This window comes from Microcoleus sp. S13_C3 (assembly GCF_036700905.1).
Lineage (GTDB): Bacteria > Cyanobacteriota > Cyanobacteriia > Cyanobacteriales > Microcoleaceae > Microcoleus.
In genome coordinates this window covers 1-45,431 of sequence record NZ_JAUBPT010000010.1, presented here as the reverse complement: position 1 = coordinate 45,431, position 45,431 = coordinate 1, and the positions used below count along the sequence as shown (strand labels likewise).

Below are 45,431 nucleotides of genomic sequence, written 5' to 3'. Positions count from 1 at the left end.
TGCCTGTATGTGGCACAGGCATCTTGCCTGTGTATGGAACAGCCATCTTGCCTGTGTGTGGCACAGGCATCTTGCCTGTGTGTGGAACAGGCATCTTGCCTGTGTGTGGAACAGGCATCTTGCCTGTATGTGGAACAGGCATCTTGCCTGTATGTGGAACAGGCATCTTGCCTGTATGTGGAACAGGCATCTTGCCTGTTAAGCTAAAATGCCGCACTAGGGTTAATTAATACCGACCTAATTAATTGACAAAAATATAGGAAAATTTAGATAAGAGTTAAGTTAATTGGGAGAGTAAATCGTGATTATTTGGGTAAACGAGCAAATCGATCCGTCGGGCATTCTTTATTCTTGCATTGCTTGTTGCGACGAGACTCAAGCGAAGGATTGCCACGAATCTTTTGAGAAGAATTTGACGGCAGAGCAAAAACAGCAGGGCTGGGTTGCTACCTTGCGGACTGTTAGTTCTTGGGATGAGGTGCCTGTTAATGCTTTGAAATTGAATTAATGAGTGCAAGTCATCAGCAGCTTTAGTCTCGCCGTATTTCCGTTTGAGATCCACGGTAGGAAAACGTGGGATATCTGTTCGTCCAAGGTAAGATAGCTCGATCGCACATTGGTCAAAATAACAGAGGTTTTGTGAAACTGAAGGCAAAAAGCTGCAAGCATTTGGGGCTGCCAGTCTGAGGATTGTGCCCTGGAAGGGGCGGGAATTTTGGCGGAAATTTTCGGGCTGGCACTGCTGCGAACACGCTAGGACGAAAAAGCGTGCAAGTGCGATCCTCTTCGAGGGCTCCGCTAACGACAATTCGCATTTCTTAAACTGATTTTAGCATTACTATTAATAGATAGAGGCATTTCCAATTGTCTAGTTAAATTTTTATGATTGAAACCTTATTTCACGCTTATACGCCTCTAGTTATCTGGACGGGCTTAGGACTGCTGCTGTTTCGGTACATCCCAGTAGATTTTCCCAAGCTGCTGAGCCACTTTCTTTTCTGGATTGGGATACCGCTGCAAATTCTAGTTTTAGCCCGTCAGAGCGATTTTTCGGGTGCTGTGGGATTCACGCCGGTCATCGCCATATTCGTGTTATTTCTGAGTACGAGTTGTGCTTGGCTGACTTGGGTATTATTGCGTAGGCTGAGTGCGGCCCACATCAAAAAGCCCTATTTTCAGGGCAAAAATTCTCTGGTAAATTTATTCTTATTAAATTTTAATTCCCTGAAGCGATCGAGCGAAGGGAGTTTTATCCTAGCTTCGATGTTAGGGAATACGGGCTTTGTTGGATTAGCAATCACCCCGTCTATCATCAGCACCGATAACACCAACTGGGCGGTCTTGTACAGCGTCACTAACAATGTTATTGGAACTTATTGTTTCGGTGTATTTATTGCTAGCTATTTCGGGAACTCGGAGCAAAAAAATCACTGGTGGACTCAGATCCGGGACGTGCTGACAGTTCCCGCTCTCTGGGCATTTTTAATTGGTTTTTATACTAGAAACATCCCCCTGCCCGAAACAGTGGAATCGGGATTGCAGACTGCTGTTTGGGTGGTAATTGCCAGTGCTTTGCTGCTGGTTGGCATCCGGCTGAGGTCTATTAAGAAATGGGAAAGTTTTGAACTGGCGTTAATCCCGTCACTGTTAAAAGTGGTAATTGTGCCGGTGCTAATCGGATTGGGTGCTAGTTATTTCGGATTGAGCGGCGATCCGAGGTTCGTGTTGGTGTTGATGTCGGGAACGCCCACAGCTCTTTCCGTGCTGATTTTAGCAGAAGTATACGAGCTCGATCGCGATTTGTTAGCTAGCAGCATCGCCATCACTTCTGTCGGTTTGTTGGTGATGCTTCCGCTATGGTTAGCTGGGTTTAGTTGAAGTTGGGCGATCGTGTGGGGGCTCAGAAACCGGGTTTCTTTCCAAAATTTCGCTGGGGATTCCAAGACGATCGCAGAAACCCGGTTTCTTGGATTTGGATCGCGTTACTAAAACAGGAAATAAACCCAACACTAATGATTGTTGCCAGACTTTTGAGAGTTGGTATAATATAGAAATCACTTCAATGAGGTTATAGGTATGACAACCATATCCGACGAACAAACAGCTATTCTCCGTACCGAAAGAGGACTGTCCCTCGCAGGTACGCGCATCACTATCTACGACATCATGGACTATGTGACGGCTCAATATCCGCCTAAGTTTATCAGGGGATTATTTGACCTTACAGAGGAACAAATTAATGCGGCTTTAGCTTATATTGAGGCCAATCGCGCTGAGGTTGAAGCTGAGTATCAAATGGTTCTTAAGGAAGCTGAGGAATTGCGGCTGTATTATGAAGAAAAAAATCGCGATCTGATTGCGAGAATTGCGGCCCAGCAACCAAAACCTGGTGAAGAAGCTATTCGAGCAAAACTTCAAGCAGCCAAAGCCAAACTTGATGCTAAAGCATAATTTTTTTGATCGATCGTAATCTCAACGGACACGCCCTAATTTTGTTTGGCTCTATTGCTAATCAAGGTTGGCTTGATATCATCCCAATTCGTTTTGTCACCTAAAAGGAGATTGCTTTAATATGTTAACTAAATACATCCAAGCTGCCATGAAGCAAGCTAAATATGAAATTTTCCCTGATGATGGGACTTTCTACGGAGAAATTCCTATCTGTGAGGGAGTCTATGCAAATGCTGTAAGTCTCGAAGCTTGTCGAGAAGAATTGCAAGAGGTATTGGAAGACTGGATTTTACTTAGTCTCACCCTGAAACTTCCTTTACCTGTCCTTGATAATATCGACCTTACAGTTACCAAGGAAGTTGCCTGATGCCTCCTTTAAAACCCGTCAAACGTCGAGACTTAATTTATTATCTGAAACAACTGGGATTTGACGGCCCCTATTCGGGAAAAAGGCATCAGTTCATGTTGAAAGATAACCTTCGCATTACCATCCCCAATCCTCATCAAGGTGATATCAGTGCCAACTTTTTAGCTAAGATTTTGCGACAGGCTAAAGTTGATATTAGTGATTGGGAGAACCTCTAATTTGTGGAATGGTGTAGAAAAAGATGTTGCAGTGCTAGGAATGGGTCATCGTCCGCTCATAGGGACTGCACTACTTGAAGATTGTCATCTCAGTAGAGACTTCTGTGATGGTGGTACGGTTATTGTAGATGATATTTTGCGATCGTGAGTGAGGAGGAATTTGATTATAATTTTGGGTGCGATCGCACTTCCGTGACTTGCGAGTAATCAGCTAGTAATATAGTTTTTAATCTCAAAGTATGAGAGAATTAATGTAGCAGAAAATTCTTAAATACTATGACGCTTAAAAATCTTGAATCTAAAGTTATGACGCTTCCAAAGGACTCTCAAGTAGCACTATCGCGATTCCTAGAATACTCTCAAATCCCATCGCCTAGTCCACGAGGAGAACCACATACAGTACATTGCATGGGGACTATGTTCTTACGAGAGTCAGTCTCCTTAAGTCCGATGAAACGCTTGGCCCAAGGATAACGATCTAAAAGAACAGCTATACTGTTTTCCAAAACTCCTGTTTCATTATCAAGTTTTGCTAAGTCTGTATAACTCATTTCTTCATGCAAGGTTCGACATTGGCAAGAAGAACACAATAAATTCATTTTAAGAGTCATCGTAGTAACCTCTTGATTATTTAGCTAGGTATAAATTTTATTTTGTGCGTTTTAACTTTGACAACTCCAAACCGTAGCATTCAGTACCCAATTTTCCCAACCATTCCAAACCAATTTAGTAAAAATCGGTACAATTCAGTTGACAACGTAGGATTTGGCAGAATATAGTACACTAAACCTCGCTCAACGCTGACGTATGAATGTTGAAGATGTTGTACAATGGATGAATAATTCGATTTTTGATAAAACAGGAGAACATCTCACACCCGTACAGGAAGCAATAGTGACGGGTGTTTGGCAAAGGCAAAAATATCCTCAAATAGCTAAAGAGTTTAATTGCAGTGAATCTCACGTTAAAAAAGAAGCGGCTAAGTTATGGGAAAAGTTGCGTGAGGAATTAGGAGAAGACCTTAATAAATTTAATTTTCGTTCCAAGTTAGAGAAAAAATATCGTGTTTCTCAAGTTGCCCATTCTGGAGACTGTTTACAAATTGATAATGTTAATATTTGTGGTGAATTTCTACAAACTATAAAAGATTCCCAAACGCCATCGCCCTTTCCCCCTGAATCTCCCCAAAATCAAGCCCGATCGCCCATAATCAATTTAACAGACGCACCCGAATTAACCAGCTTTTACGATCGCACCTCAGAACTCTCCACCCTCAAACAATGGATATTACAAGCCCATACCCGCTTGATTACCATCTACGGCTTAAGTGGAATTGGCAAAAGTGCGATCGCCCTCAAACTCATCGAACAAACTCAAACCGAATTTGATTATATTATTTGGTTAAGCCTCGCTGACACACCCACACTTTCAACCGTCCAAACCGAACTCAAGCAATTTTTTGGGCGATCGCCACAACCCCCATTACCCACAATCATCGATTATTTTCGATCCTTTCGCTGTTTAGTAATCCTTGATGACGTAGAAAATATTTTTAAAAGCAGTCAACTAGCAGGTCAATATTTAGTAGGCTATGAAGACTATGGCAAATTTTTTAAACAAATTGCCACATCCTCTCATCAGAGTTGTTTAATTATCCTCAGTTGGGAAAAACCCAGAGAAATTACTGCTTTAGAAGCACTAAACCTACCTGCACGAACTTTACACCTCAAAGGTTTAGGGGAAGAATCGGCAGAAATACTCAGAGAAAAAGGATTAGCAGATGAGCAAAAATGGTCAGACTTGATCGCCCTTTATCAAGGTCATCCTTCCTGGTTAAATATCATAGCTTCAACAATTTTAGAATTCTTTGACGGTAGCGCTTCCCGGTTTTTAACCGATAATAATGATATTTATTTAGGTGACTTAGAAACCATTTTAGAATCTCACTTAGAGCGTTTATCGGACTCATAAAAAAAGGTGAGCCATTGGTTAGCAAGTCAAGATGAAGCGGTAGATATTTCCCAAGCACCTGCCGATATTGAGTTATCTAAATCAGAATTTTGGCAAGCCATACAATCTTTAGCGCGGCGCGGCTTACTGGAAAAAGTACAAGTAGGATCGGGAGCGCTATTTTTACTCAATCCTGTATTTCAACAATACATTCAATCCAAGTCAAATCCTAGCAGTATCAAACTGTAACATCGATTGCACTTCTCAACTTCTACATCGATCGCATAAAAGCATTCACCGCATCATATTGATCGGCCATCCGCGAATAAAACTCGATCGATCGCAAATCCAACTCCGGCAAAAGTTCACTCTTGCTAACCAACTCATATCCCATTGGACGCAAGCAATAAACCGAAATTACCCCATCCTCCCAAAACCAAACCTCCTGCACTCCCACCCGACGATAGATTTCCAGCGTATCAATTCCACCACTTGTAACTGTTATTTCGAGCGCCAAATCTGGAACCGACTTGCGCGTACCCAAACAGTAAGACTCATCTGGTTCCTTCCGTGCACCCAACTCCTTCATCCCGATAGTTGTACTACCACGGGCGTAGAAACGAATGTCTTTCGTCCGCATATAAATTTCTAAAAGCTGGCCTAAAGTGTTTCTAGATTCTTCATGTTCCTCAGAAAAAGGAGCCATAATTTCTAAACACCCATCCAAATAAGTTAAATGCGCCCCAGTTGCCGCCAAATCAGCATCCAATTTTTCCAGAGTCTCCCATGTCACGTTAGACAGGAGAGCCGCACCTGTACCCAATCCTGCTTTAGAAATTGCGACAACCATCTGACTTACCTTTTACGATCGCTTTTTTATATTAGCGAATATTAGCTAAAGTTTCAAATCAGATTGCTCTAAAATTTCGCACTACAATGAACAATAACTGCACGGAAAAGACGATGAACGAGACAATAACTGCTACATATCTGCCTCCTGCATTCCCCGATCATACCCAATTACCAGACGAAGACGGTACATTTGTAAAAAATTTTCAGGAGCATCCCCAGAGCATCATTCTGACAGATTCGATCGGGCCGGTTGTAGAGCGGCTGCATCCAGACGGACAATATGCGATCGGGCAAGATTGCGGCATTTACTGGCGAGAAACTGACCCGCCAGAGCGAGGTGCAGAAGCACCGGATTGGTTTTACGTGCCGAATGTACCCGCAACACTCGATGGTTTTCGCCGTTCTTATGTACTTTGGCGGGAACACATGGCTCCGTTCATTGCTTTAGAATTTGCTAGCGGTAATGGAGAGGAAGAGCGCGATCATACTCCCTTGACTGTGGCCCCTGACGGTACAACAACTAAACCCGGTAAGTTTTGGGTGTACGAGAGAATTATCCGCATTCCTTACTACGGTATTTATGAAATGAGAACTGGCAATTTAGAAGTCTATCACCTGATAGATTTTGTGTATCGAAGGATGGAGCCAAACGAACGCGGTCACTATCCCATTCCTGTACTAGATGTAGAATTGGGACTGTGGCAGGGAAGCTATCAAAATCAAGAACTGCTTTGGCTGCGGTGGTGGGATTCCCAGGGGAATTTGCTGTTAACTGGCTCCGAACAAGTTGAAATTGAGCGGGCTAGAACCGAACAAGAACGGGAAAGAGCCGAACAAGAACGGGAAAGAGCCGAACAAGCAGAGCGAAAAGTGGCCCAGTTAGCGGATAGACTGCGAGCAATGGGAATCGATCCCGATGCTGAGGATTGATATCAAAGTCCCAAAACTATCTCTGTAGCGCGAGCATCCCGCACCTGATCTTTTTTAATCACAAAAAACAAAGCTGATGGAAACTAAACCACCTCTACCGCCCTTTACGTTGGAAACGGCTAAAGCCAAAGTTCAAGCTGCTGAAGATGCCTGGAATACCCGCGATCCAGAACGAGTAGCCTTAGCTTATACGGAAGATTCTCAGTGGCGAAACCGTGCCGAATTCTTCAGCGGCCGGGAAGAAATCAAGGCTTTTTTAAGACGAAAATGGGCAAAGGAATTAGATTACCGTTTAAAGAAAGAACTCTGGAGTTTTACCGACAATCGGATTTCTGTTCGCTTCGAGTATGAGTGGCACGATGATTCTGGCTACTGGTATCGCGCCTATGGTAATGAACAGTGGGAATTTGCAGAAAATGGGTTAATGCGAAGACGTGAAGCTAGCATTAATGATGTTCCGATTCAAGAATCTGAACGGAAGTTTCGATAAAATTTATCGGTGAGTTGTTAGACGCATAAACCTGGTTTATTAGAAAAATATGCAGGTTTATAGTGAGAAATTTAGTCATGATTGACTAGACCTCTTGCAAAAATAGCTGGGACGGGCCGGAGAGCCCGTCCCACAAAAAGTTTTTTCTCTTGTGGGATGGGGATCTTCCCCGTCCGAAAATTTGATCGAAAGGACTTTTGCAAGAAGTCTACTCAATGCCAGAAAGACGAATAAAGCCCTCACTACTAACGAAAGGTTTGTAGTAATGACTTGAGTCATGATTAGAACTATTGCAAAAATACAAAGCACCCCACCCCAACCCTCCCATTGAATCAGGGGAGGAGGCAAGATTATTCTTGTTTCCCCGCTTAATAAGGGGGACTTGCGGGGGGTGAATTTGACTTTTGCAAGAACTCTAGAGAAGTTTATACAGCATCTGCGATCGTGTACAATCTGAAAAAATAATTTTAATGGAGTTTGGTTGCAAATGAAAATTTTGGCGATCGAAACACTAATTGTTAGTTCTATCCTTCTGTCAAACTCATCATTGTCCTCTGCTCAAAGTAATCCACAAGGCTCTACAATTCTACCCACAGGAGCTTACTACGCTCAAGGAACAATGTTCAATAACTCCCGTAGAGAGATTGCACATCAAAACAATAGAATCTGCATTAAGATCGTCGATGGCCCTGCAAATCCCTACAAAGGCGTCGAATCAATCACAATTAGCAGCGTGTCTGTTGAAAATGGGAAATACTATATTGATGCCACTGGCACAGAGCTAGTATTAAAAAACAATGGAAAAGCATTCTCTGGCGACATCCGCGGTACATGGGAGTATAGAGGTACCTCGCCCGATCGAAGGAGTCAACCCATACAAGCTCAAAAAATGGCCGAGTGTGTAGCGGCTCAAGGACGATATGTGGAGAAGATGGAAGGAATATCCATTTCAGGAATCGATTTTCCTAAGCATTAACCACGATCGAGATGGGTGGGGGCGCAACCAAAAGGTAATCTGTGGGATGCAGTAATGGGTAATCGGAGTAAGGTGCGCGGTACGCACCTTACATCATTAGGTTATTCGTCCCAGACTGTATCCTCAATCGGTAAGCAAACTCGGAGAAGTCAGCACAAAGACATCCCTGGTTCCCACCCCTTCAGATTCCGGTTTAATCGGCGTAGTAAAGTGGAAAAACTCATGGTCGTTAACTAACAGCAATTCTCCCGGATGCAGAATTTTATTAAAAACAGGCTTCTCTCTTTTAGCCAAGTACAAATGCGTTTCCCCGCCTACAATATTAGTTCTGTCAACCGAGAAAATCCCGATAAAGTCAGTACCGTCTTGGTGAATGCCTTCCGGTGCGGGGTTGCCGAAATTGTTTGGCGAACAAGTTGTCCTGATTTGATGGATGCCGATTTCAGCTTCAGGGTGAATTTTGCAGGAATCGAAAAAAGCAAAAATCATCTGTTTGAAATTATCGAGGGCGATTAGTCGATCGTCCAATTCGGCAAATTCCCGTCTGATATCACCCACTAGCGGATTGTATGTTTTGCTTTGATACAAATAGCCGTGAGGTAACTTAACTAACTCATTTCCGTTGACTGCAAATCGCGATAATCTTCTCGAACGATACTTACCTTTCACATACGGATCGATAGGCATATCGTCAAAAAATTCCTTGAAACCTTCTAGCTTAATCGAGTTTACTTTTTTGAAAGTAAACATGAAGGCATAATCCAAATGAATGGATTCTAATACGGTTTTCATAGATTTTACTCCCTGAAGCCTTGCTCCCCTCCCTAATTTTGCCTGGAGGAGGTGTATGCTTCTACTCTAGCGCAGGATTTTTGGATGTGTCGTAAAAGACACTACAAAAATTGCAAAGATATCGTAAAGCTTGCAAGATGAATCCGGGGCTGGTTCTTCTTTTAATCTAAAATCCCCAATCTAAAATCTAAAATCCAAAATCTAAAATCGATTGACTGCTTTCACCAGCGACTGACAGGCCCGCAGGAAAACGGCAACATCGACCCCAAGTGCGACGTACTGAACGCCAGCATCAATCCACTGCTGGGCGATTTCGGGGTTTTCGGCAAAAGTACCCGCGGCTTTGCCTGCTTTGCGGATGGTTTGGACTGCCTCCTGCATCATGTCGATGACGCGGGGATCGCGGACTTGGCCGGGAATGCCGATCGACTGTGACAAATCGTAAGGCCCCAGAAAAATCACGTCAACCTGCGGCACAGTAACAATTTCCGCAAGGTTGTCGATGCCGCCTTTGCCTTCGACATGAATCACAACTAAGGATTCTTCGTTGAGTTTGTCGGTGATATTTGTACCTGCGGCGGTATAAAGTCCCGCCCGCGTAGCGAAGGAAAGGCCTCGCGTGCCCAGAGGACTGTATTTAGCGCTTTTGACAGCGGTTTCGGCATCGATTTTGCTTTCAATTTGAGGTACTTGAACCCCTGCACTGCCGATGTCGAGAGATCGTTGAATTTGCGGCCCGTCGTTTTTGCGGACACGAACAATCGGTGCAATTCCGCTACAGTCGGCGGCGCGACACAAATCTTCAGCAGCAAGCGGGTTCAGGGGCCCGTGTTCCATGTCGATAACGGCAAAATCAAATCCAGCGTGACCGCATATTTCCATGAATGCGGGATAAGCGCAGTTCATAAATAAACCGAGGACTGTTTCGCCTTGTTTAATTTTTTGTTTCAGTTGGTTTTGACGCATAATTTTGGAGTTTTTTTTACTGCAGAGGAATGCCGATGAACCCAGATTATTTTTAATAATACAACTAAAACATTGCGGCTACCAATTATTTTAGGTTAAGAGAATAGCTAAAAATTTGGTAGCTGCTTTTGCTTCTATCTTAAAGGGAATCAAGCACAAAATCCAGCCAAAAATAAACATTCCTAAGATGGGTAAAAATATTGCTCCCACGGATGGTTCTACTAACCAAGCAAATAAAGCAAACATTCCTATACTGCCAGTTGTCCACAGCCAAAGAATCAGAAATCCTAGAACTGTTTTATGTAAAGTCATCCTAATTTTGATGGAACAACCGAACTGTTGAGTATGTATATCTCCTTGTATAATTGGGAACAATAAATGTCTACCGATGATGATGCGATTAATTTTGAAGGTTTTGCCAGAAATCGTTCCTTCATAGGGTTTCGTAGGTGGCGGGCCAAAGGGTATAATTATTCTAAAAACTTTGGGAGGAGTAACAACTTCGTCCAATCTGCGTAAAACTTCCGAATAAGTCAAACTGGTGGTAATTGTTAAACTCTCAAAAGGAATAAATAACCTAAAAAAATTGACTATTTTGAGCATAATGTTCATCCGGCTGTTCAATAGTTGTTGCTGGTATTAATGCCTCTTCTCTAAAAAAGTTTTCCCTGACAACACCGCGAAATACCAGTATACTGCAAAATAAACATTTAGATGGGATGAGTGTTTTTCGCGCTATGTCCAAATTAATTCCACAATCTCCGATGAAACTTCGACAGTATCTATTTTTGCTCAAAGGTCGATCGATCCTTAGCCTCACCCTGGGCATAATTTCCGCGATTGGGAACATTTCGCCAGTATTTGCCGCACCGGGTCGCAATCCCGACAATGCAGAAACTTGCGACATTCTAGTAGCAGGTGGCGGGCTCGCAGGCGCTGCTACCGCTTACGAAGGTTTGCTGGCGGGGCGCACAGTTTGCCTGACTGAAATTACTGACTGGGTAGGCGGTCAAATTTCCTCCCAGGGAACGTCCGCACTCGATGAAAGAGAGACTCAGCGATCGCTCTTATTTTACCCCCGTGGCTACCTAGAATTGCGGGCGCGGATTAAGGAACATTACGGCCGGCTAAATCCCGGAGGCTGTTGGGTTAGCTATTCGTGTTTCATGCCCTACGACGGTCACAAAATTCTATTTAACATCTTGCAGGATGCCGCTAGAAAAGGCAAAGGCACGCTGAAATGGTTTCCCAATACGGTTATTAAAGAACTAGCAATTACTCCTGCTGTGGCGGGGAATACGGTTGGCGGTCAACAAATTAAAAGTGCGATCGCCATTCAACACAAACCCGCCGCCAACACCGGGCCAATCAACACCGAAACTCTTTCTCAGACTATCGAAGATGCCTATCGCTACGAAAATTCTCCGCGATTTAACAAAACTATTATTCGGTTTATTCCTAAAGCATCTGGAACCCCCCCTAACCCCCCCTTGCCAAGGGGGGGGAATTCCACCAGTTCCCCTTTACAAGGGGGGAATTCCACCAGTTCCTCCCCTTCTGGCAGTAGGGGGGGTGCTGATTGGTACGTTGTAGATGCCACCGAAACCGGTGAATTGATCGGACTTGCCGATGTTCCCTACCGCCTCGGAATTGACCCGCGTTCCCCTCTTGAACCTTCCTCCGCCAGCCCCACCGGCGACGCTTACTGCACTCAAGGTTTTACCTACACCTTTGCGATGCAGGCAACGAAGGAACCGCAGCAGCATCAAGTGCCGTCTTTTTATCAACAATACGCTCCTTACTACAGTTACGAATTGCAGAGATTGGCGAGCTTTCCCTTGGTTTTCAGCTACCGCCAAATCAGGAGCATGAGACCGGATCAAAAGCGACCTTCAGACCCGAAGCAATTCCCGATTTATCCGGGGGATATTTCGATGCAAAACTGGACTTGGGGCAATGACTATCGTCCCGGCAATTCTCAAGATAATTTAATTTACACTCGCGAGCAGTTGGAAGAAGCAGGTCAACTGCAACCGGGGGGATGGATGGGCGGTTTGCGAACGGAAACTTTGCGAAGAGGAGAGGAAAATGCCAAAGGATTTTTCTACTGGCTGGTAACAGGAACTACTGACTCGCAGCTAGGAGAGGGAGTGAAAAAGCCTTATCCAAACAATCGTTTTTTGAGCGGGTTGGATTCGCCGATGGGGACGGTGCACGGACTTTCTAAATATCCTTATATGCGAGAGGGCCGGCGTATTATTGGGCGGCCGAGTTTCAATCAGCCTCAAGGTTTTACGGTGTGGGAAGTTGATATGTCTCGCACTGATTTTGCGGCGGATTTTTATCGCCAGAATTTGTCGGAGGAAGAGTATCGGAATTTGTGGTTAGCTGTGGGTGGTTTGAATGCGCCGGCTTTGGCTGTGGGAAGTCAATCTGTTGAGGATACAAAATCGCGATCGCGCGCTACGATTTATCCTGATTCTGTGGGTATCGGTCATTATGCGATCGACTTTCACCCCTGCATGACCAACAGCCCGCCGGAAGCACCGGGAAATACCGAACGGGAAGGCACTCGCAAAGGTCAAGGGCAAGCTTATCCGTTCCAAATTCCGCTGCGGGCAATGATTCCTCAGAAAATTGACAATATGTTAGTGGCGGGTAAAAGTATTGCTGTTAGCCACACAGCGGCCGCTGCTTATCGAGTGCATTCTTTTGAATGGTCTGCCGGTGCGGCGGCCGGAGTTACGGCTGCTTTTTCCCTAGAAAAGGGGATTCTCCCTTATGAATTAGTGGACGAATTGCCGTCCCGCGAGCCAAACTTGGAAGTGTTGCAGTTGCGGTTGCAACAAAATGCTAATCCGATCGCCTTTCCGGGTACTTCTATCTTCAATAGTTCGTGGCAAAATTGGAAATAATCGCCATCCCGTAAGTGGCGCACTGGACACACCTACCATCGCGTTGACTTTACCAAGACTTACACAGGCGGGGTCAAAAACCCCGTTTCTGTGTCAATATCCCTCAGAGAGAGCGACGATTTTTCGGAGAAACTGGGTTTTTTGCACGGTGTATAATGGAGAGTCAAGAAAATAGTATCTAGAATTATGACAATTTCTGAAGTACAATTGTTAGGTTCCGAGTATTTTCCTGTATTTTTTTTCCCTAAAAATTCGCTCTCGATCTTATAAAAACTATGCCCGATCTTAAATCTTTGCAACTCGACCTTACAGACTGGACTCTTGACCAAGAGGAAGCAGAAGCCGCAATCTGGATCGATAAAGAAACGGATATTCTTGCACTCAACTTATTCAATGCTCAACCCGATATTCCTGCTCCCTGTAATGGAGTTGAAGGCTTGCGAAATCATTTTCGTCAACTAGCCCATGCTCATGGAAGTGGAATCGTTGAGGTTGATGTTGTTCATATCCATAACCTCGCCTGCGGGAGACTGATTATTAAAACTCCTCAAACACCTAGCGGTTGTAGTTATCGAGGTACTATTTTGATCCCCAGAGAAAATTTTAGCTTTGTAATTCGAGTGCAATGCTTAGAGCATGGAGTTACAGGAGGTAAAGAAGTGCTAGTGATGATGGTGGAAGATTCAAACTTGACAATCGAGTCTGTTGGCGAAGAATATTGTGAACATCCAATCTTTGGTCGAGTGCTTAAAACAGGTGAAATGAGGGGATGGGTCAAAGATCCATACGATCCTCAATTTGACAACATAGCACTGTTTAACCTGGCAGATCACCCTAAATACGATGCCCAGTTTCCCGATCACCCCCTCAGTCGAGTGCGTCGAAAATTAACTCACATCATCAATACAGTTCACTTGGGAAGAGATATTCTTGATGCAGCAGAGTTTAGCAATTAACTGAGTTAATCCCCCAGATATCGAAATGGGTCGTTGGATAATTCTGTTGGCACAAGCTGTGAACTAAAACAGAACTAAAAAACCACTAACAACGAACCAATAACCACTAACAACTAACCAATAACCAATTAACAGCAATTTGTCATCCATCTTTCGATAGAAGCAATCAGACACTGCTTTAGTTGGATAATATCAATAATCTCAAAAATTTTCCCCCCTTCCCCTTCAAACTCGTCAAAGGTAACGGTCATGTCAACTGCACAGATAACAAGCCCCACTTCCAATAATGGTTATGCCAAACAGTTACTCAGAACCTTAGTGGCCGTCAAAAAAGGGGACTTTTCAGTTCGGATGCCCATAGACCAGACCGGTCTAGCGGGGAAAATTGCTGACGAACTTAACGACATTATCGAGCTCAATGAGAGAATGGCGGCCGAACTCGATCGCATCGGCACAGTTGTCGGTAAAGAAGGCAAAATCGCCCAGCGGGCCACCATCGGCAGCGCCGAGGGGTCATGGGCAGCTAGCGTCAACTCTGTCAATACCCTAATTACAGATTTAGTGCAACCAACCTCTGAAACTGCCAGAGTAATTCGCGCCGTAGCAAAAGGAGATTTATCGCAAACCATCGCCCTAGAAATAGAAGACAGACCCCTCAAAGGAGAATTCCTCCAAACAGCGCAAATTGTTAACACAATGGTAGACCAGTTGAGCTCCTTTGCGTCGGAAGTAACGCGGGTAGCTAGGGAAGTAGGAACCGAAGGGAAATTAGGTGTGCAAGCGGAAGTTAAAGGAGTTGCCGGAACCTGGAAAGATTTAACGGATTCAGTTAACTCAATGGCGGGGAATTTAACAGCCCAAGTACGGAACATTGCTGAGGTGACTACGGCTGTGGCTAATGGCGATTTATCCAAAAAAATTACAGTAGATGTTAAAGGGGAAATTCTCGAACTGAAAAACACGATTAACATCATGGTGGATCAGTTGAGTTCCTTCGCATCTGAAGTAACACGGGTAGCCAGAGAAGTAGGAACGGAAGGCAAATTAGGGGTGCAAGCTGAAGTGCGGGGAGTTGCAGGAACCTGGAAAGATTTAACGGATTCAGTTAACTCAATGGCAGGCAATCTTACCGCACAAGTACGGAACATTGCCGACGTGACGACTGCTGTGGCAAATGGTGACTTATCTAAAAAAATTACCGTAGATGTTAAAGGTGAAATTCTGGAGTTAAAAAACACGATTAACATCATGGTGGATCAGTTAAATTCCTTCGCATCTGAAGTAACACGGGTGGCGAGAGAAGTAGGTTCCGAAGGCAAACTCGGCGGCCAAGCAGAAGTTAAAGGAGTTGCCGGAACTTGGAAGGATTTAACGGATAGCGTTAACTTCATGGCAGGCAGTTTGACAGCACAAGTGCGGAACATTGCTGAAGTGACAACCGCTGTGGCCAAGGGCGATTTATCTAAGAAAATTACCGTAGATGTAAAAGGGGAAATTCTCGAACTCAAAAACACCGTCAACACGATGGTTGACCAGTTAAATTCCTTCGCATCTGAAGTAACCAGGGTTGCTAGGGAAGTGGGAACGGAAGGGAAATTAGGCGTACAAGCTGAAGTGCAAGAAGTAGCAGGAACCTGGAAAGATTTAACGGATTCAGTTAACTCAATGGCCGGGAATTTAACAGCCCAAGTCCGCAACATTGCTGAGGTGACTACGGCTGTTGCTAACGGCGACTTGTCGAAAAAAATTACGGTACAGGTTAAAGGCGAAATTTTAGAACTGAAAAACACCATTAACGTGATGGTGGATCAGCTTAATTCCTTTGCTTCGGAAGTAACGCGGGTGGCTAGAGAAGTGGGTTCCGAAGGTAAACTCGGCGGTCAAGCGGATGTCCGAGGGGTAGCAGGAACTTGGAAGGATTTAACGGATTCAGTTAATTTTATGGCGGGTAGTTTGACAGAGCAAGTACGGAATATTGCTGCTGTTACGACTGCTGTGGCAAATGGCGATTTATCTAAGAAAATTACCGTTGATGTTAAAGGTGAAATTCTGGAACTCAAAAACACTGTCAACACGATGGTGGATCAATTAAATTCCTTCGCTTCAGAAGTAACCAGGGTTGCTAGGGAAGTTGGAAACGAAGGGAAATTAGGCGTGCAAGCTGAAGTTAAAGGGGTGGCGGGAACCTGGAAAGATTTAACGGATTCCGTTAACTCGATGGCGGGTAATCTTACCGCCCAAGTGCGGAACATTGCGGAAGTGACAACGGCTGTGGCAAATGGCGATTTATCCAAGAAAATTACTGTCGATGTGAAAGGGGAAATTCTCGAACTGAAAAACACGATTAACATCATGGTGGATCAGTTGAGTTCCTTCGCATCTGAAGTAACGCGGGTGGCGAGGGAAGTAGGAACGGAAGGTAAATTAGGTGTGCAAGCTTATGTGCGGGGTGTAGGGGGGACTTGGAAAGATTTAACTGATAATGTTAACTTGATGGCCGGGAATTTGACGGCGCAGGTGCGGAATATTGCGGAAGTGACGAAAGCGGTAGCAAATGGCGATTTATCTAAGAAAATTACAGTAGATGTCAAAGGCGAAATTCTTGAACTGAAAGACACTATTAACGTGATGGTGGATCAGCTTAATTCCTTCGCTTCTGAGGTAACGCGGGTGGCGCGGGAGGTGGGAACAGAGGGTAAATTGGGCGGTCAAGCGGAGGTGAAAGGAGTTGCGGGAACTTGGAAAGATTTAACCGACAACGTAAACTCGATGGCGGGAAATTTGACAGCGCAAGTGCGGGGTATCGCTAAGGTTGTGACGGCGGTGGCGAATGGTGATTTGAAGCGAAAATTAATGCTGGAAGCTAAGGGAGAAATTGCGACTCTGGCAGATACGATTAATGAGATGATCGACACGCTGGCGACGTTTGCCGATCAAGTTAGTACGGTGGCCCGGGAGGTGGGAATTGAAGGGAAGTTAGGCGGTCAGGCGAAGGTTCCGGGGGCGGCGGGGACGTGGCGAGATTTGACGGATAATGTGAATGAATTGGCGGCGAATTTGACTACTCAGGTGCGCGCGATCGCGGAAGTGGCAATTGGTGTTACTAAAGGCGATTTAACGAGGTCAATTTCCGTCGCTGCTGAAGGAGAAGTTGCGATCGTCAAGGACAACATCAACCAGATGATTGCCAATCTCCGGGAGACAACGCAGAAGAATACGGAGCAAGATTGGCTCAAGACCAACCTCGCTAAGTTCACTAGAATGCTACAAGGTCAGCGGGATTTAGAAACAGTTTCTAAATTAATCCTCTCGGAATTAACACCGCTGGTTTCTGCTCAGCATGGCGTCTTCTTTATGATGGAAACTGTAGAACACGACCCCTTCCTCAAACTGTTAAGTACCTACGCCTACCGGGAACGTAAAAGCTTAGGAAATAAATTCCATTTAGGCGAAGGTTTGGTCGGACAGTGCGCCCTAGAGAAGGAAAGAATACTGCTGACAGAAGTGCCGGACAACTACGTTAAAATTAGTTCAGGTCTGGGAGAATCTACGCCGCTGAATGTCGTGGTTTTACCTGTACTGTTTGAAGGGCAGGTGACAGCGGTAATTGAGCTAGCTTCGTTCCGCCGCTTCAGCGAAATTCACTTAACATTCCTCGACCAACTCACGGAAAGTATTGCCATTGTTTTAAATACAATTGCGGCGAGTATGCGGACGGAAGAGTTGTTGAAACAGTCGCAATCTTTGGCTGAAGAGTTGCAAGCTCAGCAAAAGGAACTCACGGAAACTAACAAGCGGCTAGAACAGCAAGCGCAGTTGCAGCAGACGAATGAGGAACTGCTGAAGAAGCAGCAGGAAGAGTTGCAACAAACAAATGAAGAACTAGAAGAACAAGCTGAATTGCTAGCGCTGCAAAATAAGGAAGTTGAGCGGAAAAACCGAGATATCGAACAGGCGAGGGGGTTGTTGGAAGAAAGAGCCGAACAGTTGGCTCTAACTTCTAAGTATAAGTCGGAGTTTCTGGCAAATATGTCTCACGAGTTGCGAACTCCGCTGAATTCGTTGTTGATTCTGGCTCGCTTGCTTTCTGACAATACTGAAGGCAATTTGACTCAGAAGCAAGTTGAATACACGCGCACAATTTACTCGGCGGGAACTGATTTGTTAGGGCTGATTAATGACATCTTGGATCTGGCTAAGATTGAATCAGGCACGATGTCGGTGGAAATTGAGCAAGTGTTGTTTCCGGACTTGCGAGATCATTTGGATAGAACTTTCCGCCAAATCGCCCTGGATAAGAAGTTGAGTTTTCAAATCGAGCTTGAGCCTGGGTTGCCAAAAGGTCTCTATACTGATGCTAAACGGCTGCAACAAGTTTTGAAGAATCTCCTCTCTAATGCGTTTAAGTTTACGGAGCGGGGTGAGGTGAAATTGCGTGTCGAAGTAGCGCGGCAAGGGTGGAGTTTAGAGATAGAAAGTTTAAGGAGTTCCGCTAGTGTTTTGGCTTTCTCAGTTAGCGATACGGGGATTGGGATTTCGGCTGAAAAACACAGGGTTATTTTTGAGGCTTTCCAACAAGCTGATGGTAGCACTAGCCGCAAATACGGCGGGACGGGTTTGGGTTTGTCAATTAGTAGAGAAATCGCTAATCTGTTAGGCGGAGAAATTAAATTGACAAGTCGCCCTGGTGAGGGTAGCAGGTTCACGCTTTATCTGCCGCAAACTTACCAAGAATCACGAACAATGATTGATAAAGAATCGGAAATGGGCAAGCAAACGGCTCAATTGCCCGCTGCTATTTCTTCTGCTGTTCCTTCGCCGAATTTCAACTTGCCGATCGCCCCTTATCCATCACCGATTATCGCTGACGATCGGGAAAATGTCGATCTCGACGATCGCGTACTGTTGATTATTGAAGATGACGTGAACTTCGCTCGCATTCTTTTGGATATGGCGCGGGATCAGGGTTTTAAAGGTTTAGTGGCTTTACGGAGCGATATCGGCTTGGCGATGGCGCGAGAGTTCAAGCCAACTGCGATTATGCTGGATCTAAACTTGCCTGTGATGGATGGCTGGACAGTGCTCGATCGCTTGAAGCACGATCCAAGTACGCGCCACATTCCGGTTCACATTGTATCAGTGGAAGAAGGGCGGCAGCGCAGTTTGCAGTTAGGGGCGATCGCCTACCTACAAAAGCCTGTCAGCCGCGAAGCTTTGAGCACAGCTTTAACTGATATTAAGGGGTTTGTGGAGCGGCCAGTGAAGAATTTGCTAGTCGTGGAAGACGACGAAACACAGCGTCTGGGCATTGTGGATTTAATCGGCAATCACGATGTTTCTACAACGGCTGTGGGGAGTGGTGCAGAGGCGCTAGCAACTTTGAAATCGGGGCATTTTGACTGCGTTGTACTCGATTTAGGACTACCAGATATGACTGGTTTTGAACTGATCGAGCAAATCAAGCAACAGGCTACTTTGAAAAGTCTGCCGCTTATTATTTATACGGGCAAAGATTTGACGAGAACCGAAGAAACTCAACTGAAGCGCATGGCGGAAACAATCATTATTAAAGATGTGCGCTCGCCGGAACGTTTGTTAGATGAAACAGCTTTGTTTTTGCACCGAGTCCAAGCAAATTTGCCGGAACCGAAGCGCCAAATGCTAGAGCAATTGTATCAAACAGATTCGACCCTCGCGGGCAAAACAGTCTTGATTGTTGACGACGATATGCGGAATATTTTCGCCCTCACAAGTATGCTGGAGCGCCATAAAATGAAAATTGAGTATGCTGAGAATGGCAGAGAGGGCATTGCTAAATTGCAAAATACGCCTGACATAAATATTGTGTTGATGGACGTGATGATGCCAGAGATGGACGGTTACGAAACAATGCAAGCAATTCGGAAAATGCCTCAATTTGCTTCCCTGCCAATGATTGCTCTGACTGCGAAAGCGATGAAGGGCGATCGGGAAAAATGTATCGAAGCGGGTGCGTCTGACTACATTACCAAACCTGTGGATACGGAACAGTTGCTCTCGCTGCTGCGTGTCTGGCTTTATCGATAGTCATTAGTCATTAGTCATTAGTCATTAGTCATTAGTCATTAGTCATTAGTCATTAGTCATTAGTAAGCAGTGAACAGTCAACAGTCAACCGTGAACAGTCAACAGTCAGCAGTCAACAGTCAACAGTCAGCAGTCAACAGTCAACAGTCAACAGTCAGCAGTCAACAGTCAGCAGTCAACAGTCAACAGTCAACAGCCAGCAGTCAACAGCCAACAATGCCCCATGCCCCATGCCCCATGCCCCATGCCCCATGCCCCATGCCCAATTCCCAATAACTAATTAAAAATGTCCGAAAGCCATGAACTTGAAACAATCGAAATTCAACTCCTACTAGAGGGAATGTTTCGCTATTACGGATTTGATTTTCGCAATTATGCTCTTGCCTCTCTCAAGCGCCGTATTTGGAACACTATTCGCTCGGAACGGCTCACCACTGTCTCTGCACTTCAGGAAAAGGTACTTCACAATCCTGCTTACCTAGACCGTTTGCTGCTGGACATTTCTGTCAATGTAACCGCGATGTTTCGCGATCCCAGCTTTTACATTAGTTTCAGAAATAAAGTGGTGCCGGTGCTGCGTACTTATCCTTTTATTCGGATTTGGCACGCTGGATGTTCAACGGGAGAAGAAGTCTATTCTATGGCAATCTTGCTGCAAGAAGAAGGACTGTATGACCGTTGCCGAATTTACGCTACGGACATGAATGAATTAGTTTTGAAAACAGCGAAAACAGGGATATTTCCGCTGAAACAAATGCAAGGATATACGCAACTATACCACCAAGCGGGGGGCAAGAAAGCGTTTTCTGAGTATTACACTGCCGCCTATGAAAATGCGATTTTTCGCTCTTCACTTAAAGATAATATTGTCTTTGCTCACCACAACCTAGCAACGGATAATTCTTTTAATGAATTTAATGTTATTTTATGCCGTAATGTGATGATTTATTTCAATTCACACCTCCAAGAGCGGGTACACAAGCTTTTTTATGAGAGCCTGGGAATGTTTGGAGTTTTAGGGCTAGGACATCAGGAATCTCTGACTTTTACACCTTATGAAAAATACTATGAACCCATTGAAAGTAGTGATAAACTCTACCGAAGAGTTAAATAAAAAAATTTTTGAAATAGTGGTTGTTGGCACGTCTTTGGGAGGGCTAGAGGCTCTGACTGTGCTGCTGGCAGATTTGCCACAAAGCTTTCCTTTGCCTGTAGTTATTGTCCAACACCGCCATAAGAGTTCTCAGAATAAGCTTACTTATTTTTTACAAAAGCAAAGCTCTCTCCCAATCACAGAGGCCCAAGACAAAGAGGAGATCGCACCTGGACGGGTTTACTTGGCTCCCGCTGACTATCACTTGCTAATAGAATCGCCCTCTGAGGAGGAGTTTAGCCTGTATGAAAACAAGTTTACAGAATGGGGGAGCATGGCAGTGGAGTCAATCCATAATTCAAAATCCCCAATCCCCAATCGCGGCACTCCTAAATTTGCACTATCAACTGAGGCTCCTGTCTCCTACGCGCGGCCATCAATCGATGTGCTGTTTGAGTCTGCTGCGGATGCCTTTGGGGAGAAAGTTATCGGGATAATTTTAACGGGAGCTAATTCGGATGGCACTAAAGGGCTGGCAAAAATTAAAGCTGAGGGAGGATTGACATTTGCGGAGGAACCGGCTTCGGCTCTATGCCCGACCATGCCAGCGTCGGCGATCGCAAATGTTGAAGTAGACTGGATTTTACCCCTCTCTAAAATCGCTCCCTGTTTAGTCAATTTGCTAAGAATTAAAGATTAAAAAAATTATGAATCTGCAGTCCCCCCATCGAGTAAATGTCCTTTTAGTTGACGATCGCCCAGAAAATTTGGTAGCTCTAGAAGCTATTCTCAACAGCCCCTCTTATCATCTAGTACAAGCTAATTCGGGCGCGGAGGCTCTGAGATGTCTGCTTAATGAAGATTTTGCGGTAATTTTGCTTGATGTGCAGATGCCGGGAATGGATGGATTTGAGACAGCAACATTGATTCGCTCTAGAGATCGCTCGCGAGCGACTCCGATTATTTTTATCACAGCATTCAGCAGTAATGACACCCACGTGTTTAAAGGTTATTCTCTGGGTGCGGTGGATTACCTCTTCAAACCCTTGGAACCGGAAATATTGACCTCGAAGGTGCAGGTATTTGTGGAATTGTTCCAAAAAACAGTCGAGGTGAAGCAGCAAGCAACACAGTTAGCTGCGGTTAATAGTGAACTAAGTAAAAGTGAAGAGCGGTTTCGCACTTTGTGTGCTTGTTCACCACTGGGAATTTACTTAGCTGACGTTGAAGGCCGCTGTACTTACATCAACCCACGGTGTCAAGCGATTTGCGGGTTAACTTTGGAGGAAAGTTTGGCAGAGGTTTGGCAGCGGGAAGTTCATCCAGAAGATCGCGATCGCGTAGTAGCAGATTGGTTAGCTTGGATTAAAGAAAGTCAGGAATATTCTAACGAGTTTCGATTAGCTGGTAGCGAAACTGTGCGTTGGATTCACGTGCAGTCGTCGCCAATGTTTTCGGATTTGGGAAATCTGATCGGTCACGTGGGCACGGTTAGAGATGTCACAGACCGCAAGCAAGCAGAGGAAGAACGCAGCAGACTAATCCGCGAACAAGTAGCGCGGCAAGAAGCGGAGAGAGCTAACCAGATGAAGGATGAATTTCTAGCTATTCTCTCTCACGAACTCCGTACTCCTTTAAATGCAATTCTCGGCTGGTCTAGGCTGCTTCGTACCAAAACATTTGACCAAGACACTATAGAGAAAGCCCTAGAAACAATTGAACGTAATGCTAAATCTCAATCTCAACTCATTGAAGATATTTTAGATGTTTCGCGGATTCTACGGGGGAAACTAAATTTAAATAAGCATCCGATTCGGTTGGAATCTGCGATCAAGCTGGCAATAGATTCTTTGCAGCCGCTGACTGAGGAAAAATCAATAGTCCTAGAATTAACCTGCAGTCCCAATGTAGGTGAAGTTATCGGCGATCCCGATCGCTTGCAGCAAATTGTGTGGAATTTGCTGTCAAATGCGATTAAGTTTAGTCCGCAAGAGGGTAAAGTACAGGTGCGGTTAGAGTCTGTTGGCGATGAGGCTCAAATTCAGATAATTGATAGTGGCATTGGTATCGCTCCTGATTTTTTGCCTTATGTTTTCGATCGCTTCCGCCAAGCTGATAGCAGTACAACTAGGTCTTACGGGGGTTTGGGACTGGGATTGGCGATCGTCCGTCACTTGGTGGAACTGCACGGCGGTAAGGTGTATGCAGAGAATAATCCGGGCGCGGGTGCGAAATTTACGGTGGCTTTACCTGTGGCACAGAGGAAGGCCCTCGCTGCTGACGATGATTGGTCACCGCTCAATGACGCGACAGAGGTTCTCCCCACTCTGACTAATTTGCAATTGCTGGTGGTGGATGATGACGATGACACGCGGGAGTTTTTGATTGCTTTACTTGAGGACGAAGGAGCTATAGTGCGATCGGCATCATCGGTGGCCGGGGCTCTAGCTGCACTGGAGAGTTATTGGCCGGATGTGCTGCTGAGCGACATTGGAATGCCGGAAGCAGACGGCTATGAGTTGATGGCGCGGGTGAGAGAAATGGAAGTGCTCAGGGGTGGAAAGATGCCTGCGATCGCCCTGACAGCCTACGCGAGAGAGGAAGAGCGCCAGCAAGCGCTGGAAGCGGGTTTCCAGATGCACTTATCTAAACCAGTTGACATAAATAAGTTAATTGCCACAATTGCTAACCTCGCAGGAATGCTCGGAAATCCCGTTCCAACAGATATCTTGCACCATGCTCAAGAACAGGCAAGATGCCTGTTCCACAAAGAGTAAATTTTCTTGTGGGGAGTAGGGGTTGGGCAGGAGAGGCCGTCCGTGAAGGCTGATTGACAATATCGGTGATTTCCAACGGACTCGGCGGTTAAAACCGCTTTGTTGACAATCAAGCATCCAGGATACAAGCCCCCGGATTCATTCCGAAAGCAGACTCAGGACCGGGGAAATACAAAACCTGTATCCGATAAAGGATCCCCCGAATTTATTCGGGGGGTCAATGCTTCAATCTAAAATCTAAAATCTAAAATCTAAAATCGATTGACCCCCCAATCCCGTGCCGATTAGTGAGAAAAATATTAAGCTAGCTTAAAGGACAAGCGATCGACAGTTCGGAACAAGACACCCGTTTTTCCACAAAAAACTGGATATTTACCGTTTTTTTTGCTTCAACCTGCCGTCAAAGTACAAAATTACCCGCCAATCAATACATGAATATTTTTAGCAGTCTGCTTTCTAGCCCAACTCAAGCACCCCAAGTCAAAAAACAGCGTCGAGGCATTGAAATTAAGTCGGAACGCGAAATCGAAATTATGCGGCAGGCAGCGAAAATCGTTGCAACGGTACTCAAAGAAATTTCCCAAATGGTGAAACCGGGAATGACTACTGCTGATTTGGATGCTTATGCCGAAAAACGCATCCGTGCTATGGGGGCAACTCCGAGTTTTAAAGGCTATCACGGTTTTCCCGGATCGATTTGCTCTAGCATTAATAACGAAGTTGTTCACGGCATCCCCAGCGCCAAAAAGGTAATTCGGGCCGGAGATGTTCTCAAGGTAGATACGGGGGCATATTACCAAGGTTTTCACGGCGATTCTTGCATTACGATCGCAGTTGTGGAAGTGACTCCCGAATCGGCCAAATTAATCCGAGTCGCAGAAGAAGCTCTCTACAAAGGCATCGAACAAGTGAAGGCTGGAGCTTATTTGCTCGATCTGGCTGGTGCGATCGAAGATCATGTCAAAAGCAACGGTTTTAACATCGTTGAGGAGTTTACCGGCCACGGTGTCGGGCGAAATTTGCACGAGGAACCGTCGGTTTTCAATTTCCGCACGCGGGAAATGCCGAACGTGAAATTGCGAGCGGGCATGACATTGGCGATCGAACCGATTCTGAATGCCGGTTCTAAGTACACTCGGACGCTTTCTGACAAGTGGACTGCTGTAACCGTTGACAATGCTATGTCAGCGCAGTTTGAGCATACTGTGTTGGTGACGGAAACTGGCTATGAAATTTTGACCGATCGTTCCAAAGTTTAAGGGGAAAAAAAAGACAATAGTTGTGAGTTTTGAGCTCAAGTTTTTATTCTGTAGGTTGGGTTGAGCGATGGCGAACCCTACGCTTCGCTCCGCCCAACACCTTATTTAAAATGAAGATTTGGGTTTCGTTCCTCAACCCAACCTACAATATTTACACTATTAAGAAGGTAACAGAGATGTCAGCACGATTATTATTGGTAGATGATGAACCGGGCTTGCGGGAAGCAGTACAAGCTTATTTGGAAGATAGCGATTTTGCGGTTGAGGTTGCCAGTAATGCTCGGGATGGGTGGGAACTCTTGCAGCAGTACAATCCCGATTTGGTGATTTCAGACATTATGATGCCCCAGGTGGACGGTTATCAATTTCTCAAGCAAGTGCGGGAAGATCCTCGCTATAAGGCTTTGCCGGTGGTGTTTTTGACGGCTAAGGGGATGACGAGCGATCGTATTCAAGGCTATCAAGCAGGCTGCGATGCTTATCTTTCTAAGCCCTTCGATCCCGACGAATTAGTAGCAATAGTAACGAATTTGCTAGCCCGCCGCGCGGCTGCTAAGGAGACAAGCGAAAATCCTGAAAGTCCAGATATTGCTGCTTTGACAAGCCAAATGGCGAGAATTGAGTCTTTGCTGAGTGGGCGGAGTTCGATCGCCCAAAGTCCTTCGCCGATTAAAATTGATTTGACTCCGCGAGAACAAAGTGTTTTGGATTTGGTTGCTCAAGGTTTGATGAATAAGGAAATTGCCCGCCGCTTGGAAACTAGCGTGCGTAATGTGGAAAAGTACGTCAGCCGTTTGTTTAGCAAGACGGGTACTAACAGCCGTACTGAGTTGGTTCGCTTCGCCCTCGAACACGGCTTGACGAAATAGGAGCCCTCTCGACTTGGCGGGAGGCTGTGCCTCGCCAAGCTGCGTTACCAGGCTCTTCCTGGTAACGAGAAGTATGAAAAAACTTAGAAATGTTAAGATATAAGTATTGACAGGTATCCGGTGGCTGTGGTATGTCACATCAGCTTGCTGGTGGCAGCGCGGGAGTGCGAAAACAGGTGTGCCAAAACAGGTGTGCCAAAACAGGTGTGCGATTCCCTACGGGATAGCTACGCACGCGCGAACTTCTCACCCACTTTGCTTTGAGTCTGAGATGAACACTCGCAAAGGCTGGGGAATTACTTAACGGGAAAACCTGACTGTTTAAGAGTTTTCACGTAGTAAATACAAAGGCAAACAGTTGACCGGATATGCTCCGTTAAGCAAACTTGCCACGAAGAGTCACAGATAAGGTTATATCCTGTGGAAAAACAAGCCACTATTAATTAATGAATCTGCTGAAAAACGGATACTTGCGAACTACATGGGTGGTAAGTATCCCACAATTTTAGACCCTAGTTAAAGCTCTCAGATTCATCTGTGGAGTAAATCTAAAACCTAAAATCTAAAATCGACTGACAGCGCTCTAAAGTAGCCGCAGAAGTTGAATGTATAGCAGCACCAAAGTTAAGTTTATATCAGGAGGATACCATGAGGAAAATCACGGCGCGACAAACAATAAGTGCCATAGTAGCACTGCCGATCGTACTAATAGCCAATACAACTCAAGCTTTGGCCACTGATACCAGTCAGAAAATAGATCCTATTAAGAAAGTTTCGGATTTTGGCGATGAGCTAGATTTTGATATTGGGCCACCAACAACAATCAGCATTGAAGAAAGCGAGGATTGGGATGAACCTGATTTTACAGCTACTTTAGATATGGAGATTAGTAAATTTATGACAAAAAATCTTCAACCTGTAATTGATGAGCCGCCCCCGGTAGTTTATCTCAGTGCCGCCAGGGGCCAGTCAAGCAAGGAATGCCGGATTTCAGCGATATGCGAATAACTGAATCGGATTTGCGCGATTTGGGCGATGGCTGGGATCCCCCCAAACAAAGACTCTTTGGCTGGGTAGAATTTGAGCAATTATCAAGATTTAAGTAAAATCCGGTTGATTTTGCTGGGAATATGCGAATAACAGAGTATGTATTTTTTTGGGTATGCTTTAATGCGATCGGCTAAAATAATAAGTATGCAGGCTGAAATAAACTTAACTAATTGAGAGTTCCCAGTGAGGGGAAATCGCCCTAAAGGGCACAAATAAAATTAATCATGTGATTCTTCACTGTGATTGGCAAACGTAAAAAGGAGTAAAAGTAAACTTAGAGCAACCGCCAAAACGGTTAGGATGTTCTTAATTACACTTTCCCCAGCAGTCGATTCCTTCCATCCGTTACATCCGTTACATCCGTTAAAAAATCCGTTGCCGAACTGACATCCGTTACATCCGTTACATCCGTTAAAAAATCCGTTGCCGAACTTCCTTTTTTCGGCAGTTGACAGCACCTATCCTCAGAAACTTTTTCAAATATTAATTATGATTAATTCCCACTGCCAGCAAGACACCGCAGCACAGCAAAACAAAAGTTCGCTGCAAACTCTCACCCGGACTCTCTCGATGTCTCAGGGGCAATTTTCGCTGATTTTGGTACGGTGCAATTACAGTGCGATGAGAGAGCAAACGGCACGGCAATTGCGGGAGGAGTCGGGTATCGAGATTCCAGAAATTGTCCTCCCGCCATCTGTTAAAACTCTTTACACGACGATAGAAACCAAAGTTTCCTGCAGCCACCCGTCAGCTTTAATGGTGTTTGGCTTGGAATCGGTAAGTGCGATCGATCGACTGCTGACTTCTACCAACTACGTGAGGGAAGAATTTCGGAATAATTTTCCCTTCCCGGTGGTGCTGTGGGTGACAGACAAAATCTTAAAAAAACTGATTCGGTTAGTAACAGATATCGAAACTTGGACGACAAGTGTTGAATTTGTGATTGGCCCCGACGACTTGGTGGATTTCCTTGGCAAAAGTGCCGATCGCATTTTTTCCAACATTTTAGAAAGTGGCAATTGGCGTTTAACTAATTCTGCCATTCTCGGAGCCAATTCTTTGAGTGAATTAGAGTCGGCTAGCCAAGACTTGCAAACTTGCAATATCAGATTAGAACCAGCTATTGAAGCGAGTTTGCAATTTATTCGCGGTAGGCACGAATATGCTTGTCACCGCATCCCTGCTGCTCTTGAGTTGTATCAAAAAAGTCTCACTTTTTGGAAGCATCAACTAGCATTTATTGGGCCAAAAACACAATTTAGCGATTTGTTATTTACCGTTCACGCTGCACCGGTGTTAGAGGGAATTTTGCTATTCCATATCGGTCTTTGCTACCGCTTCCAAGCAGAACAACACCGCAGCGGCAACCGTCCTTACTGGACGGAAGCTAAGAATTATTTTCAGGAATGTATTGATGTTTTAGAACGGGCGGGACGGCCGGATGCCGTTGGTATATTCATCAATCAACTTGGCGAAGTATTGCAGCATTTAGAAGATTGGGATGCACTCTGGAATTTAGCTATCAAAGCTCGGAGGTTACATGAAAATATGGAAAATTCAGCAGTTAATTTGGCTCAAGATTACGGCTTTTTGGCTAGAGTAGCCTTAGAGCAAAAGAACTGGCAAGGGGCGAAAGAATGGGCTTTAATGGCTCTAGACATTCTCAACTCAAATTTAGAAGGGACGGGACAGGGAACGCCTGTAAAGTCGCAGCATCTAGGCTTGTATCTGTTAATTTTAGCAGAGGCGCAGAGTCAGTTGGGGGAAATGGAGGAGGCGATCGCGCATTTAGAGGTTGCTCGCTCGGAAACCGAAGCGTGCTACAACCCGCAACTGTATTTGCGGGTTTTAGAAATGCTGCGATCGCTCTATTTTCAGCGGGGAGAATATCTCGAAGCATTTCAAATTAAGCAAGATTATCGAGCGGTGGAACACACGTATCGGTTCCGAGCTTTTATTGGAGCCGGAAAGTTGCAGCCGCACAGAGAAGCGGTTAATTCCGTCGCCGAAACTGTTGCCGACGCTGCTACTATTGCTGACGAAATTACTGCTTCCGGCAGAGAACAAGACCTCAACCGCTTGATATATAGGATGAACAATACCCCCGACAAACTGACAGTAATTTACGGTCAGTCTGGAGTTGGCAAAAGTTCAATAGTCACGGGAGGATTAGTACCAGCTCTCCAACAAAAAAAAATAGAAATGCGGACTGTTTTGCCCGTAGTGCTGCAAGTTTACAACAACTGGCCGCGGGAATTGACCAGACAGTTATCTGCTGGAAAAGCTGAAATATTCGATCCGGAAATTTCCGAAGCAGTACCAGAAACTGCTCCGGTAGATTTGACCGTAGCAGCAGGCGAAGTCAAGGGAAATCTTATTTCGGGATTTCACGGTGGAGCGACTGGGAATAATGAGGATCAAAAGGAGCAGTCACAGCCAGTCGCATTAATCATAGAACAACAGGCGATCGAATACGAAAACATTATCAAGGAGCTGCAAAGAAATTCCGAACATTTAGTGACTGTTCTGATATTTGACCAATTTGAAGAGTTTTTTTTCGTGTGGAAAGAGCCAGCGGAACGACAAATATTTTTTGATTTTTTGCGGGAATGCTTGAAAATCAAATACTTAAAAGTTGTCCTGTGCTTGCGGGAAGATTACCTGCACTATTTGCTGGAATTTTCCCGACCCAAAAACCAGACCGGATTCGTTAATAATGATATTTTAGAGGACATTCTCAGCAAAAACATTCTGTTTTATTTGGGAAATTTTTCGCTGCTTGATGCGCGATCGGTAATTCGCACTTTAACTGAGCGAGCGCAGTTTTACTTAGAACCGGAGCTGATCGAAGAATTAGTCAAAGATTTAGCGGGAGAATTGGGAGAAGTCCGCCCGATCGAACTACAACTTGTCGGCGCTCAACTGCAACAAGAGAACATTAGAACTTTAAGTCAATATCAGGAACTCGGCAACAATCCGCAACAAAAATTAGTCGAAAGGTTTCTAGAAGAAGTCATCAAAGATTGCGGTCCAGAGAATGAAGTAGCAGCGCGCAGAGTATTGTATTTGCTCACAGATGAAGATGAGATACGTCCCCTAAAAACCCGCGCCGAATTAGCCTCTAATTTAGCGACATTTGCCGAAGCTGACAAATTAGATCTAGTCTTAGAACTGTTAGTAAAATCTGGTTTAGTTTTTCGCTGGACGGAACTGCCTGCAGAGCTTTATCAGCTCGTTCACGACTATCTAGTTAGCTTCATTCGCCAGCAGCAAGAATTAGATCAAAAAGCAGAATTTGAGGAGCTGCGAAAGCAAAACCAAATTAACCGAGATGAAATTGAACAAATTCGCAAAGACAGAGAGCAAGATGCTTTGCTGTCGGAAGCTAGAGAGAAACAGCACGAAGCGGAAGCTCAACTTTACGAAACTCGGAGATGGCAATTGCGGGCGGCGGTTCTAGGAGTGCTTGTACTCGCAGGTGTTTCGGGGATGGCATTCGAGCAAGCAAAATTAGCAGAAAGCGCGCGGCAAGAAGCAGAAAAAAGTCGGACGGATGCCCTAAATTCGGCGTCGGAAGCTTTGGTGCTTTCTAATGAAAAAAATCAATTAGGAGTGTTGAGAAATAGTATCAAAATTGGTCGCGATTCTCTGAAAAGTACAGCGCTGCCTGTGGAGACTAAAAATCAAATTGCTGAAAGACTCAGACAAGCAGTTTCCGGGGTGCAAGAACGCAACCGTTTCGAGCAGCACAGCAAGTTTGTTTTGGATGTTAGTGTCAGTCCCGACGGCAATTCAGTTGCTTCGGCAAGTGCTGACAAAACTGTTAAATTGTGGAGCAAAGAAGGTAAGTTATTAAAAACTTTCAATCACCCAGATAGCGTGACGAGTGTTAGTTTTAGTCCTGATGGGAAAACGATCGCTACTGGTTGTGCCGATCGCACAATTAGAATTTGGCAAGTAGATAACGACAAAAGTGCCATCGGCATTTTATCGGGCCACCGCGATATCGTCACCAGCGTCAGTTTCAGTCCAGACGGCAAAACCCTAGCTTCCGCCAGTCACGACAACACCGTCAAAATCTGGAACCTTGCGAACAAAAAATTGCTGCAAACCTTAACCGGACACAAAGACTGGGTACTCGGCGTCACTTTCAGTCCCGACGGCAAAACAATTGCCTCAGCAAGTGTTGACAAAACTGTCAAACTTTGGAACAGAGAAAGTAAAACCCAGAAATTTAGAATTAATCCCAAAACATTAACCAAACATTCTGACATTGTTTACAGCATTAAGTTCAGTCCAAACAGTCAAGAACTCGTCTCAGCAAGTGCCGACACCACAGCCAAAGTTTGGAACAGAAACGGTGAGGAAATCAGAACTCTCAAAGGACACAACGATGAAGTTGTCAGCGCGAGTTTCAGTCGCGACGGCAAAAAAATTGTCACCGGCAGTGCAGACGATACGGTAAAAATTTGGAGTCGCAGCGGCACTTTGCTCAACACTTTTCGAGGACATCAAGACGACGTAAGAGCCGTAAGTTTCAGCGGCGACGGCACTATTGCTTCCGCAAGTAAGGACAAAATAGTGAAAATTTGGAAACCGGACAGCACTCCGCTGAATAAGATTTTATCGGGACATGGAGACTGGGTTTACAAAGTTAGTTTTAGTCGTGACAGCAAAACAATTGCCTCTGCTAGCGGGGACAAAACAGTGAGACTTTGGCGGGATGACGGCAGTTTATTCAAAACCTTAGAAGGTCACAAAGATTCTGTTACCTGGGTGAGCATTTCGCCTGATGATAAAACTGTTGCTTCTGCCAGCGATGACAAAACCGTGAAAGTCTGGAATTTAAACGGTCAACTGTTAGATACTCTCAGCCACAGTGGCATTGTTAAAAGCGTGAGTTTTAGTCCAGACGGAAAGATAATTGCCGCCGCAAGTGCCGATCGCAAATTGTACCTCTGGCGCTGGAACGGTTCTAAAGCAACTTTGTTGGCAAAACTAGATCACAGCAATCCCGTAATTAGTGTTAGCTTCAGTCCCGACGGCAAAACTATTGCTACTGCTACCGCTGCTGAGGACAAGGCAAGCGGAAAGAAAAAGGCTTTTGAAATTACCGGAGAAAAGAGAGTTTACCTCTGGCAATTTAACGGTTCGTCGGCGAAGATTCTGAAAACTCTCGACCACGAGGACAGCGTTAAAAATGTGAGTTTTAGTCCCGACGGTAAGACTATTGCTGCTGCTTGCGCTGACAAAAAAGTTTACTTGTGGGAGTTTGATGGAAAGGTTGCCAATTTAACTGAAAAACTCGACCACAGCGATACTGTAGAAAGCGTGAGTTTTAGTCCCGACGGCAAGTTGATTGCGGCGGCGAGTGGGGGAAATACTGTTAAACTGTGGGATTTTGACGGCAAGAAGGCGCTGCTATCTAAGACTTTGGAATCGAGCGATCGGGTGTTGAGCGTTACTTTTAGTTCGGACAGCAAAACTCTGGCTTTTGCTAGCAGGGATAGAAGTGTAATTCTGTGGCCTGTGGAGAATTTGGAACTAAATAATATTATTGCTCGGAGTTGCGAGTGGTTGGGAGATTATTTGCAGAATGACCAGAATGTTGCTGAGGGCGATCGACTACTTTGTCTTGGATTTGGGAAGCAGGCATTAAATAAGGGGAAGCGGTGAAATTGACAGCGGTAAGTTGCGGGCCGCACACCCTACATAATTATATTTTGCTAATTCTCATCAACATAATTTTATGGAAAAATTCTGTATATGTCTCGGCGGTGCGCTACTCGCTGACAAATTAAAGTTTTTGTCGGTGCATCAACTGTGAGTCCAATACGGTAGTCACCAACACGAATTTTATATTTATCTGGATAACCTTTCATTTTTTCCAGATATCCTAATGCAAAGGGATTGTCTGATTCTAAGAATTGAAAAACTATAGGTTCTATCCTACTTCTAATTTCAGCAGGTAAAGCAGCTAGTTCTTTGAGGAACCGATTTGTATATTCAACTTGCCACATTATTTTGTTTGATTGAGTTATAATACTTTAGTGCTTGTTCTTTTGATAATATCTCATCACCTTCAGTTTCTTCTATAAGTTTAGCCAGACCATAGTTTTCCAAAATCTCCTCGATTTTCTCAAATTGTTCAAGGGGGATTTGAACAGCAATCGGCTGCTGATTTTCGTCGATTACATAACTTTTATGTAGTTCTAGCATTTTGTAGTGTTTATATCTGAGTATATAAATTATTATAATAGATACATTTTTTTTGTCAAGAGGCCATCGCGTCTGCCTGTCGAGTTGCTCAACCGATAGGTTAAACAAATCTATCTACTGGCTAATTGTGTTGGCAGTAAAATTGCGCTAAAATTCGAGTGACAAGCTTAACCTTTTTGGCAATTACCCACCGAATTAACCAGCCATCAAAACCCGAGGTAAACCACATGGATGTCAACTCCCAAAATGTCCAACCAATCCCGCCATTCAACGAGACAAACGAGGAAACACCAGAGATAGGTGGCGGTTTGTCCGTAATAGAATATTGGGCAGAACATACATTGTCCCCTGAAGGGCCGAAACTTTGGAAAACTTTGCTGCATAAAAGCGCTTGTTTGTCCTGTTCTTGGGGCACTGGCGGGCAGAAAGGAGGTTTTACAAATGAAGAGGGCGAAAAACTTCAGCGCTGCATGAAAAGCGTCGAAGCAATCTCCGCTGAAATCAAGCCGGCTATCTCAACTCAATTTTTTGAACAGCAGAGTATTGCACAACTTCAGCAATTAACTTCAATGGAAGCCGATAGGCTGGGAAGGCTGAGTTTTCCGATGATTTTGCGGGCTGGTTCCTCTCATTACGATCGCATTTCTTGGCAAGAAGTTTATCAAATTGCCGAAGCAGCCTTTCGCAAAACCCCCGAACGAGTGGCATCTTACAGTTCCGGTCGCTCTTCCAACGAAGCGGCTTTTCTGCTGCAATTGATGATGCGGGCGATGGGTTCCAATAACTTAGCAGATTGTTCCGATCTCTGCCACGCTCCCTCGACAATCGGGTTAAGCGAGATGTTTGCCACCCGCACCTCCTTAGTGAGTCTAGAAAACTTGAAGGAAGCAGATTGCGTCGTACTCGCGGGCAGCAATTCTTCCTACAACCATCCCCGTTTGATGAACGAATTGATTAAAATTCGCGACAAATGCGGTAAAATAATTGTAATCAATCCGGTGATGGAAATCGGGTTAGTCAAGTTTGGTTCTCCCGCATTTCCTGTCAAGTCGCTCATCCCCGGTTCCGATATTTCCTCGCTATACTTGCAACCAATTCCCGGCAGCGATACGGCGCTATTTGTCGGCATTCAAAAGTCTCTAATCGAACAAAAGTTGCTGGACGAAAAATACTTACAAGCCTATACAGAACGCTGGGAAGCAGTAGTCCAGCACGCCCGCGAAACCTCTTGGGAAACTATTACTAAAACCTGCGGAGTTTCCCAAACAGAAATTGAGGCAGCAGCCAAAATTATCGGCACTTCACAGCGAGTTGTATTCGGTTGGGCGATGGGAATTACCCAACACGATAACGGTGTAGATAACGTTTTTAGCATCGCCAATACTGCCTTAATGACAGGAAATGTCGGCAAAGAAGGTGCTGGATTAATGCCCGTGAGAGGACACTCAAACGTCCAAGGATTCGGCTCTATGGGCGTCACTGTGAAGCTGAAAAAAGAAATTCAACAAGCTTTAGAAAAGTTATTGAATCGTCCCCTCAGTCCTGTTAAGGGCTACGACACTCGATCGCTCATTGAAGCAGCAGATGCAGGCAAAGTCGATACGCTGATATGTCTGGGTGGCAACTTGTATGGGGCAAATCCCGATTCAACGCAGGCAAAACAGGCTTTAAGCAATGTTGAAACAGTTATATACCTCGCAACCAAACCGAATTTAGGGCATTTTCACGGATTGGCCAAGCACAATACAATTGTGATTCCCGTGCTGAATCGCTTTGAAAACCCTCACAAAACAACCGTGGAATCTGGGAATAACTTTGTGCGTTTAAATGATGAGGGCGAAACTCATCTCCAGAATTCGGATTTGATTCCTGAAGTTTATTTTTTGACAGAATTAGCCAGCCGCATTCACGGCGATTTCCCTGTTGATTGGCGCAGACTTCAAGACACAAAATACGTTCGCCAATTGATTGCTAAAACTATTCCGGGCTATGAAAAGATGGCGACAATTGATGAAACAAAAGAGGAATTCACGATCGGCGGTCGCATTTTTACAGAACCTAAATTCCCTACTGAGTCGGGGAAAGCGCAGATGTTTGTCACGCCTTTACCTAAGCTGAAATTACCGGAAGCGAAAGAGTTTGGAGTATCGGAATCAACACAGGGTATTGTTGTGGCATTGATGACGGGACGCAGCTATTCTCAGCACAATACTGTGGTTTACAAAATTGATGACAAATACCGGGGAATGCCGCACCGCAACTGCATTTTGATGAATCGTGCGGATGCAGAAAGTGCTGGTTTGCATGAACATCAGCGGGTTACGGTGCAGGGAAATGTGGGAAAAATGGAAAATGTCGAGGTGATTTACGGGGCGGTTCGCGAGGGTGCTGCTTTGATGTTTTATCCTGAAGTTAATGTGATTTTTCACCCGGAGATTGAAAAGCGATCTGGCACGCCTGCTTACAAGCGCGTACCTGCTTTTGTTTATGCACAAGCGTAATCAGAGTGGAAACGGCATTACCGTGTCCTCCGTTTCTATCACTTTAAACAACTAAAAAATCAGATTCCCCGATCGAACTTAACGCCATTCCCGGTAACAGCGCCAAGACTTGTCCGGTGCTGCCGATCCGAATTTCAGTATCGTTGCCTGAAGGTACGATCGACAGTTGCTCGAATGTCAAACCATCAACTAACACTAACCAATCCACACCAGGAGCAAAATCAACAATCGTATCCGTACCCCCATCCGGCTCCAACACAATGCCATCGACACCGACACCGGTGATAATAGTATCGTTTGCCCGACCGCCCCGCAGCACATCCCCCCCGCCCCCGCCAATTAACAAGTCCATGCCTTTGTCGCCGTAAATATAGTCACCGCCTTCGCCACCGTCCAAAGTATCGCTTTGCCGCCCCCCACTAATCGTGTCGATCCCCGCACTGCCTAGAATACTGTTAGGTAATTCATTTCCAAGTACCTGGTCATTCCCGGGCGAACCCACCAGATTTTCGATATTCGCGCCAAAAGCAATGTACGTGCCGAAGGTTTCAGTTGTATAAATGCGATCGAGATCGGCACCTAGCGCCACCTGCGAAGGTTCTAAATAGTAGCCCAGATCTCCCAAAGCGCTCTTTGTCGTCAGTGGCTTACCCTGATTCATGTCCAAAGAATAAACGTTGTTGGCCGGCAGTGCCGAAAAGTCCAAAGTATCACTGCCACCGCCGTCCCAGATAGTTTGAACCGTATTGAAATTAGTGCTGTCGAATTTGTAAACATTATTGTCACCGTTAAAGTCGCTGCGTGCGCCGTAAAGATACTGCAAAGCCCGGATGTCATAAGCCATCAAACTCCGGGGATTTTCGGCGTTGGGATCGTTAAATCTTCTATATGCGGCGTTGTAGGACATGATCGTATTTCTCGTATTGTCCTTGTCAAACGGAAGATACGGAGGGTCTCCGGGGTTTCCTGTTAAGCCGCTGCTGGAGCCGTTGTAGTTGCCGGGGTGCTTCAAACCCATCACGTGAGCGATTTCGTGAATTAAAGTAAAGTGGCCGTAACTGCCGGGGCCTGCGGAAAAAGCTGTTTCCGGATCGTTTTCATTGAGCTTTTGGAGGTGGATGGCGACCGCGCCCAACTGACCCGGATAACCACTGTAGGCATAGCCGTCAGCACCCGGCCCGTCAGAAAACATAATTCTGATGTTGCTTTGGGCCGAGTCTGGAACTTCTACAAAGTTGAGTGGCAAGACTGTGGCATAATTGTCCCGCAAGATTTGGCGGACATTCTGTTTGATCTGATCGTTAACTTCCTCAATATTGGTTTCGCCTCTAGATGGAAAATAACTGGCCGCGCTGTCAGCAGTCACAAAACTGTAGGTGATGGTGCCGCCGGGAGCGACGTTCCATTTGGCTGGCTGTCCGGGGTTTGCTCTACTTCTTGCCAGCAGAGCATCGATATCGTTAGAGTTGCTGAAGGCGGAAGCTTGAGCGGCCGATCGTTCGGCGCCCGAATCTGAGGTTTGAGCGCGGCTGCTACAGATCGGGCAGCTATGTTTTGAAGCACCTTGCAACAAATCTGAATTGTGATTACTTAAATCACTCAGAGTGTAAACAGACATGAGGTTCCTTCCAATTGGAGGCAAGAGGATGTTGATTAATATTATTAAATAAACAGATATGAAAGTCAACTCATAAAATTCATGACTTTGACTTCATAAAAATCATATTTATCAATAAATGTTACCAACAAACGATCGGTTGTCACGAATGATTTGAGCTTGCTGCTATTAACTCTTAATTTGCAAAGCTCTACCCCGCCAAGTCCATCCCCAGCCGGTTTCTGTTTTAATCGCAGAGGCGATCGCCATCGCCGCCACGAACGCACCTCCGAAACCTCCCAACCACCAGTATTTCGTCGGACATTCAGAAATCTCGGCACCCAAGCGGCGCAAAGTGTAATGCTGCCAAATTACGATTACGGATAAACAGATAGTTAGCCAGGTAATTGGCAATTGGTAATTGGTAATTGGTAATTGGTAATTGGTGATTGTGAGAATTTCTGCGAAGTCCCCGTTTGCCAGCAAAATAGCTAATGCCAACCACGGCATCGGATAAAGAAAAAACATAATTGCAGCCATGTAAACCATCATGCCCCAACTGCGGTTAGCGCCGAGATACAAATTCTTTGTCCAGCCTTCCCACAATGCGTTCCAAGACCGATACATCCGCACGGATGCCAAATTTGAACCGGAATAAAGTCCGAGCTTTAAACTCGCACGTTTGATGCGTCTAGCTAATTCCACATCTTCCACAATTTCGCTTGCAACTGCTTCGTGACCCCCGATTTTTTCGTAGCCCGATCGCCTAAATAACATGAACGGGCCACCCGCAAAAGCACTGTCTGTTTTCGAGGGATCGTTGACGGCGGTGAAGTCGAAGCAAACTGCTAAGTGATTGAACATTATCGGCTGCACTAACCACTCGGCAAAACACTCACAAACCAGCGCTGGCATACAGGTGAACAAGTCTATTTTCTCGGTTTCGGCTGTGGCGATAGCGGTTTCGATCGCCCCTGGTTTGAGTCGCACGTCGGCATCGATAAATAAGAAGAAGTCTCCGGTTGCTATTTGCACAGCTTGGGCGCAGGCCCAGTTTTTGCCCGCCCAATATTGGTTGGTTGGTCGCGGCTGACCTGCTAATATTTTAAGCCGGGGGTCGTTGAGATGCTGTTGCAGGGTTTGCCCGATCGCCTTGGTGTCGTCTGTCGAGCGATCGTCTACAATTAAAACCTCTAAGTTGTCCACAGACAGCGATGTACTCTCCAAAATGGCGATCGCGCAATCCCGAATATTCTCTGCCTCGTTGTATGCTGGTACGATTACCGAAACTTTAGGGAACTGTGCGGCGGAGTCCGGTGAGGGCCTGGCGGAACTTCTGTCGGTTCGAGGCGCATTTTTGACCGATCGGCGCAAATTCTTAGTGTAAGCTCTACTTACAATCAGAGAAAAAATTAGCAGGGTTAACAATATCAAAGCGAACTGACCTCAAAATTTCGGTACAGGATTTGTCTCCCTAAATATTAAAAAATATTAAAACAAAAAGCTAGTCGATCGCCCGAAAAGTTATTTTGACCGAAAGCATCCAGGATACAAGCCCCCGGATTCATCTCGCGCAAGTCAATGCTTCAATCTCAAATCTAAAATCTAAAATCTAAAATCGATTGACCGAAAGCATCCAGGATACAAGCCCCCGGATTCATCTCGCGCAAGTCAATGCTTCAATCTCAAATCTAAAATCTCAAATCTAAAACCGATTGACCGAAAGCATCCAGGATACAAGCCCCCGGATTCATCTCGCGCAAGTCAATGCTTCAATCTCAAATCTAAAATCTCAAATCTCAAATCGATTGACCACCTCCTTTGCTATAATTTGTGAGCATCTTTCGGCTCGCCCGCACCGAGGGGCAAGACCCCTCACCCAGACAGCGACCGAAAAGCCGAGGATAGATATCAGTTTTCAGAGGATATTGCAATGGGCGAATTTTTTACAGTCGATGTGTTTGCGAACACGATAGCGGTACTCGGCGCTTTGGGTTTTTTCTTTTTGGGATATCAAGCTTTGCAGATGTTGAAAAAATAAAGTATGTCCGAACTGAGATGTTACACCATTGTCAAGAACGGGCAAGATGCCCGTTCCACAAAGAATGATTTTTCTTGTGGAACAGGCATCTTGCCTGTTCCTAAACAAGTAATTGAGAATGGTGCAATATCTCAGTTAGAACTGAGATGTTGCACCATTGTCAAGAACGGGCAACATGCCCGTTCCACAAAGAGTGAGTTTTCTTGTGGAACAGGCATCTTGCCTGTTCCTAAACAAGTAATTGAGAATGGTGCAATATCTCAGTCAGAAGTCAGAAGTCAGAAGTCAGAAGGAAAGAAGTCCGAGGGAAGAAGTCCGATGGAAGTCGGAAGAAGGAAAGGAAGAAGAAGGAAAGAAACAACTATTCCGAATACCCAATGCCCTGTTTTGCCAATGCCCAATGCCCAGTTTTCCCAATGCCCAGGAACACCTAATTTACCTGAAAAAGGCTATACAACTGACTCAACAGTGCAACTGTTTCTTGCGAAAATCAACCAAAAAAAGGCTGCGTTATTATCATGGTGAGCCAACTTTTAGATGGACGCTATCAAATCATTGAAGTCATAGAAACAGGAGAATTTGGGCAAACCTATCTGGCCAAAGATATTCGCCGTCCCGGAGAACCGCAGTGCTTTGTCAAGCACCTGCGTCCCGGTACCACCGAACCGAAATTAATTAATACTACGCGCCGTCTTTTTCAAAAAGAAGCAGAAGTTCTAGAAAAGCTCGGTCAGCACGACCAAATCCCTCAGCTATTCGCTTATTTTGAAGAAAATGAAGAATTTTTCTTAGTAGAATCCTTTGTGGCAGGTCACTCGCTATCAACCGAGATTGTACCGGGCAAGCCTCTAACTGAAGAAAAAATGATTCCTTTGCTGAAGGAACTGTTAGAAATTTTAGTGTTTGTACACGGACAGGGAGTAATTCACCGAGATATTAAACCGGCAAATTTAATCCGCCGCTATTCCGACAACAAGTTAGTTTTGATCGACTTTGGCTCGGTGAAAGAAATTCACATCGCTCAAAGACAAGCGCCGGTAACGGTGCGGATTGGCACGCTGGAATATATGCCGATCGAACAATTTCAATACAACCCCCAACTCAATAGCGATATCTACGCTTTGGGAATGATTGGCATCCAAGCAATGACGGGTTTGCCGGCTTACGATTTGCCGAAACTGCGGGATTTGAAAAATTCTAATAAAGGCGAAATTGTTTGGCGGCATTTAGCCACCTGTTCCCAAGCGCTGGCCGATGTTTTAGACAATATGGTGCGCTATGATTTTCGGGAGAGGTACCAGTCGGCGGCGGAAGCTTTAGCCGATTTGAGGAAAATTGGCGATCGATCGCGGGCGCGGATTCCCAAGCTGACAATATATCGCGAAGAAGTCGATCGGCGCAGCAGCAGCCGGGGTGATATTACAGTCGTCGGTCGGAGAATATTAGATGAACTGCGCGTCAGTTTGGAATTGCTGCCAGAAGAAGCAGAGGCGATCGAAGATGAGGTATTGAACCCTTACCGGAAATACAGGGAAAAAGGCGAACGCTACGAACAATCACTGCAAGAAGCAATGCAGCAAGAATATCCCTTTTCTCTGGAAACTCGCGACGAATTAAAACGCTTGCAGCAAGTTTTAGGGCTTACTGACGAAGATGCGGCGAAAATCGAAGAATTAGTCGTTCCTAAATCTTTATTCGCTAAATTGTACAAGGCGATCGCCACAGTTTTGGAGGGACACCGCAACCCCAATGGGCCACCAGCGAGTAGCGCCCCTCACCTCGAACTGCAGGCAAGTCCGGCGGTATCCCCGCAGGTAAATCTGAACGGAAAAACCGATTTGTCGAGTTCCAGTGCAGCAGCACTTGTCCCCAAAGAAACTCGCAAATTCAATCCTTATCTGGTCGGGGCAACAATTGCGGCTATCTTAGCTGCGATCGGCGGAATTTACGGATATCTCAAATGGCAAGAATGGCAGCAGCGAGCCCAGAAAGAATCGCAACAGCTTAATCAAATTGAAGCTCTTTATAAAGCCAGCAATTATGAAGGCTGCATCAGCCAGATACCAACAATTGCCGACACTTCCAGCACCTATTCGTTCGCTCAGGAGTTACAAGAACAGTGCCAAGCAGGTCTGCGTTGGAAGAACGCCAAAGTCAAAAATTTCGCTCAGCATTCAGATGCAGTTGGGTCTGTTGCTTTCAGTCCAGACGGCTTAATGTTAGCCAGCGGTTCTAAAGACAAAACCATCCAAATTTGGGATTTAGCTACAGGCAAGTCGATCCGCACTTTTCCAGGAGATTCCTCCACTATTTGGTCGGTTGCTTTTGACTCAAACGGTACGAAACTGGCGACTGGCACCGGTTTTTGGCGAGTCATGCTGTGGGATTTGAAAACAGGGCAAGTGATTCGCAGTCTCGACCACACAGCTTCTGTTTGGTCTGTGGCTCTGAGCCCCGACGGACAGCTTGTGGCTAGTGGCAGCGGAGATAAAACCACAAAGATTTCGGATGCAGCAACTGGTCGTTTGATTCAGAGTTTTCCAGACCATACAGATTTTGTTTATTCTGTTGCTTTCACTCCCGATGGAAAAAGGTTGGTTAGCGCTTCTAAGGATAAAAAAATTACAATTGTGGATGTCGCAACAGGGGCCTTGCTAAAAACTCTGGAGGGACACGGCGACCCGGTGAGGTCAATTGCTATTAGCCCGGATGGCAAGACAATTGTTAGCGGTTCCTACGATGAAAGTATTAAAATCTGGAATATCGAAACAGGAGATTTAATTCGCTCTATCAAGGGACATTCTGACGATATTGTCTCGGTTGCTATCAGCCCGGACGGGAAGTTTATTGCCAGCGGGAGCAAGGATAAAACTATTAAAATTTGGGATTTTGCTACCGGAGAATTGCTTAATACTTTGACGGGACATTCCGATGAGGTTTATGTGGTGACTTTTAGTCCCGATGGCAAAACTATTGCTAGCGGTTCTAAAGACAATACTATTAAGTTGTGGTTGAGGTAATCATCCGATTTTAGATTTTAGATTTTAGATTTTAGATTTTAGATGGGAATGACTTACTGCATAATGGTTGGGAGCTTCCCTACAGTTCCATCCTGTTGAGGAACTGGTGTAATATCAATTCCGGTCGATTACCCCTAATATCATGTCCGATCGATTGACCGCGATTAAAGGCCGGGGCGGGTTTACAGATTTTCCCGTTTCTATTCAATATCTTGGTGAACCCGCCCCTACAGGAATCATGGTTAATTGACCGGACATGATATAATACAGTAGGGGCGGGTTCACGAAAAATATCTGCCAATAATTGACAATCTCAAAAACCCGCCCTTTTAATCGCTCGATCGTAAATGATATAATTAGTCATTGGTCATTTAATTGCTGTAATTCAGCTCGCTTTGTAAGGTCTTGGGAAAGTACCAATAAGGCGTTTCTAATTCGTCCTCAGTTGGATAATTGTCAGTTGACTCCTCTCGGATTTGAAAAAAGTGGTAGAGGTTAGCGACAGTTAAATCGGATATTTCTTGCCAATTCGAGGCAGCTAAACCTTGATAGCCAGTAGCGATCGCCTGCTGGCTGACATAAAATTCGTATCTCCGGCGGATTTCCGGCGACACAGCGAAGGTTAGCTGGTCGCGCAAGGAGAGAAAGTGAGACTTTTGCTTTAAAGTTTCATAAAGTGAAGGTTCCGCAGCTAATACCGCGAATGTAGTGTACACGCTGCTTTTTAAACTATCGGCGGTGAGTTTATCTAAACTAGCTAACTGGTGCTGCTCTTTGGGAGACAAAGTTTGCATCCAATCAACCTCATTTTGCCAAAATTCTATTACACTTAAATCATGACCGAGAATCCTAGAAACTTCGGGAAATAAAAAATCTAGTTCGGCTTCAGATTGACATCCTTTAACAACAGTTAGAAGATTTTGACAAATTTTTGATTGGAGTTCCAGCAGGCGATCGCTCACCATATCGTAGGCCCGCTGCAAGTGAAACGTGACCCCGATCGCCTGCTCGATCGCCCAAACACATTCCATTTGCCTGAGCTGTCCAGCCGAAGACAGCCCCTCTAACAAACTAGGATTATCATAAATTTTTAAAGCCTCAAATAGCATATCCCGCCCGCTATTAATTTCAGAATTCCGAAGTTTAAAATCTGGCACTGTCAGGGCTGACTGACAGCGTTTGACAGCCTTAGAAAAAATATCGTAACCGTTAACCAATTTCTGGCGGTGCATTTCAAAACTAGAGTCGTGAGCCACCTGAAAAATCTGCTGGATCACCTCTACTCCCCTATCTTTGAGGATGTGTCTGAGATCGATAAACCCGTCTTTAATTTTTAGCTTCTGGTGCTTGGCCTCTTCTCTGATTTTTAATACTTGGTTGAGGTTTACTGCTGACAAAACTGTGCTCGATGCTTCGCCCATACCAATGACAGCAGCAGTCGCTTGCATCACGGCCAAATTAATTTTCAGACAGTTAAGCATTCTGTATATTTTTTGAAACCCCTGATGAGTTTGAGCCACCTGCAACGGCGCCACTGTCACGTACACGGGAGCTACCAGCGGCTGTATGGGGCCACCTGCAGCTAACTGTGCGAGCAATCCTAGAACTCCGCGCGAGGAGCTAGTTCCAGTTGTTGATTGATAAAAGATTTTTGCAAGCTCCACAAACTCCCCTGTCACCGAATCTCTAGCTACCGGGAGCAATTTTCCTGTTTTGGTAGCAGGCTGTACAAGGTTGCCACTATTGAGTCGCGCCTGAGTTGCAGGGGTGAATATATAATCCATGTTGTGACTCAGTTTCCATTCAAAAAGGCAGATGTTTTGTATTGTATGCTGTTTATGGAAACGAGGCATCAAAGGAAATGAATGAGTATCTCAAGGTATTCCAGGCTCTTACCCAGTTTAACGATCGATTGTTGGCAGACGAATATCAATCCGTGGAGATTAAACAGTCAGCTACCCAACTCAGCTTAGATGTGGAACCTTGTATTGACGAAATTAAGCAATCTGCCATCAGACTCAAGGGGCTACTTCAGGTATGTTTCAAAGATGTATCTCACGCTGAGGATGTCTGGAATAGCAAGCCGAGAATTGCTGGAGCATCTCCTGTTGATGTCTGGGAGCAAATTGGCGAACTAAGCGGATGCGATGTGAGAATTCGCAGTTTAGGAAAACAGGGCAAATATGATGCTGTTGTTAAAGTTCGGAAATCTTGGAGCGACAAGGCAACCAAGTTAAAAAATCAGTGGTTTTTGTGGGATAAAAACCCTCAAGTCTTTCAAAGAGATACTATTGGTTTTTTTGAAAAAGATAATTTGCATAAAGAGTTGCGGAATGAAGTGGATGCCCAGGCAGAGCGAGTAATTTTAATTATGGAGAATGAACTAAGTTTAATTTTTAAAGAATTACAATCTATTGATATAGAAAAAATTGAAGTTTGTATTGAATGCTTCGACCTAAACAGTCAGTCGAAATTTAGAGAGCGACTACAATCAATAGGCGGGGAGGTTGTATCGAAGTTTACGGAGCCACTGAAATATTTGCCGGATTCTTATATGAAGAGTTTTAAAGAAACGCTGAAAGAACCTGTAGAAACTCTGGTTCATAAAAGCAAGATGGGAATCAGTTTGGTCGATTTTGAAGATTCCTGTAAAGTGATTGGGTCAATCCTCGACAATGTGATTTTAGCAATTTTCGAGGAGCGCATGAAACTGGCAATTCAAACAGTTGAAAAAGCGATAAAGTTCTACAATAATTTTTTAGAGAAGCAGGCGCGGTATCAGCAAGAGACGCCCCAACAGCGAGCGGCGGAAAAAGATTGGATCGAATGCCAGCGGCAGCAACTCAGGGAAGTTCAGCAGTATATTGATGCAGTCATTAGTCATTAGTCATTAGTTATTAGTCATTAGTCACTGGTTATTGGTTAGTAGTTATTGGTTATTGGTTATTGGTTATTAGAACGAACAACTAACAATTAACAAATAACCACTGACCACTAAAAACAGTCAACAGTCAACAGTCAACAGTCAACAGTCAACAGTCAACAGTCAACAGTCAACAGTCAACAGTCAACAGTC

At 45.0% G+C, this 45,431-nt stretch carries 36 protein-coding genes; 26 read left to right on the top strand and 10 right to left on the bottom strand.

What is annotated here, in order from left to right; translation table 11 throughout:
• The 6 genes from QUA16_RS04830 to QUA16_RS04805 all read left to right on the top strand — a co-directional run.
• Positions 1-230: hypothetical protein (locus QUA16_RS04830; RefSeq protein WP_333181034.1), on the top strand; the 230-nt coding region annotated here is incomplete at its 5' end.
• Between the two features lie 71 nt (positions 231-301).
• Positions 302-508, top strand: coding sequence for a glycogen debranching protein (locus tag QUA16_RS04825; protein WP_333038077.1), 207 nt, complete (start codon positions 302-304; stop codon positions 506-508).
• A 374-nt stretch (positions 509-882) separates the two neighbouring features.
• Positions 883-1,878 carry an AEC family transporter gene (locus QUA16_RS04820; protein WP_333102001.1) on the top strand — a complete coding sequence of 332 codons (996 nt, stop codon included), beginning with the start codon at positions 883-885 and terminating at the stop codon, positions 1,876-1,878.
• A gap of 198 nt (positions 1,879-2,076) precedes the next feature.
• Positions 2,077-2,451, top strand: a complete 375-nt coding sequence (locus QUA16_RS04815) for a DUF433 domain-containing protein (RefSeq protein ID WP_333102002.1) — start codon at positions 2,077-2,079, stop codon at positions 2,449-2,451.
• Between the two features lie 121 nt (positions 2,452-2,572).
• The gene (locus tag QUA16_RS04810) at positions 2,573-2,818 is read left to right on the top strand and encodes a type II toxin-antitoxin system HicB family antitoxin (RefSeq protein ID WP_015178899.1); all 246 of its coding nucleotides are present in this window, start codon (positions 2,573-2,575) and stop codon (positions 2,816-2,818) included.
• Positions 2,818-3,036 carry a type II toxin-antitoxin system HicA family toxin gene (locus tag QUA16_RS04805; RefSeq protein WP_333102003.1) on the top strand — a complete coding sequence of 73 codons (219 nt, stop codon included), beginning with the start codon at positions 2,818-2,820 and terminating at the stop codon, positions 3,034-3,036. Before QUA16_RS04810 ends, QUA16_RS04805 begins: the two co-directional genes overlap by 1 nt.
• A 359-nt stretch (positions 3,037-3,395) precedes the next feature.
• Here QUA16_RS04805 and QUA16_RS04800 read toward each other — a convergent pair whose 3' ends face one another.
• Positions 3,396-3,647, bottom strand: coding sequence for a hypothetical protein (locus QUA16_RS04800; RefSeq protein ID WP_333181033.1), 252 nt, complete (start codon positions 3,645-3,647; stop codon positions 3,396-3,398).
• Between the two features lie 196 nt (positions 3,648-3,843).
• Here QUA16_RS04800 and QUA16_RS04795 point away from each other — a divergent pair, with 196 nt between their 5' ends.
• Together QUA16_RS04795 and QUA16_RS04790 are read left to right on the top strand one after the other, a co-directional pair.
• On the top strand, positions 3,844-5,007 hold the full coding sequence (locus QUA16_RS04795) for an NB-ARC domain-containing protein (RefSeq protein WP_333181032.1): 1,164 nt from the start codon (positions 3,844-3,846) through the stop codon (positions 5,005-5,007).
• A 6-nt stretch (positions 5,008-5,013) separates the two neighbouring features.
• A complete protein-coding gene (locus tag QUA16_RS04790) occupies positions 5,014-5,235 on the top strand; it encodes a hypothetical protein (protein ID WP_333102006.1) in 222 nt (73 codons plus the stop codon).
• A 22-nt stretch (positions 5,236-5,257) separates the two neighbouring features.
• Here the strand turns inward: QUA16_RS04790 and QUA16_RS04785 are convergent, their stop codons facing one another.
• Positions 5,258-5,836 (bottom strand): Uma2 family endonuclease, encoded by a 579-nt coding sequence (locus QUA16_RS04785; RefSeq protein ID WP_333102007.1) that lies wholly within the window; start codon positions 5,834-5,836, stop codon positions 5,258-5,260.
• A gap of 113 nt (positions 5,837-5,949) precedes the next feature.
• On the opposite strand from QUA16_RS04785, the gene QUA16_RS04780 reads away from it, so the two are divergent.
• The 3 genes from QUA16_RS04780 (at position 5,950) to QUA16_RS04770 (ending at position 8,234) form a co-directional block, all read left to right on the top strand.
• The gene (locus tag QUA16_RS04780; RefSeq protein WP_333102008.1) at positions 5,950-6,768 is read left to right on the top strand and encodes a Uma2 family endonuclease; all 819 of its coding nucleotides are present in this window, start codon (positions 5,950-5,952) and stop codon (positions 6,766-6,768) included.
• 76 nt (positions 6,769-6,844) lie between these two features.
• Entirely contained in the window at positions 6,845-7,258 is a 414-nt protein-coding gene (locus QUA16_RS04775) for a nuclear transport factor 2 family protein (RefSeq protein WP_190657739.1), read from the top strand.
• 487 nt (positions 7,259-7,745) lie between these two features.
• Positions 7,746-8,234 carry a hypothetical protein gene (locus QUA16_RS04770; RefSeq protein WP_333102009.1) on the top strand — a complete coding sequence of 163 codons (489 nt, stop codon included), beginning with the start codon at positions 7,746-7,748 and terminating at the stop codon, positions 8,232-8,234.
• A 123-nt stretch (positions 8,235-8,357) separates the two neighbouring features.
• Here QUA16_RS04770 and QUA16_RS04765 read toward each other — a convergent pair whose 3' ends face one another.
• From QUA16_RS04765 to QUA16_RS04755, 3 genes are all read right to left on the bottom strand, one after another.
• Positions 8,358-9,026 carry a 2OG-Fe dioxygenase family protein gene (locus tag QUA16_RS04765; protein ID WP_333102010.1) on the bottom strand — a complete coding sequence of 223 codons (669 nt, stop codon included), beginning with the start codon at positions 9,024-9,026 and terminating at the stop codon, positions 8,358-8,360.
• Positions 9,027-9,227: 201 nt separating this feature from the next.
• Entirely contained in the window at positions 9,228-9,992 is a 765-nt protein-coding gene (locus tag QUA16_RS04760; RefSeq protein WP_333102011.1) for an aldolase/citrate lyase family protein, read from the bottom strand.
• 90 nt (positions 9,993-10,082) lie between these two features.
• Positions 10,083-10,595, bottom strand: a complete 513-nt coding sequence (locus QUA16_RS04755; RefSeq protein ID WP_333181031.1) for a hypothetical protein — start codon at positions 10,593-10,595, stop codon at positions 10,083-10,085.
• Between the two features lie 161 nt (positions 10,596-10,756).
• On the opposite strand from QUA16_RS04755, the gene QUA16_RS04750 reads away from it, so the two are divergent.
• The 11 genes from QUA16_RS04750 to QUA16_RS04700 all read left to right on the top strand — a co-directional run bounded on the left by QUA16_RS04750 (position 10,757) and on the right by QUA16_RS04700 (position 32,653).
• Positions 10,757-12,907: an FAD-dependent oxidoreductase gene (locus tag QUA16_RS04750; RefSeq protein WP_333102013.1), complete on the top strand. Its 2,151-nt coding sequence runs from the start codon at positions 10,757-10,759 to the stop codon at positions 12,905-12,907.
• Positions 12,908-13,182: 275 nt separating this feature from the next.
• Positions 13,183-13,863, top strand: a complete 681-nt coding sequence (locus QUA16_RS04745) for a hypothetical protein (protein WP_333102014.1) — start codon at positions 13,183-13,185, stop codon at positions 13,861-13,863.
• Between the two features lie 249 nt (positions 13,864-14,112).
• Positions 14,113-19,929, top strand: coding sequence for a HAMP domain-containing protein (locus QUA16_RS04740; RefSeq protein ID WP_333102015.1), 5,817 nt, complete (start codon positions 14,113-14,115; stop codon positions 19,927-19,929).
• 69 nt (positions 19,930-19,998) lie between these two features.
• Positions 19,999-20,205 carry a hypothetical protein gene (locus tag QUA16_RS04735; RefSeq protein ID WP_333102016.1) on the top strand — a complete coding sequence of 69 codons (207 nt, stop codon included), beginning with the start codon at positions 19,999-20,001 and terminating at the stop codon, positions 20,203-20,205.
• A gap of 10 nt (positions 20,206-20,215) precedes the next feature.
• The gene (locus QUA16_RS04730) at positions 20,216-21,043 is read left to right on the top strand and encodes a protein-glutamate O-methyltransferase CheR (RefSeq protein WP_333102017.1); all 828 of its coding nucleotides are present in this window, start codon (positions 20,216-20,218) and stop codon (positions 21,041-21,043) included.
• On the top strand, positions 21,015-21,722 hold the full coding sequence (locus QUA16_RS04725; protein ID WP_333102019.1) for a chemotaxis protein CheB: 708 nt from the start codon (positions 21,015-21,017) through the stop codon (positions 21,720-21,722). Before QUA16_RS04730 ends, QUA16_RS04725 begins: the two co-directional genes overlap by 29 nt.
• Before the next feature lie 7 nt (positions 21,723-21,729).
• Positions 21,730-23,799 (top strand): response regulator, encoded by a 2,070-nt coding sequence (locus QUA16_RS04720; protein WP_333102020.1) that lies wholly within the window; start codon positions 21,730-21,732, stop codon positions 23,797-23,799.
• 431 nt (positions 23,800-24,230) lie between these two features.
• On the top strand, positions 24,231-25,058 hold the full coding sequence (gene map, locus QUA16_RS04715) for a type I methionyl aminopeptidase (protein WP_333102021.1): 828 nt from the start codon (positions 24,231-24,233) through the stop codon (positions 25,056-25,058).
• A 176-nt stretch (positions 25,059-25,234) separates the two neighbouring features.
• Positions 25,235-25,927 carry a response regulator transcription factor gene (locus QUA16_RS04710; protein WP_333068795.1) on the top strand — a complete coding sequence of 231 codons (693 nt, stop codon included), beginning with the start codon at positions 25,235-25,237 and terminating at the stop codon, positions 25,925-25,927.
• Positions 25,928-26,575: 648 nt separating this feature from the next.
• Positions 26,576-26,935, top strand: coding sequence for a hypothetical protein (locus QUA16_RS04705; RefSeq protein ID WP_333102022.1), 360 nt, complete (start codon positions 26,576-26,578; stop codon positions 26,933-26,935).
• Between the two features lie 531 nt (positions 26,936-27,466).
• Positions 27,467-32,653: an nSTAND1 domain-containing NTPase gene (locus QUA16_RS04700; RefSeq protein WP_333102023.1), complete on the top strand. Its 5,187-nt coding sequence runs from the start codon at positions 27,467-27,469 to the stop codon at positions 32,651-32,653.
• A gap of 71 nt (positions 32,654-32,724) precedes the next feature.
• Here the strand turns inward: QUA16_RS04700 and QUA16_RS04695 are convergent, their stop codons facing one another.
• Together QUA16_RS04695 and QUA16_RS04690 are read right to left on the bottom strand one after the other, a co-directional pair.
• A complete protein-coding gene (locus QUA16_RS04695; RefSeq protein WP_332980082.1) occupies positions 32,725-32,997 on the bottom strand; it encodes a type II toxin-antitoxin system RelE family toxin in 273 nt (90 codons plus the stop codon).
• Complete coding sequence (locus QUA16_RS04690) at positions 32,984-33,196, bottom strand: hypothetical protein (RefSeq protein WP_333102025.1); 213 nt, start codon at positions 33,194-33,196, stop codon at positions 32,984-32,986. The genes QUA16_RS04695 and QUA16_RS04690 overlap by 14 nt, the downstream gene beginning before the upstream one ends.
• A gap of 158 nt (positions 33,197-33,354) precedes the next feature.
• On the opposite strand from QUA16_RS04690, the gene QUA16_RS04685 reads away from it, so the two are divergent.
• A complete protein-coding gene (locus QUA16_RS04685; RefSeq protein WP_333102026.1) occupies positions 33,355-35,697 on the top strand; it encodes an FdhF/YdeP family oxidoreductase in 2,343 nt (780 codons plus the stop codon).
• A 43-nt stretch (positions 35,698-35,740) separates the two neighbouring features.
• Here QUA16_RS04685 and QUA16_RS04680 read toward each other — a convergent pair whose 3' ends face one another.
• Entirely contained in the window at positions 35,741-37,315 is a 1,575-nt protein-coding gene (locus QUA16_RS04680) for a M10 family metallopeptidase (protein ID WP_333102027.1), read from the bottom strand.
• Positions 37,316-37,483: 168 nt separating this feature from the next.
• On the bottom strand, positions 37,484-38,728 hold the full coding sequence (locus tag QUA16_RS04675; protein WP_333102028.1) for a glycosyltransferase family 2 protein: 1,245 nt from the start codon (positions 38,726-38,728) through the stop codon (positions 37,484-37,486).
• A gap of 610 nt (positions 38,729-39,338) precedes the next feature.
• Here QUA16_RS04675 and QUA16_RS04670 point away from each other — a divergent pair.
• Together QUA16_RS04670 and QUA16_RS04665 are read left to right on the top strand one after the other, a co-directional pair.
• Positions 39,339-39,860: a hypothetical protein gene (locus QUA16_RS04670; RefSeq protein WP_333102029.1), complete on the top strand. Its 522-nt coding sequence runs from the start codon at positions 39,339-39,341 to the stop codon at positions 39,858-39,860.
• Positions 39,854-42,355 carry a protein kinase domain-containing protein gene (locus QUA16_RS04665; RefSeq protein ID WP_333102030.1) on the top strand — a complete coding sequence of 834 codons (2,502 nt, stop codon included), beginning with the start codon at positions 39,854-39,856 and terminating at the stop codon, positions 42,353-42,355. The genes QUA16_RS04670 and QUA16_RS04665 overlap by 7 nt, the downstream gene beginning before the upstream one ends.
• A gap of 371 nt (positions 42,356-42,726) precedes the next feature.
• Here the strand turns inward: QUA16_RS04665 and QUA16_RS04660 are convergent, their stop codons facing one another.
• Entirely contained in the window at positions 42,727-44,139 is a 1,413-nt protein-coding gene (locus QUA16_RS04660; RefSeq protein WP_333102031.1) for a hypothetical protein, read from the bottom strand.
• 77 nt (positions 44,140-44,216) lie between these two features.
• Here QUA16_RS04660 and QUA16_RS04655 point away from each other — a divergent pair, with 77 nt between their 5' ends.
• Positions 44,217-45,242, top strand: coding sequence for a hypothetical protein (locus QUA16_RS04655; RefSeq protein WP_333102033.1), 1,026 nt, complete (start codon positions 44,217-44,219; stop codon positions 45,240-45,242).
• Positions 45,243-45,431 lie beyond the last annotated feature (189 nt).

Excerpts from the sequence above, each read along its gene's own strand:
- QUA16_RS04710 (WP_333068795.1), top strand. The coding sequence starts at position 25,235 with ATGTCAGCACGATTATTATTGGTAGATGATGAACCGGGCTTGCGGGAA.
- QUA16_RS04805 (WP_333102003.1), top strand. The coding sequence starts at position 2,818 with ATGCCTCCTTTAAAACCCGTCAAACGTCGAGACTTAATTTATTATCTG.
- QUA16_RS04765 (WP_333102010.1), bottom strand. The coding sequence starts at position 9,026 with ATGAAAACCGTATTAGAATCCATTCATTTGGATTATGCCTTCATGTTT.
- QUA16_RS04745 (WP_333102014.1), top strand. The coding sequence starts at position 13,183 with ATGCCCGATCTTAAATCTTTGCAACTCGACCTTACAGACTGGACTCTT.
- QUA16_RS04705 (WP_333102022.1), top strand. The coding sequence starts at position 26,576 with ATGAGGAAAATCACGGCGCGACAAACAATAAGTGCCATAGTAGCACTG.
- QUA16_RS04755 (WP_333181031.1), bottom strand. The coding sequence starts at position 10,595 with ATGCTCAAAATAGTCAATTTTTTTAGGTTATTTATTCCTTTTGAGAGT.
- QUA16_RS04740 (WP_333102015.1), top strand. The coding sequence starts at position 14,113 with ATGTCAACTGCACAGATAACAAGCCCCACTTCCAATAATGGTTATGCC.
- QUA16_RS04780 (WP_333102008.1), top strand. The coding sequence starts at position 5,950 with ATGAACGAGACAATAACTGCTACATATCTGCCTCCTGCATTCCCCGAT.
- QUA16_RS04760 (WP_333102011.1), bottom strand. The coding sequence starts at position 9,992 with ATGCGTCAAAACCAACTGAAACAAAAAATTAAACAAGGCGAAACAGTC.
- QUA16_RS04750 (WP_333102013.1), top strand. The coding sequence starts at position 10,757 with ATGAAACTTCGACAGTATCTATTTTTGCTCAAAGGTCGATCGATCCTT.
- QUA16_RS04695 (WP_332980082.1), bottom strand. The coding sequence starts at position 32,997 with ATGTGGCAAGTTGAATATACAAATCGGTTCCTCAAAGAACTAGCTGCT.
- QUA16_RS04730 (WP_333102017.1), top strand. The coding sequence starts at position 20,216 with ATGTCCGAAAGCCATGAACTTGAAACAATCGAAATTCAACTCCTACTA.
- QUA16_RS04775 (WP_190657739.1), top strand. The coding sequence starts at position 6,845 with ATGGAAACTAAACCACCTCTACCGCCCTTTACGTTGGAAACGGCTAAA.
- QUA16_RS04690 (WP_333102025.1), bottom strand. The coding sequence starts at position 33,196 with ATGCTAGAACTACATAAAAGTTATGTAATCGACGAAAATCAGCAGCCG.
- QUA16_RS04770 (WP_333102009.1), top strand. The coding sequence starts at position 7,746 with ATGAAAATTTTGGCGATCGAAACACTAATTGTTAGTTCTATCCTTCTG.
- QUA16_RS04810 (WP_015178899.1), top strand. The coding sequence starts at position 2,573 with ATGTTAACTAAATACATCCAAGCTGCCATGAAGCAAGCTAAATATGAA.
- QUA16_RS04785 (WP_333102007.1), bottom strand. The coding sequence starts at position 5,836 with ATGGTTGTCGCAATTTCTAAAGCAGGATTGGGTACAGGTGCGGCTCTC.
- QUA16_RS04800 (WP_333181033.1), bottom strand. The coding sequence starts at position 3,647 with ATGACTCTTAAAATGAATTTATTGTGTTCTTCTTGCCAATGTCGAACC.
- QUA16_RS04655 (WP_333102033.1), top strand. The coding sequence starts at position 44,217 with ATGAATGAGTATCTCAAGGTATTCCAGGCTCTTACCCAGTTTAACGAT.
- QUA16_RS04665 (WP_333102030.1), top strand. The coding sequence starts at position 39,854 with ATGGTGAGCCAACTTTTAGATGGACGCTATCAAATCATTGAAGTCATA.
- QUA16_RS04815 (WP_333102002.1), top strand. The coding sequence starts at position 2,077 with ATGACAACCATATCCGACGAACAAACAGCTATTCTCCGTACCGAAAGA.
- QUA16_RS04720 (WP_333102020.1), top strand. The coding sequence starts at position 21,730 with ATGAATCTGCAGTCCCCCCATCGAGTAAATGTCCTTTTAGTTGACGAT.
- QUA16_RS04670 (WP_333102029.1), top strand. The coding sequence starts at position 39,339 with ATGTCCGAACTGAGATGTTACACCATTGTCAAGAACGGGCAAGATGCC.
- map (WP_333102021.1), top strand. The coding sequence starts at position 24,231 with ATGAATATTTTTAGCAGTCTGCTTTCTAGCCCAACTCAAGCACCCCAA.
- QUA16_RS04680 (WP_333102027.1), bottom strand. The coding sequence starts at position 37,315 with ATGTCTGTTTACACTCTGAGTGATTTAAGTAATCACAATTCAGATTTG.
- QUA16_RS04700 (WP_333102023.1), top strand. The coding sequence starts at position 27,467 with ATGATTAATTCCCACTGCCAGCAAGACACCGCAGCACAGCAAAACAAA.
- QUA16_RS04820 (WP_333102001.1), top strand. The coding sequence starts at position 883 with ATGATTGAAACCTTATTTCACGCTTATACGCCTCTAGTTATCTGGACG.
- QUA16_RS04660 (WP_333102031.1), bottom strand. The coding sequence starts at position 44,139 with ATGGATTATATATTCACCCCTGCAACTCAGGCGCGACTCAATAGTGGC.
- QUA16_RS04795 (WP_333181032.1), top strand. The coding sequence starts at position 3,844 with ATGAATGTTGAAGATGTTGTACAATGGATGAATAATTCGATTTTTGAT.